The organism is Pedobacter agri PB92 (assembly GCF_000258495.1).
GTDB classification, from domain to species: domain Bacteria; phylum Bacteroidota; class Bacteroidia; order Sphingobacteriales; family Sphingobacteriaceae; genus Pedobacter; species Pedobacter agri.
In genome coordinates, this window is record NZ_AJLG01000013.1 from 1 (window position 1) to 43,913 (window position 43,913).

The window sequence follows — 43,913 nt, forward strand, 5'->3', positions numbered from 1 at the left end:
CATTTCCCAATGCTGTACGCAATCTTTGTAGCATGAACCATGCTGTTTTCTGTGTTACTTTTAAATCTCTTGCTAACTGATGTGAAGATACTCCTTTCTTGTGGGAGGTAAGTAGATAGATCGCAATAAACCATTTTTTAAGTGGAACTTTTGAACCTTCGAAAATAGTTCCAACTTTAGCATTGAATTGTTCGTCGCAATCTTTGTCGGCACATTTATATTTACCGCTTTTCAAAGCATAAGTTTTGATATTGCCAATGAGGACATGCTCTGTTGCCTTTCTATCTTAATTCTTCAAGGTGCTTAACGGCTATTTCTTCGTCTTTTAAAAACTCTACTAATTCAAATAAATTGGTGTAGTGTTGTTCCATTTTCTTTTTGGTGTTCTCTCGATCTTGTAATGTTAGACTAAAGGTCCAACTATTAACAATGGGGTCCACCATTTTTGTGAAAAAAGTTGCAAGAAAGTGCCAATGCCCTATCTAGGACAAAGATTTATAAGGTCATAAAGAACTGGATCTTGCCACCTTTTTGTTGATTGTAGGGTAAACTGTTTTTAATTGATGGTATTGGAATTAATGTCAAATCAACATATTTAGCTTTCCATTTATTTTCAAATGCGGAAATCAATTCATTAGCCTGTTTTTCAAGCTCCAGCTGTTCCTTAATTACCCGTGCTTTTAATCTATCTTCGTACATTTTGTAAACTTCCTACTTTATTTTCTAAATGTTATATTTGAACATGAAACTGACAGAAAAGCAAAAAGAATTTTTCAATAAACAATTTTTAGAGTTGGTTTCTGAATCTTCAGAAGATGTCCAAAAATTATGGTATAGAATTGGAAAAATAGTTTGGCCGCTCAACATAGATGTTCCAAATACATTTGGATTTGAAACAAAATTTGTTGGATCTCTTGCTGATCGTTATCATATCCTAATTAATAAAGTGCACAATAAAACTATTGAGGAAGGTTAAAAAAGCACTTTTTCTAAGCCCCATTCTTTGGCCATATTCTTAACCCATTCACTTTTCGATTTCCCAAAAGATAAATTTGAGAACCAATTACTGCGTGTTCAACCTCTTCAACTTGTTCAAGGTAGGAATTATTTCCTTTTAATGGAATGTAAACAGATATATTGCGGCCATCCAGTAATTTTCTGGCTAATTCATGTGATGCCATTTATACTTTGTATTTTCGATTTAAATAAACTCCGCCTTTATCTTCATATACTCCAAATAATAGTTGTGATTTGCTATATTTACTGTTAAATCTAAAATAACATGGCAAAAAATCAATTTAAATTTGAACTTAAAATTACGGGCTTTGAATTAAAAGTAGAGGGCTCAAAAGAAGATGTAGCAGCTATTACATCTAGTGTTGCAAATCAATTAAAAGGCTTAACGACTCCACAAGTTTTTGGAGATAATACAGAAACGGAAGATGTTGAAGCTACAGAAGTCGCTCCAATACAATTACCCCCATCTACTCAAAAGAAAAAGAGTTCACGTCGAAAACCGACTTCAGGCGGAAGCGGTAGTGGAGGCAGTAGCAAGGTTGAGCCAATTGATTTTAAAAATGATCCTAAAAAATATAGCACGCCAATGATGACTTGGACAACACAGCAAAAAGCTCTTTGGATATTATATGTAATGAAAAATGAAAAAAGCCTATCTGAGTTATCTACTGCTCAAATAGCGAATACATTTAATGCCCAATATAAACAGACCAAAACGATACATTCTCCAAATATTTCAAGAGATCTTGGAAAAGTTAAGTTAGGAAATGGTGCACTTGTTGGGGAAAATGTAACAGCTAATCCACACCGTTGGTATCTAACGGATGCTGGAGATGCATTTGTTCAAAACCTAATTAAAGGTGTCAAATAATAATGGGATTAATTGAACGGAATAGCTTAATCACAAATATATCTCCTCCCTTTGATCACTTATTGGCAACACAGTTTGTTGATGAATTTCTTTCTATGGAACGTCGATTTATTCAAAGAGACTGGGAACCAACTGAGTTGGACGCAGGACAGTTTGCTGAGATAACTTCAAGAATCCTTTATCACTTGGACTCAGGCACATTGAACTACACAAAAGGTGTAGGGGAATGTATAGATTATTTTAACAATAATGCTGTAACGCACAATTTAACTAATCTACCATTTAATGTCGCGAGAAAAGAAATAATTCATATTTCGAAAGTTTTACAAGCTATCTATAAATTCAGAAGTGACAGAGGGGCGGTTCATATATCTGCGACCTATGAGCCAAACCATATGGACTCTAAGTATTTAATCGAATCTGTACGGTGGTGTATGAATGAAATGTTGAGAATATTTTGGAATGGCGATAGAGAGGAAGTTGCTAAAACTATTAGAGAGCTTCTTCAATTTGATGTTCCATGCATCGGCGTCTTCGGTGATATCCTAATTGTTCAACGCACAGACCTTCGACCAGATGAAGAAATTCTTATATTGTTGCATTATGCGGGAGAAAACGGATTTAGCAGAAGAGAATTGGGTATACATTCTTTAAGTAGTGCGCCATTAGTTACCACCAGTATTAAAAAGCTATCTGCTCCAGATAAAAGACAGGTTATTCAATTAAAAAATGGAAATTATCGTCTTACTGACCTTGGAAGTAGAAGAATTCGCTTGGAATTAGCTGATAAACTTTTGCTAAGCATTTAAAAGAAAGGTAGAGTTGTGTTGAACGCTACCCTTCTTTTTTACCTCACCAATTTCTATAAAAGGGTAATTTGCTATATTGTCGCCTAAATATATTTCATTTTATGACCGATCAATTCGATAAAGCCTACCTCCATCTGTGATGGCGTAAAGCGCATTGTCGGTTCCCTGCGTAATATCTCTAAATCTTTGATTTTCGCTGGCTAATAATCTTTCTTCTCCCATTACCCGGTTATTTTCAATCACTAACCTTACGATATGTGTTGCACTTAGTGATCCTATGAATAAGTTATTTTGCCATTCTGCAATGCGGTTGCCCGTGTAAAATGTCATGCCGCTTGGTGAAATCACCGGATCCCAATAATAAACAGGCTGTTCAAGTCCATTTTGTTGTTGGATAGGAGCGCCAATTGCCGCACCGCTATATTCTATTCCGTAGGTAATCGTTGGCCAGCCATAATTTTTGCCCGCCTGCAGCCGGTTTATTTCATCGCCACCCCTCGGACCATGCTCTCCCTGCCAGATTTCACCAGTTACCGGATGCATTGCTAAGCCTTGAGGATTACGGTGACCGATGCTATATAGCTCTGGTAATGCGCCAGAACCAGAAAATGTTGGATTTCCTGTAGCTGGCAAACCATTTGTTGTAATCCTCACAACTTTGCCAAGACCAGAAGAAACCGATTGTGCCAGCGGACGGGTAGCTAAATCAGATCTTTCTCCGGTACTAACCACTAAATTTCCGCTGCGATCAAATAAAATTCGACCACCATAATGTAAAGTGCCATTGTAAGCCGGGCCAGCCCGATAAATTACGGTAGCGCTTTCAATGTTCTGTTCGTTTTGAGAAAGTCGCCCTTTGGCTACAGAAGTTTGAGTACCACCGGCAACATTTTCAGAAAATACCCAATATACCATTCTGTTGCTGGTGAATTGTGGGTCGATGCAAAGTCCGAGTAAACCTCCCTGGCCGGAAGAATTTACGGCAGGTAAGCCTGTAATAGGCGTACTTAAGGCGCCGGAAGTAGTTGCAATGCGCATCGTACCCGCTTTTTGGGTGATGAGCAAGCGGCCGTCGGGTAGTGCAGTGATGCCCCATGGTGCAGTTAAACCTGAACTGATGGCGGTACCCTGAAAAGCTGCAGTTGTACGAACGGCTTTCACCCTTGTTTGCCCATTGAATGCAGGCTTGTAACTTGTATTTGGAGCATTTGTTTCTACGCCTGGTCCATCAGTAGGATTTGGTTCAGTATCCTCATTTATTTCATTTTTAGAACAGGCAGTTATGCAGAGCAATGTACTTGCTAATGCGATAAAGTGAAATTTTGATTTCATAATTTTAGTTTTAGGGTTGATGCAGTAACTATAATGCTAACAATTTGAGAACAGCTTGGTTTGAATAGTTTGCAATTTGTAAGTTGATTTCGATAGTCAAAAAATCAAAAAAAAGACCAGGTCCTTTTTTGAACCTGGTCTTATTCTCCTATTAAAACGTGTATTCTAAACAGCAGTATAACCACCATCGGCAATAATGTAGCTTCCTGTGGTAAATGAAGATTTTTCTGAACTTAAAAAAGCCACCAAATCCGCTATTTCCTGAACAGTTCCCAGCCGATTAATCGCACTTTTTGCAGCCACTGCTTTCATGGCTTCCTCGCTTAAATTTGCAGTGAGAAGGGGCGTTTCTATATAACCTGGACCGACTGCATTACACCTGATATTTTTTTGTGCATATTCAACTGCAATATTTTTTGTTAAGCCCACAACGGCATGTTTTGAAGCGGTATAAGCCGGGCTGTTTGGCGCAGCAACCTGTCCGTGGATAGATGCAATGTTAATAATGGATCCGCCACCGTTTTTTTCCATTTGTGCCAACTGATATTTGCAGGCATAAAAAACACCGTTCAAATTTAGTGCGATTACACGATCCCACTCTTCTGGCTCATAATCTCCTGTTGGTTTCGCAGGACCACCCATTCCTGCATTATTGCAGGCAATATCTAAACGCCCATACTGGTTTACCGTTTCCTCTACCAATCTTTTGTTTTCTTCCGCTTTTGAAGAATCAGCCTTGATCGCAATGGCTTCTCCACCATGGTCTTTAATTAAACTTACAGTTTCGTTTGCATGTTCCTCATTAATATCAGCAACTACAACCTTCGCACCTTCAGCAGCGTACGTAATTGCGATTGCTCTTCCTATTCCTGACCCAGCGCCAGATACAATGGCAACTTTGTTATTTAATATAGACATAATATTCATTTTTAAAATTCTAATTAACAAACGGATGGTTACCGTTAATGTTTGTCAGGAAAAAGTGTTTTATCAAATTGGAAAGCGTAAGGATATTTTTCATCTAAATATTTGAGTTGGTAAAACTTTAAATGAAAGAGCTTGTTATAATATCACACTACCAATTATAGAATTATAATTTACTATGGAAAATCAAGAAAAAACAGTAGAGGTATTAAATGACCTTATTCAAATTAACAATGACAGAGCTGATGGCTTTGATAAAGCTTCAAAAGACCTAAGTGAAGAAAACATTGATTTAAAAGCAACTTTCGACAAACTATCATCAGATAGTAGAGCAAATGTAACTGAACTTGCGGGTTTAGTAGGCAGAAACAATGAAGATCCAGATACGGGAAACACTATTTTAGGAACATTACACAGAGCATGGATCGATATTAAGGCAAGCTTTGGAGGTGATGATCGCCATAGCATTTTAGCTGAATGCGAAAGAGGAGAAGATGCTATTAAAAAAGCATATAAAGATGCGCTTCAGGAAAATGAATTAGGTGAAAACGTAAGATCAGTTTTGCTTAAACAACAAGACGGCATCAATATTAGTCATGATGCAATTAAAGCATTACGCGATGCACATAAATCGTTGTAATCGATTTAAAATCAAAAAAGCTGCATGTTTTCATGCAGCTTTTTTTTTGCCGGTTTATTCTCCAAAACTTATTTTCTGTAAAAGCAAATATCGATTTTTCGTGGTATCTGCCTCTGTTTCTACTTTACTGGGTAAGCCTATTCTTAGAAACCTGTTGGTCTGAGTGCTTCTTAATTGTGGCCAGTTCACAAGATCCGTTTGGTTCTGACTTTCGCCGTTCGGATTACCTGTGCGAATAAAATTCACAAAATAAGACTGCATCTGCTTCGACACAAGATAATCTCCTGGTTTCCAGGCGTAGTTTCCTTGTACTTCTAAGTTTCCTAAGGCATATTCTATTTCTGCGGCATGGAATGCTGATCCTGTAATGGCTTTATTGATTAATTTTTTAGAATAACCTGGAAAAAGTTACCATCATTAATGGTTTTGGAAGTTAGGCCTGGATGAGGCTGATCGAATAAATAACGATATACAGGAGCTTTGCTTTTTGCATGTAATTCGGCCAACTGCCAGGTTCCGTAGTTAATGAGCCAATCGCTACCTAACTTAGATCCGGCTATTTTTGCCTCAGCCTTTGTTTTAACCGGGTAGTATTTTAATAGCTCCTGAGCATCTTCACCATAAATTTTATTTACCCTTTCCCTGAAATTTTTCAGGATTAATTCTTCTGAGTCTGTAAAAAGCCAATGCCGGAACTTCATCAGCATTCCAACCTACCAAAAGCGGAACTTTGGCCTGATTACCTGCCTGAAAAACATCTATCGGAAACTGGTTCAAAAAATAACCATCAACGGTTGGCTTGAACCTTCTTGGGTCGCCTTTGGAGGCAATTTTTAATAACCGCTTTTCGTCAATTTGTCGCATTGCCGCAATCGAGGTGCTTTTTGTTAGTGCAGCAAAATCTATCCCCATTTTCTCAGAGGCTTTTTTTTGATTTGATTAACCTGCGTGAATCCAATAGGGAACTACTTTGAGCAATAGCAGCAGCAAAAAGCCCTTTAGAGAGTGGAGATGCCATGTGTGCGCTAACAGATTGTGCCCCTACGGATTCGCCACCAATAATAATGCGATCAGGATCACCGCCAAATGCAGCTATGTTGTCACGAACCCATTTTATCGCAGCCACCTGATCAAGTAAACCATAATTCCCAGAGGCGCCCCATTTATTCTCTTTGCCCAAATCAGGGTGCGCTAAAAAACCAAATACGCCAAGGCGGTAATTAATTGAAACGTATACAATGCCCTGCTTCGCCATACTTGCACCATCATAAGCGGGCTGCGATCCATCTCCATGTATAAATGAGCCGCCATGAATAAACATATAAACAGGTTGAGGTTGGTCATTTGCCTTCGCCGTGCTCCACACATTTAGATAAAGGCAGTCTTCGCTCATTTCTTCAGATCTGAATTCATACAATATACCTGATTTCTGAACCGGCCTGGCACTAAAATCAATGGCTTTTCGAACGCCCGACCATTTTGCTACAGGTTCTGGCGCTCGCCAGCGTAAATTTCCAACAGGTGGTTTGGCATAAGGAATACCTTTGAAAATGTAAACACCATCTTTCATCCTTCCTTCCAATAAACCTTCGTTAACAGAAACCTGAACCCGGGCTGATTGGGCAAATAAACTAAAACTGCTTAATAGGAAAAGCGTTTGCAAGGCTACCCTAAACTTTAATATGAACTTTTTTTTTCTCGGGATCTTCATCTGTGTTGCAAATATAATCAATACCATTCGATGGAATTGTGTCATGAAAGCAACATTCTTATATAGATTTAAATATAAAAGAATAGCAACGAATCTAAATTACCGCTCATCAGGTTCATCAAAAAAAGGTAAACATACTTCGGCAATTGTTCCGCTCTGATTTTTTCCTGATGTAATGGAGAAACTTGCCCTTACACTGTTAGGATTCTGTTTATTAATCATTTCAATCCTCTCTTTGATAGAAGCTAATCCCATAGATTTTTCCTTAATGCCACTGAAACGATTTGTTTTGGTTTCGGTGCCGTAGCCAATTCCATTGTCCTGAACAGAAATACAAATTCCATTATCGGTTTTAATCAATGTCACTTTCAATTGTCCATCGGTTTGTTCATGAGCAATTAGGCCATGCAAAATGGCATTTTCGATTAAAGGTTGAATGAGCATTGGCGGAAGATGAATACTTTTTAGCTGAATATCATCGTCTACTTCAAAATCGTAAGTGAAAACTCCAGCGTATCGCATTGCTTCCAGTTCGGTATATAACATTAAAGCTTTCCATTCCTTATCAGCGGTAACCAAACTTTTGGTTGAGTTTTCTAATATCAGCCTGCTCAAAGCTGCAAACTTTTGTATCAATCGAGAAGCCGTTTTTTTGTCATTTTCCATGATATAGGCTTCAATTGAATTGAGTACATTGAAAATGAAATGCGGATTCATTTGTGAACGGATGGACTTCAGTTCACTTTCTGACAGCCTTTGTTTGATCAGAAACTGATTGCGTATAAAAATTATCCTTCGTCTGACCAATAAAAATATTGTGACTACAATCAGAAGGACGCACAATATCCTAAACCAGTTTTTTTCGTACCAGTGTGGCAGTACGGTGATAAGAAGTTGCTCTTCTGCACTAAAAACCTCATCATTATTGCAACCTTTAATATAAAGCACATATTTACCATTTGGCATGCTTCCTAAAGCGATATCACCGTTTTTTACCTGTTGCCATGCCGCATCTTTTCCAATTTTATAGAAATATTTATTCTCTTGCGGTGCAGTATAACTGGTTAAGGCAAAATGAATGTTCACTATTTTTGTACCTGGCTTAAGGACAATTGCCTTTGTTTGGCCGGTGATATGTATTGTCTTTTCTTGTCCATCAGCACTGAGATCCATAAAGATGACCCGAGGTACTGCCGTGTTCGATTTAATGTTATAGGGGTTAAAACGCGTAACATAACCACTGTAACTTAACAAGAAATGTCCTGTTTTATCGATCTCAAAAAAGCCGTGTCCTTCATATTGAAAGGGCAGGCCATTATTGAAATTAAAATAGGTGAAAGTTTTTTTTCTATCGTATTTAATAATTCCCTGTTGTGATGGAATCCATAGGTTTCCGGTGGAATCAATGAGAATCCGTTTCAGATAATTTTCTGGTAACTTCATTTTATGGTCGATGAGCAATCCGGTTTTACGCTTCTTGTCGATTTTCATCAATCCAATATCCGAAACGGCCCAAATCACGTTTTCTTTGTCTTGTGTTATATCAGTTACCCAGGTTACATCACGTATTTTTCCATCAATATCTTTAATGGTAATTTTGTCGAAAGCATTTCTTGCTGGATTGAAAACGCTGATGCTTTTTGTAGCACCAATCCAAAAGTCATCCTGTTTGTCAATCAGGCCTGAATAAACTGATCCATCAATGTCTTTGCCATCAGGCGGGTATTGTTTAATAAATTTTTCGGTCGAGGGATTGAAGAGATAAATCCCATTTTGCCTGGCCCTGATCCAGAATTTACCATCCTTTCGTTTATATAATTTTGAAATCACGAGGTTATCTTTATTGCTAGTATCAACCGGAGGGAAAAATATTTTGTAGCGATTGCCGGACTTCTTCACCAGGCCAGAATCTGTGCTAAACCAAAAATTCTTTTTATCATCCCTATATATGCTGTTTATTGATTTGCTCAAAAAACTTTTTGCAGTTTCTGGTATTTGCGCAATATGGGATAGCAGCTGCCAGTTCTTACTAAAAGTATAAATGCCCTTGGCATAATAGCAGGTAATGTAAAAGCGGTCTTCTGTTTCAAGCATATTGTTCGGGATACCCAATAGTTTTGGATTATTGAGCTTGATCTGCTGATAAAGCGGAATATTTTCAAAATTTTGAAAGTTCGGGTCGACAATGCTAATCCCATTGTCGGTTGATAACCATAAACGGTTTTGCCTGTCTTTAGCAATGTGATAAATGTTAAAAGCATTTAATGCCGCTGGATTAAGCTCGTCTGATATATATCCCTTTATTTCATCGTTCCTTAAATTTTTTAGTATAAAACCGCCACTTGCGGCAACACAAAGCCACTTGTTTTGGTTATTGTCTGTCCACTCTGCAATATCGTTAACCCGCCTGCTAGGTCTTTTTAAAAACGGGATATTGATTGGCTTTAAGATATTTTCTTTTGAGTAAAAGGCGTTCAGGCCGCCTTCTGCTTTGCCAATGTAACTATTTCCGTCAGAAGCCTGATATAGCGATAATATATTATCCTGCTGACTGTAGGGATGTATTTTTTTATTTCGCTGATCAATTAAATATAAGCCCTTATAACCCAAAGCCCATAATCTGTGGTTTTTGTCTTCTTTTATCAGGTTGAAAGCATTATGATCTTCAGCTGTTCCTGGCGCCGGCGGGAAGGTGACAAATGTATTTTTGCGATAATCAAAAAGCTGTATTCCGTTGCTGGTAGCAATCCAAAGATTGCCTTTGCTATCTACAAAAGGCGCACAGTTATAATTATGCGCTAAGCTATTTTTATTTTCAGGCTGCTGAAAATAATTAACAGCTTTACCGGTTTGGGGATTAAATCGAGATAAACCCTTTGCAGTACCCAACCATAGCTGATGCTCCTTGTCGGCAGCAATGTTTATAATTACATCATTGCAAATCGAGGTGCTATCAGTATCACTATGTTTAAACTCTTTAATACCGGTTCCATCATATCGGTTTAGCCCTTTAGCAGTCGCAATCCAGATAATTCCATTTTGATCTTCGTAAGTGCAGCGTACGGCGTTAGTGCTTAAGCCATCTCTTACTGTTATCTGGTTAAATTTTAAATTAGGAAAAAGCTGCGCTCTAGCGGTGTAACCACCAAAAGCAAGAATAATTAAAGAAACTATCCACGTTTTCATAATTATTGAGCGATAATTAATTTAGTGATGATACCTCGATATCAAAATAACACATAAATATACCAAGTAACATTAATTTATACTAAGCCAAATTGCCCATCCACTCATTTATATTGCCACTCTGCTCAGCCGATAAAAATTGTGCATAAAACCAGCATCAGGTTTGATGTTTCGAAAGAAAATTTTGAGTGATAAAATTTCTTTACTCATTATAAAGCAGATCCTGCTCAATAAATACAATCATTTGTACTTTATTAAGTTTATGATATTATTATTTTGATTGCAATGCCTAAGCAACTTGTTATTTGCTTGTGCCTTAAATGAGCTCACTCATCAAAAATCCTCATTCGCTCAATAAAAGTACTTACTCAATCACTAGCTATAAATGCGGTGGATTAAAGCTGTTTTTTTGATTACTAAATTAATAGAACAGCTATGAAACAATTCTTATTTTTCATTAGAAGGTTAAGCTGCCTCCTCGCATTATTCGTGTTAACCAAGCCTTCATTTGCACAAGATATCGCAAACATCAAAAATGCAAAACCATTTAGTTATAGCGGTGCGTTAGAGGTTCGCACTATTGGTTATCAAATGAATGGTGCCGCAAACCGCCGTAATCCATTTTCACTGATTTTAAGCGGGAGTCCTACGTTAAGCATTTATGGTTGGGATGTTCCTTTTAGTGTGGTATATACAGATCGGAAAACGAATTTTCAACAGCCGTTCAATCAATTTGGTTTAAGCCCAACCTATAAATGGATCACCTTGCATGCAGGTTATCGTAATGTTAGTTTTTCTCCATACACTTTAGGCGGCCATACCATGTTGGGTGCCGGAGTGGAACTCAATCCTGGCAAGTTTAGGCTGGGTTTTATGTACGGGCGATTGAATAAGGCCACCGTGATTGATACACTAACACAATCACTGGCACCACAAGCTTTTAACCGTAAAGGTTATGCTGTAAAAGTTGGCTATGGCTCGGCAAGAAGTTTCATTGATTTCAGCTATCTAAAAGCGAAAGACGACAGCACAGGTTTTGTCCGCAGTCAGCTGAATAAACAATTTAACCCTATTGCACCTGCCGGAAACACGGTTTTAGGTTATAAAGGACAGATTACTTTTCTGAAATATTTCCTAATAGAAAGTGAGGCTGCGGTGAGTATATACACCCGCAACTTATATACTACTGTGCCATTAGATTCTTTGGAAGATCCGATTTTAAAAACCATAAAAAAATATGCAGACATAAATGCAACCAGCGAATTATATACTGCTTTTAGTGCTGGTGTGGGGTATCGCGATAAAAAATATGGCTTAAAAATAAACTATCGCCGTATTGATCCTGAATTTAAATCGATGGGCGCCTATTTTATTACTTCAGATATTGAGGCCTGGACCATCGCACCCTCATTTCTGGCCTGGAAAAATAAGATCAGCTTTAATGGGAGTGTTGGTATCCAAAAGGATAATCTTCAAAACCAGAAAAACGCCACCAATAAAAGATTCATTGGTGCAGGAAATGCAACGATACAATTTACCGATAGGTTTGGTATGGATGCCAGTTACAGCAATTATTCCAATAATCAAAGCCCTAACACTGTACGCTTTGCAGATTCATTAAGGATTGTGCAAACCACTGAAATGTATAGCCTGATGCCGAGGTATATATTTAGCAACGAAAAATATAGTCACATGATTACGCTCTCGGCTACACTTAGCAACCTCAACGATTTTAATCAGTTTTTTGGTGAAAGTGCAGTGAGTAGAAACATGGATACTAAACAGTTTTTAGTAAGTTATAATATTGGCTTTGTTAAGCAGGGTATCAACCTCAATACCAGCATTAACTCCACCCAATTAAAAGGAATGGGCATCGATCAAACCTATACCGGCTTCTCTGTGGGAGGAGATATCACCATGCTTAAATCTTTATTGCGAATGTCAACTAACCATTCGATAACAATTGGCGAGCAAGCCATCGGTAAGAGTTTGATTTACAACGGCTCCTTTAATACGAAATATAGGGTTAGAAAGGGGCATAACATCGATTTCGGACTTTACTTTTTAAGTAACGCTCCGGCAAATACCGAAGGATTACAGCAAAAATACAGCGAGTTAAGAGGGGAATTAGCCTATCAAATAAAATTTTAGTCATGAAAAAAGTTATCTATTTTATCGTATTCATTTTAGCATTGGCTTTTACACAGACACTAAAAGCACAGGTAGGTGTTTCCATTCGGATTTTACCACCTTATCCAAATCGAATTACCGATTACGAAAGCAGACCGCAACAAGTGCTGATCACCTTAACCAATCAATCGGCTGGAACACAGCAAATACAGTTACGTGCTGCGGTGGTGGGCGACAATGGCATTAGGTTGGAGGTGGGCAGAAATTATAAAAGCTCAGCTGCAATAACACTAGCACCTGGGCAGGTGCGCAACTTGAATGGGGCTGATCTGGTTACGCTATTTGATTATAACCAGCTTACCTACACTGGCATTACCAAAGATGAATTTATCCGTGGAAATGGATTGCCGGAAGGCAGCTATCAGGTTTGTATGCAGGCTTACGATTACAACACCAATGCGCCAATAAGTGCCGATGAACCTGTGGGATGCAGTAACCGGTTTTCTATTAGCAGTTTGGAACCTCCGCTGGTAATTAAACCCCTTGACGGAGAGGAACTTAAATCAATAGTTGGAGATATTTTTACCATCAACTGGACCACTCCTCCAGGTGCACCACCATCAATCAGATATAAAGTGAGGATAATTGAAACACAGGCCAATCGAAATCCGAATGATGCGTATTTAACAGCAGTGCCGCCTTACTTTTTCGAAAAGGAGGTAATGGGCAATGTCTATGTTTATAATCCTGCAGATCCACAACTAACGGCAGGCAGACGATATGTTTCGGCGGTAACAGCTTTCGATCCGAATAATGGTTACACGTTTCGAAACAATGGAATTAGTCAAGTCAGCTCATTTATTTATAATTCTGCCGCTACCTCCTTTACGGAAACTAAATCTGAGGAAACTAAATCATCGCCTAAAAAACCGATGACCACCAATAGTATCAAAGGTAAGGCGCTTTGGGCTTTTAAAGCGAGTGAAGATAGTTATAAAGGCGTTACACCAAACAATAGTGGGGGTAGCGGAGGTAATCTGCTTTTTACTCCAGATTTTACCGATGTAGCAGCGGCTTTAAAGATGCCGAATGGATATGCAACTGCCGGACTTATCACAGCAACCACCACAACATCACAACCAGGTTCTGCAAATAATAGTAATGCTTCAGTTGGTAAGGGAGTAATTGGCGGTATCGTTTATAATGCCTTTAATCCCTTAACAGATAATCCTTCAAATGTTCGCAATGCGATTACTACAGATAAAACCATTATTGCTGCGGCAGCCAATAATGGCTATGTAAGCGCAGTTACGGCGAATGCCAATGCGTCGGTTTCTTCAGCCGTATTTGTAACTGGCCACCGAAAATTAGATTCCGGTGTTGATGCATCCAGTGGGATCGCCTCATCTGATAAAAAACCGCTTGCAGGCGCCACCGTAAAGATAATCGGCGTTCCAAACACAACGCCGGCAATTTTAAATCCTTACAATGCAGCTGTTCAAAAAGAACAGGAAAAACAGAAAGAGCAAACCAACTCGCAGTTCGGTATTTTCTCGTCCAAAAATAGCAAAGCAGTAACGCCAGGTTCACAGAAGGACAGTAAAAATACTAATGAACCGGTTAGTGGTAAAAAGAATGAAGTGAATTTCACCATTAAAAATCTTGAGCCTAATTTAATCGCTTCTGGTAAAACCGATGCTGAAGGTAATTTCGATGTGAATTTTGCTGACTTGAATTTCACCGGTGGAGACCGCTACAGCCAGATTAAAATTGTGGTGAGTAAAGGTGCTATCGAAGAGACTAAAACTATACCGGTAAGCATGTTGAAAAATACGGATATCGATTTGGGAGAAATTATTTGCCTGGCATCAACCTATCGTTTTTCTCCAGTGATTGAACTGCCCCAAATTCAGGGTTCGGAAAATGATAAAAAAAACATCGTAGTAAAAATCTATCGTGAAGATGCAGATGCCATTGCTTATCCTTTTTTAAATGATGATGGCAATTTATCATCCGACAGGAAAGTGAAAGAAACAGTTAATGGAAAAAGTATGGTTCTAGTTGCAGTAGATAGTGTGGCTGCCAGGAGCGGAGCTAGTTTCAAATTTGCGAAGTTGTTTCATAGCATTAATTATACGGTTAAACTCAGTACGGGTGGAAACATCACATCAACATCAGGTGGTTTAAAAGTGGCTGATGTTGAATTGTCAAATACACAAGTGGTGAACGTAAAACCAACTTACCAGCTGATTGCGCTTCCTCCGGCTATAGTTGGTTCGGTTCAATTGTCACTACAAAATGGTTTCGCATCCGTTAAGGATGCTATCGTTAAGGTTGTATTTAATAAAGATGATGTTGAAGAATCAACTGTGCAAGGGTCGCCTTTTGTAAGTGTTGGAGCAAGTCAATACAGTAGTCAGTTGGTGGCAGGTATTTCTATTGCCAATACAAATGTGCAGGCCAGTAAGCCAGCACAAACCATTGCAACAACTAAATCAACTTCTACGGGAAATTTTTATACCAGTAATCTTGTAAATTCAACCTTGGGCGGTGGAAAAAATACTCTTGCAGCTAATCTTGGTACATCATTTCCAGGCGGCAACGGGATAGACAGAATGCTTGTTGATATGGCTTATACGTCGAGAACTGATAGTGCCGGTAATTATGCTATTGGTAATTTACCACGATTAAAAGAGGGTAAATCGTTTACTGTAAAACTCATTCAGGTTCCTGCGGAGTTTAAGAATCTCAAGATTGATCCATCAAACGAAATTATCGTTAACAGGGTTTTAGATGGCGAGCAAAAAGACGTTTCCTTCAGGATAAAACCGGAATTGGTACAGGTTGCGGGTAGAGTAGTTGCTGAAGATAAAAAAGCTTTAGGCAATGCCAGGCTCAATTTTGAAGGTTCAACGGATATTTTTACTTCAGGAGAAACCGGCTTGTTCAGCACTACTTATTTTCCGGGAACGCATTATTTGATCATTAAAAAGGAAGGTTATGTAGATGAACGAATCCAGGTGATCATTCCTGCAAAATCTACTGGAAACAATAGTGGTAACGGAACAGCGGGCAATTCCGTTCAGCTGCCGGGCAATGTACTGGAATCTGCACATATTTTCAAAAACGATAAAATTTACGAAGATACACGGGCGGTTAATCTTAAAAACACACAGGCCAACGCAGTTGATTTAAGTATTCAACTGATGAATACTCCAACCGTTAAAAACGAACTGGCTAGAGGAACTACGTTTTCACCAGTATTGTTTGGCGTCGCTGCTTCTCAAAGTGTTACCAGCATCAATAACTCTGGTATTAAATCTTTTTCTTCACCTGTTGCACCAAGCGTTACGAATGTTTCGGGCTCAGGTGCGAAATTGGTTAACTATTCATCATCTAATTTCAGCTCGACCGCCAATTTGAATAGCAATGTAGTTGGGGCCTTGTCAGAGCTGTTTGACAATACTTTAACGGGCTCAAATTATGGGTCGAATACGCTTACCACGCTTGATTTGGGTGATGTTGGCTTTTTGAAAAGAAAACTAGGTAAAATTAGATTTAAAATAACCGATGCAGAATCAAATGGGGCAATTGCCAATGCACAAATTAAGCTTTTTGATACCACGGGAGTTACCGATAGCAAAGGAGAATGGTTTTACGTAGGTTTCGGCGGCGATGCGAAAGTTTCGGTTACAGCGCCAGCAGGCAGTGCTTACGTAATGGTTGAGGAAAGTTTACTCATCAACGAAAATGGTAGTGAACTGCCGAAAACGATTAAACTTCAAAAAGGGATAAAAGTTAGTGGTTTTGTAAGAAATAACAATTCGGCGGTTAGCGGTGCTACCGTTAAAGTAGAAGAAAAACCTTATCTCTTAACCACTACTGATGCAACAGGTGGTTATAGTCTATATCTTCCAAAGGGTAGCTTCCAGTTGAAAGCATCAAAATCAGGTTATATTGCTAAAACGGAAACCGTAAATACAAATAGCGGCGCTGTAGAAAAAGATTTTGCATTGGCCGATGGTGGTGGAAGGAACATTGCCAAAATTTTAGGCTTTGAAGTTGAGCTCGATCAAATGGTTCAGGAAGGCAACGGATATCGGGTTTCTGGCGCCTTTGTAAACCTGATTCCAGCGTTGAGCGATTTGAAAGCTATTGGCACTATCAAATTGCAGTTTAGTAATGCCAAAATCAACTTTGATGCAAATAATAACGCGGTTCCGGAAGGTAATAAAATTGTAACCGACGAACTTTCATTATCCTTCAAGTTGCTGAATTTTATTCCGGTTGCCATTAAATCGCAAAACGGAATAATTGTAGAATCCGATGGCAGTGGCGGGGGTAAAGTTACAGGAGAAGTTGAGGCGAACATGACAGCAATACAAGGCAGCCGTGGCTGGAGTTTAATCAATGCTGCGGTTAAACTGGTTCCTGAAAATGTTACAGCTTCAAGCGCTGTAACGTTGTTTAGCTCTGCGGGAACTGCTCAAACTGCCATAAAATATAAAATCAAAGGTCCGCAGGCAGGTTGGCAAGGCAGCGTTTACGGCTTTAAATTTTTGGCCCAAACCGAGCAATCGTTCATCGATAAAGATGGTTTACATTTTGGCGGCGAAATACATACGCCGGATTTAGGTCCGATTAAATCTTCTGTTTTTAAAATTGAAGAATTTGTTATTGGCTCTGATTTATCGGTAAAACGCGTTAAGGTTTCGCAAACCAACTTGCCCGCTATTAAAATATTAGATTGGAGTGCTACGCTGGCTTCTTTCTTATTTAATGAAGATGGTTTTAAAATTGGCGGCAAAATGGTGATTAAAGTGCCGGCATCTGGAACTTCAAACATCGATTTTTCTGATGTTTCCATCAGTCGCGATATGTTTTTTTGGCGGGAAATTTATCATCCCAGAATCTGGAATAAATATTTTCAACATTGTAAATCTTAAAAAGGGCGCTGCTCCAATTTCTTTCGGCCAGGTTCCAAACCAGTCAGGAGTGTACAAGTTAGGTGGTTCTGGTAAAATTAAGTTTACCAAGTTCTTCACCTCGGAAATCAATATTCCAATTTTCGAAGTGCATACCAACGGACGCTTCCTGGTAGATGCGCCTGTAAATTTCGAATCTGACCTGACATTCGCAAAAATTAAAGTTCAAGCTATTAAGTTTGACAATACTGGCGGCACTCCGCTGATCGGTATCAAGGGCGCCCTTTCGGTTGATGTACCCTTGTTGAGTTTGAGCGCAGCAGATATTTCCTTCAAAAATAGTGGCGGCGGTGTAAGTGTCTCAGTTGGCAAAATCAAGGCATCGCTGGATGTACCGGTATTGAAAACCGAGATTGAGGTTGCCATGAATGATAAAGGTTTTGAAGGTGGAGGTAAACTCGGAATACCAGGCACGACAATCGACGCAGCGATCAAGTTTCATTATAAGAAGGTTAACTCCGGAATCGATTTTGGTGCCAGTTTCGATGCTAATGTGTCAATACCGATAGGTTTTGTAACCATAGAAGGTGTAGGAGGCGGATTTAGATATAACACCGCTACCAAAGATTTTATGGTTGATATTAACGGCGCACTTTCCATTGCCAATTTAGGTACTGCAATCAAACTGGATCCAATTGGCTTAACTGTTCGCAGCGGACCTATATTTGAAGGTTATGGCACTGTAGTAATCGGTACAGCCTTGAACGTAGCGCAGGCCAGAATGAAGTTGGATTTTCCTGAGGCAACATTTAGTATCGCCATTGATGCACAAATCGAACCCATAAAAGGTTTAGCAAAGGCAAAAATTCAAGGCGATTTAATCATCAGTTTGAAAAATGACGATCGTTTTGCCTTTTTAGGCTGCAGCATGGAGGCCAATTTATTAGGCTTAATAAAATCAAATGGAGAATTCGCACTGGGTGTGGGTGTTAAAAACCCAAGTACGCGTGGCGATAGGGTAAGTCATTACTTCCAAAATGTTGATACGAGATATGTAAAAGATGTTTTCTCAGGAATATATGTGAATACATATTCTAAAATGGGTATTCCAAAAGATAAACCACTCGAATTTAAAGTGCTGATTGCGAGTTTGAAGTTCTGGTATTCGACCGAAGCAAGTGCAAAATTGATTTTCAATTTTGCAGAAAATAGCTACCTCATTGGCGTAGCGGGCAATATGGGTGGTGGATTTGAAGCTTGTTTGCTTTTTTGTGTGGGCATTAACTACCAGGCAGGATTCGAATTTATGGGCGGAAGAAACGATGCAGACGGGTGGTTTTTCAGCGGAAAAGCGCATGGAAGAATAGAGTGCAGATTAGGTGGCTGTAACCCAAGTTGTAATGATGTTGACTTCGGCGTTTTATGTGGAATGGGAGTAAAACTCTGTGCAGGAGGAGGAGCGAAGATCACCTTCAAAGAGAAGGCTGCAAAGAAACTTGATTTAAGCTTTTACGTTGATTTATAACCTAAAAAAATTATGAAAACAATTATCACAATGTGTCTCTCCATTATTTGCTTTTGGGTGAAGGCGCAAGAACCAACAAATACAGGGGTAGAAATGGGCCAGTTAATGCCTGGTAAAAATGCAGTGTGTGGCATCGTCCCTTCCGAAGAAGGCCGATCAAGTTTTGATAGCTACAAAGGCATTGTTAAACAGTTTGATGTTTATAAAGATGAAAATGGAAGAGGAAACTTTAAAAAAATAAATACACTAACCTTTCCTAGTTCATTTGATGATTTTACTAAACGTGCTGGAACCGTTATCGCTGATGCTGTTAAGAATGCACTCGAAGTAACAGACGGTAGCACGGCTTACAAACAATTGCAATCTGGCAACATCAAAAGTTTGGGTATGTTCCTTATTTCAAAGGAGTTTTTAAAGGGAATGGGTATGATGTGGGAAGATGAAAATATTAAAAACAACAACCCCTCAACAGCATATCGCGTAGTAAAGGTAAATAGTGATGGGAAAGAACAAATTCTGTTTACCCAAAAGATAAATGAGGTAAAACGAATTCCTTTTGGAGCCTATCGTTTAAAAGATTTAGTTAACGCAGACAGTGTGATTCAACTTACCTGGACCGCCAAATTAACCAATGCACCAGCTGTGTTTGGTAAAATTTACAGGTTAAAAAATGGCGAAAAGTCATATCAGTTAATTAATCCACCTTCATTGTTTTATTCAGTGAATGATACTTCCAAAACATTTTATGCAGAGGAAGTAAAACCAGGTCAATTATATCGCTATTATGTTGTTCCTGAAGATTTTGCGGGTAACCAGGGCCTACCATCTGATACCGCCTATGCAATTAGTAAATCTTTTAGCCAGATCAAAGGCATCGCTAATTTTTCCATTAAAGATTCGTTAAAAGGTGCATGGTTATCATGGAAAGCGCTGCCGAATGAAGGCATTTACACAGGTGTGCAAATTTTGAAATCCAGAAAGTCTACAGATGGATTTATTGAGGTAGCCACACTTTCAGCAACAGATAGTTCGTATTTTGACAAAGCAATTTTGCCTAATGTAACCTATCATTATCAGGTTCGCCCACTCACTATCCAGGTTAAAGGCTACACCTTGCTTCCTGCAGCAACGGCAAATATCGCTGTGAAAAGTCAGCAGGATACACCGATGGCACCACAAGGTTTAAAGGTTTGGCAAGATAGTACGGCTCAGGTAAAATTATTTTGGGATGTAAATCCTGAGATTGATCAGTTTGCTTATTATGTACTCAGAGGAACTTCGAAAGACGATATGAGGATTGTTTCGGGTGCGTTGCGTACCAATACCTATACAGATTCTCTGCAAAATTTAAACGAACAAAGCACTTATTTTTACGGTATTCAGTTGATGAATATCTCTCAGAAAATGAGCGAGGTATCATCGCCGGTAATGTTTAAACCTTTAAAAGTCGAATTCGTTCCTTATCCATCTGGTTTGGGGCTAAGGTATGCCGATGAAGCAGTCAAAATCTTTTGGGAAAACATGATCGAAAAGAATGATGACATCGTGGGTTACAGGGTTTTTCGAAAATTAAGAACTGAAAAGGAATTCAAGTCACTAAATGAAGCCCCTTTAAGAACTACGGTTTTTAATGATACTACTGCAGCGCCTGGTTACGATTATGATTATGCTGTTTCAGCTGTGAATGCGTCGGCAAATCAAAGTATTTTATCACCTGTAAGCACTATCACCATCCCGCTAACAGCAGTTTTAGCAGCACCAGCAGATCTTTATCTGATCAATAAACCTGAGGGCGTTTATGTTTCGTGGCCAGCGCATAATAACTTAAAGCTCACAAATTCCATCTACCGGAAATCTAATCTTGACAAAGAATTCAAACTCATTGCAAATGTAGAAACCAGTGATTTTTACATTGATGCTTCCGCACAAAAAGGTGCGCTATATAGTTATCGGATTGTGGCTAAAACCAAACTAGGTGTCAGTGAGCCAGGTATTGAAAAATCAATAAGAAGAAATTGAAAAATTAAATACTGATGAAATGATTTACAAAAATAGTATTTATAGCTTATTGCTGGTGGTGCTGGCAATGTGCTTTTCGCAATGCGCAAAAAAGTTCGAATATGAACCTACAGATAATTCTGCTGTAATTGATAGTATTAGTCCGCGTAGAGGAACGGAAAATACTCAGGTGCGCATTTACGGAAAAAATTTTCCCGTGGATACGGCCAAAATACGGGCGCTATTTAACAACAAGCAAGGACTTATTATCGAAAAATCAACCAATAACGTCATCTTGGCAACAGTACCTTATGAGGCCGGAACAGGTAACGTTATGCTGCAAGTAAATGGCCAGGCAGTTAATGGACCAACATTTACCTACGATTTTGACTCACCTGTAATTTTGGAAGTACTACCTTTAACAGGCATTGCAGGAACGGAAGTAACCATTAACGGGCGGAAGTTCAGCGCAACGGCTGCCAATAATCAGGTTACCATAAACGGAGTTCCAGCTACTATCACCAAATCATCTACGGCTCAGTTGATCGCACAGGTGCCGGAGGCAAAAAACGGACCTATCACTGTTACCTCCAATAGCATTTCCAATCAGGGGCCGGTGTTTAAATTTATTCCCCACATTACAAGCCTTGATAAAGGAAGTGGTTATGTTGGTGATGTAATTAAAATCGCTGGTAGATATTTCGATGCCGGAACAAACCTTAACGTAACTTTCAATGGCGTAACTGCAGCCGTTAATTCAGTAAATAGTACAGGCATTGAAGTTAAAGTACCTGCCTCAACATCGGGACATGTAATGGTCACCGTTGATGGAGTAAGTAGCAATACACAACCGTTTACATACAAAATTGCACCAACCATTACAGGCTTAAGCAAAACATCGGCTTTTGCACAAGATACCCTGACGTTATTTGGCGCCAATTTTATCGGTACTGCTGCTCCAGTGGTATCGTTTAATGGAAGTGTAGCAACGGTGCTGAGTCATTCTGCTAATCAGATTAAAGTACAGATACCGGCGGGTACCAATGGCAATGTGCTGGTAACCGTTGACGGTGTAGCCAGCAATGCCGTTCCATTCAGTTACCTGCAAAATATTGTGGCAAGCAGTTTAAACCAGGCGTCGCCCGTGTTACGCAATGTTTCCGGAATTGATGGTGCTACAGTGGTGATTAAAGGGAATAGCTTCGGTGCACAAACAAATGGCATCCGGGTTACGGTCGGTAATCAGAATGCACAAGTGGTAAGTGTTGATGATGGAAACGTTACTTTCCTGTCACCAAGTTTTTCATCTTCTCAGCCCAATGTTCAACAAATAAAGATTTACCGAAACAATGTGGAAGCCAGTTATCCAAACGGAAATTTAACATTTACCTACCTTGAGCCCACAATACTGTCATCAAGTTGCACCATAACGCCATCAGGCATCTTAGGTTTTTCAATGTTAACGTTTGTGGTAAGTGGGAATAATTATAATGCAACAGCGGCCAATGCCAATTTCGAAATGTTTATCGATGGTATAAAATATCCGGCCGTAGTAAATGCAAATGCTGCTACAATTACCATGACGCAGCCAACCGGCGCCATCAAAAATGGTTATAACATTCAGGTGAGGAATAAGTGGGGTGCTTTTATCTCAGCATTTCAGCGTAATATAACCTTGAATGGTTTTTCAAGAAGTTTTGTAAATAACACGAATTGGATGACCATAGTAGGGGATGGGTTTGGTAATACTGCAGAAACAGCAAGATCAGTAAGTATTTATCGGATCAATAATGGAGTAAAGGAAACTGTAAATATAAATAGCATCATATCCTGGAGTGATGACCGGATTGTTGTAGAATTTCCAAGTTATATCGATGATCGAACCTATGGCGTTGAAGTTAAGATAAATTTAAAAACAGCAAGTAAGGAACAGTTTTTAAATCACCTTCCGGATGTGAACTAGAATAATGTAATTTTAGAAAAGCTCTGGGGGATGGAGGTCTTCATTCCCCAGAATATTTAAACCTTTGCAACATATTCTTTTCTGGTTGGATTTTTTTATTAAAACCTAAAACAAATTTGCATTTTAGCGGTTTATCACTGATTACGCAGTAAAACTAATTTGAACTAAGAATTTATGGGGAAGAAGATATGCCTGCTCGAAGACGATCAGGGCATTAAAGAAATTATTGAGCTTATTTTGACAGAAGAACAATACGAAGTTTACGGCTTCTCCAACGTTAAAGAGTTTATGGCTTTTGATGGTAAAGCATCACAAGACCTTTATTTACTTGATGTGAAGCTTCCAGACGGTAACGGCATTGAGGTTTGCGACATGCTGAAAAACAGCGATGCAACTAAAGATATTCCTGTAATGATGATGAGTGCCCATGCTGCTTTAAGTGAAATGAAAAAACAATGTGGTGCAGAAGATTTTATTGCGAAACCATTTGATATTTTCGACCTATTAAAAAGAGTTGATGCTTTTGTAGGTCCTTCTAATTAACAGATTTAAATAAATTTTATAAAGTGTAATTGCCTCTGTAATTCTTTAAATACTTTTTCAGTTCTATTCTGGCCTGATGGATATGCGTTTTAACTGTCCCAATTGGAATACCCAATTCCTCCGCAATTTCATGGTATTTATATCCTTCAAAATACCGTTGGAAAGGAATGCTATAGTTAGGATGAATACTGCTTAATGCTTTTTGAATATCACCCATCACAAACTTTCCTTCTGAAGCATTTTTAGATGAACTTTTCAAAAGATGCGCACTTGAAATATCTTCTTCAGTTGTAATCAGTTCATTACGCTTTTGATCTTTCCTGTAGTTATTGATGAAAGTATTCCGCATAATAACATAAAGCCAGCCTTTAATATTTGTTCCTGCATCAAAATTATGGCAAAATCTAATCCCTTTTAAAAGTGTATCTTGAACAAGGTCCTTAGCTTCATCTTCATCTTTTGTGAAGCGCATGGCATGCAAGTGTAAAGAAGTTGCGTGTTCGTCCGCATTTCGGCTAAATTCTAATTGATCCATTATTAGTGGTAGTTAAAAACATTAAGTCATTAGCGTTGCGTCGCCAGGGATGACCTTTTATTAACAAAAATTTGCCACATTTAGTTTCAAAAATATATTTAACGATTGCCTTTAGGTAGTATTTGGGGTATTAATACCTAAGTTATTACTCAATTTATTGACGATAAGTATCTGTTTTAAAATAACATGGTGATATTTCATGTTGGAAAACAAATAATTAAATAAAAACTCGCCATAAATTGTATGGAAGTAATAATTTCGAGAAGAAATAAAGATATTTGAATAAACGGAATACTAACCAGTGGCAGACAATTGTTGATCAAAATCTTTTACCAGCGTTAAATCATATCGTTTGTATTCGTAATTAATAGCAAGTTCACGAAGTTGATTAATCTCTGGAGTAAAAATGGAGTGAGCGTTTTTAATCTCAGAAAGTTGCTGAATTTTTTGAATAACTATCTTATAGTCTTGGTCGGTTAGAATCTGGTTCATTTTGTTTTGTGTTGAGCTGCCTAATTTCAGAATGATAACAGGAATGAGCTTATAAAAGTTTTCTACACGTGTTAATTTCGTTGAATAATAAGCCAGAAACCTTTTCAACTAAAATTGTGTTTTGTGATTATGAAAAAGCATACTGCACAAAATATTGCCAGAGTTATATTAGGAACAGGATTAATTGTTGCCGGCATTGGTCATTTAACTTTTGCACGAAAGGAGTTTCAGGCGCAAGTGCCAAATTGGGTTCCATTGAAAAAAGATGATACTGTAGTCGCTTCAGGAGTTGTGGAAATTGCAATGGGTGCTTCTCTGGTACTTGCGCCGCGAAAATATAGACCTGCTGTAGGGATTTTGGCTGCATCATTATTTGTTGCAGTGTTTCCTGGAAATATTTCTCAATACCTTAACAAACGCAACGGATTTGGATTGGATACTGATGAGAAAAGATTGATGAGGTTATTTTTTCAACCTGTGCTGATCTATTGGGCATTAAAAAGCACTCAAAAGGAAGTCATGAAACTATAATCTATGACAGTCAAACAATGCCTGGCTTTTCTAGTTTTATTTCTGTAAAAGGAGAAATATGAAACACTACGACGCAATTATCATTGGGGCAGGACAAGCAGGAACACCATTGGCTAAGAAGTTAGCGGAATCGGGCATGAAAACCGCAATTATCGAAAAAAGGATAGTAGGCGGAACCTGTATCATTGATGGCTGTACACCCACCAAAACGATGATTGCCTCTGCAAGGGCTGCTTTCCAGGCTCGGACTGCCGGTAAACTTGGTGTTGTTATTCCGGATGTACAAGTTGATCTAAAAAAAATCATCAAGAGAAAAAATGAGATCGTCGACTTATTCCAGGCTTCAGCCGAAAAAGGGATTAAAACCACGAAAGGTTTGAAATTATATCTTGGTAAAGCTTTTTTTACCGGAACAAAGGAGCTAAAGGTAGAAATGAAGGATGGAAAGACAGAAAACTTAAGTGCAGATCTTATTTTCATAAATACTGGTGCAAAGACGATTATTCCTGATATACATGGGTTAAAAGATGTAGATTATCTTACCTCTACCTCAATTTTAGATATTGAGGAAATTCCGGAGCATCTGGTAGTTATAGGCGGTAATTATATAGGTTTGGAATTCGGACAAATGTTTGCTCGTTTTGGCAGTAAAATTACTATTCTGGAAAAGGCGCCACATGTTCTGGCGAAGGAAGATCAGGAGATTGCGGATGAAATATGTAAGGTACTTGATAACGAAAAAATCGAAGTTTTAAGATCAGTTACCATTGAATCAGTAACGAAAACCAAGAATGGTCTATCTGTAAAAATTGAAGATAAATCAGGTGCCAGAAAAATTAATTGCAGTCATATTCTTGTGGCAGCTGGTCGGAAAGCTCAAACAGATGATCTAGGCTTAACTTATTCTGGAATAAAAAAAGATGATAAAGGTCACATCATCGTAAACGAAAAGTTAGAAACCAATATAAAAGGTGTTTATGCTTTGGGCGATGTAAAGGGCGGTCCGGCATTCACGCATATCGCATACAACGATTATACTATTGTTTATCGCAATTTAATTGAGAAAACAAAGCTCACCATAAAAAACCGACCGATTCCGTATTGCATGTTTACTGATCCGCAATTGGCGAGAGTTGGTATTTCAGAAACTGAAGCGAAAGAGCAAGGATTAAATTATAAAGTGGCGCTTTTACCGATGGCAAATGTAGCCCGGGGGATTGAAACCGGCGAAACTTTTGGTTTAATGAAAGCAGTTGTTGATGCGAAAACCAAACAAATTCTGGGTGCTGCTGTCATCGCAGCCGATGGTGGAGAAATTATGTCGGTTTTACAAATGGCTATGCAAGGGGGAATTACTTATGAAGATATTCGATATGGCATTTTTGCACATCCAACCTATAGTGAATCTTTGAATAATCTATTTATGAAATTAGATGATTAAAGTTGAGGCGGTAAGCAAAAGCTATGGCAATACGCTCGCTGTTAAGCAAGTTTCCTTTGAAGTATCGGAGGGAGAAAATCTTATTTTGCTTGGCACCAGTGGATGCGGTAAAACCACCACGCTTAAAATGATTAACCGGTTAATTACGCCGGATGCTGGAAACATCCTCGTTAACGGAAAAGATATTGCGAAGGAAAAACCTGAAGTATTGAGAAGAGGAATTGGTTATGTGCTACAAAACACGGGACTATTTCCACACTATACCGTTGCGGAAAACATCGCCATTGTTCCTAAATTATTAGGTTGGGAAAAAGAAAAGATCAAATCACGAAGTAATGAAATCATAGAAAAACTTCACTTATCTGAGAAATATTTATCCGCTTACCCAGGCGAACTTAGTGGTGGTCAGCAGCAACGTGTGGGTTTAGCGAGAGCATTGGTTACAGATCCTTCTGTTTTGTTAATGGATGAACCCTTCGGAGCGCTTGATAATGTAACCAGAACGAGCATCAGAAAAGAATTTAAAGGATTAGAGGAATTGAAACGAAAAACGATGGTAATGGTTACTCATGATATTCATGAAGCGTTTGAACTTGCAGACCGGATTTGCCTGATGAATAAGGGGGAGATTGTTCAAATTGGAACGCCAAAGGATTTGCTTTATAAACCTGTTACTGACTTTGCTAAAAACTTTCTGGCCAGCGAAAAGCTTTCATTGGAATTTAAAATTATCTCGATGGATGATATTTGGGATTTGATTCCATCATCCGAACCTGTAAGCGCAACCTCTCTATCTTCTTCGGTAAGCGTTTGGGATGTAATGGATAAATTACAATCAGCACCATCTCTTGTAGTAAAAAACCCATCTGGCGAACAGAAAAATATCGCTTTCAGCGCAATCACCGAGGCGTTTAAACGCTATCAAAAAAAGCAATCTCATGAGTGAAAATCAGCAGAGCCTGTGGCAATTCATGTCCGAGCAATCTGATAAACTGCTCAACCAAACCTTTCAACATGTAGGCTTAACTTTTATTTCTCTTCTTTTCGCCGTACTTATCGGTTTGCCACTCGGTATTTTAATCGCCAGGAAAAGAAAAATTTCGGGTTCTGTTCTGGCTTTTGCGGGCGTGCTTCAAACCATTCCGAGCATAGCCCTATTGGGTTTCATGATTCCTTTGTTGGGCATTGGTGCTAAACCCGCTATTGTAGCTTTGCTTATTTATGCATTGTTACCCATTATCCGAAATACCTATACCGGAATTGTCGGCGTAGATGCAAGTATTCGGGAAGCTGCCAAAGCAATGGGAATGAACAATTGGCAAATACTTTTCAAAGTAGAACTTCCGTTGGCTATGCCCGTTATTTTAGCAGGCATCAGAACGGCAACGGTAATTAATGTTGGTGTGGCAACACTGGCATCTTACATTGCGGCAGGTGGTTTGGGTGAATTTATTTTCGGTGGAATATCTTTAAATAACACCAATATGATTTTGGCTGGAGCTATCCCGGCGGCAGTTTTAGCGATTGTTTTAGATGGTCTGCTCGCTTTGCTGCAAAATTTAAACTTTAAAAGGTTGCGCAAGGTTCTGCTTGTTTTACCAATTTTTCTACTCATTTTGAGCGGCTTTTATTTGCTGCCAAAAGCATACGGAAGTTCACTTACAGCTGGTTTTACACCCGAGTTTATGGGGCGGCAAGATGGCGATTTGGGTTTAAAATCAGTGTATGGGTTAAAAATACATACCATCGTAATTAGCGATGCAGTAATGTATAAAGCTGCTTTTGAAAAGGAACTGGATGTAATTAGCGGCTATTCTACTGATGGAAGATTAAAAGCCTTCGACCTCACTATTCTGAAAGACGACCAGCGCATTTTTCCACCTTACTATGCGGCACCGATTGTGCGGGAATCTTCATTAAAAAAGTTTCCGGAACTTGAAAAAGTATTGAATTTACTAGCAGGCAAAATAAGTGATTCAATCATGACGGATCTGAACTATAAAACAGATCAACTGCACCAAAGTCCGGAAAAGGTAGCGAAAGATTTCCTGATCAGTCGGAATCTTTTTAAAGTTTCGAAAAATGGAAAAGCGGGCATAGTTCGCATTGGCTCAAAGATTTTTGGTGAGCAATATATCCTGGCGGAAATGTACAAAATGCTTATTCAGGGAAATACTGATTATAAAGTGGCTACTAAAACGGGTTTAGGCGGTACGAAAATTTGTTTCGATGCTTTGGTGAATGATCAGATTGACTTTTATCCTGAATATACCGGTACCGGATTATTGGTTTTGCTGCAACCCAAAGCTGAATTTGCAAAGCAGATAGCGCATGATAAAGATAAAACTTACCGTTATGTAAATGACGAGTTTCGTAAGAAATTTCAGATTAAATGGTTAACGCCTATTGGGTTCAATAATTCTTATGCATTAATGATGCGGAGAAAACAATCGAAAGAACTGGGTGTTTATACCATCACAGATCTTAAGCAATATCTGGATAACAACAAATGAATTTTATTGAAGAATACTTGCGCATAAGAAAGCATTCTGAACAAATATGTGAGCCTTTGCAAACGGAGGATTATGTTGTTCAACCGATTGCAGATGTAAGTCCCCCGAAATGGCATCTTGGCCATACCACCTGGTTTTTTGAAACATTTATCCTCAAAGCCTTTTCTGCAAACTACCAGGAATTTAACCCAGAGTTTAATTATGTTTTTAACAGTTATTATGAAACTGTAGGCGCAAGGGTTATCCGCACCGATCGCGGAAATCTGAGCAGACCAAGCGTTAATGAAGTTTATCAATATCGTGCCTATGTAGATGAGGCCATGCAAAAATTACTTTCCTGTCCGGTTGATGAAAAGCTAACTGAATTGCTGATTCTGGGCTTCAACCATGAACAACAACATCAGGAATTATTGCTTACTGATATTAAATATATTCTGGGCAACAATCCTTTGTTTCCGGCTTACTCAAAAGATTGGAAAGATGCAACAGAATCAGTCTCTGGAGAGAATATGATCAACATCACAGAAGGTATCTATGAAATAGGCTATAAGGGTGATGGCTTTAGTTTTGATAATGAATTATCGCTACACAAAGTCTACCTACCTCACTACTCCATTAGCGCCAATCTGGTCACTAACCATGAGTATCTTGATTTTATCAATGCTGGCGGATATCAGGATTTTAGTTACTGGCATGCAGAAGGGTGGGATTGGGTGAAAAACAACCAGATTAATGCGCCTTTGTACTGGAATAAAATTGATGGGCTATGGCATCACTACACCCTAAATGGCTTACAGAAACTTAATTTTGATGCTCCAGTAACGCACATAAGTTATTATGAGGCTTACGCTTATGCCAGTTGGAAAGGATTACGTTTGCCCACAGAATTTGAATGGGAAATAGCAGCGCAAAAATTTGATTGGGGCAAAAGATGGGAGTGGACAGAAAGCGCATACCTGCCATATCCAGGTTTTAGCAAAGCTCCAGGTGCAATTGGCGAATACAATGGCAAGTTTATGGTCAATCAAAAAGTGTTGCGTGGCGCATCTGTTGCTACACCGCAGGGCCATGAACGTATTACTTACAGAAATTTCTTTCATCCACATTTGAGGTGGCAGTTTACTGGCATTCGATTAGCAAAATAATTTTTATGGATACGATGATTACAAAACGTATGGTTCCGGTTGGTTCGCAGTTTTTAAATGATGTTTTAGCTGGTTTACAAGCTGAAACAAAATTTTTAAGCTCAAAATATTTTTACGATGAAAAAGGCGACCAGATTTTTCAGCAGATTATGGAAATGAAAGAATATTACCTTACCGATTCGGAAATGGAAATTCTTCAGGAACAATCGGCTAAGCTGGCTACTTTGATTTCCTTAGATGGGGATGCTTTCGATTTAATTGAACTTGGCGCAGGTGATGCCACCAAATCCATTCATTTGCTGAAGGCTTTGCTTCAGGCGCAGTTAAATTTCACCTACCTACCTATCGATATTTCTGCTCATGTAATTGCTGATTTAGAAGAAAATTTGCCTAAAAAACTACCTGATCTGCAAATTGAAGGTTTGAACGGTGATTATTTCAAAATGCTGGAAAAGGCAAAGGCTATGTCCAACCGTCGAAAAGTAGTTCTATTTATGGGCGCTAACATTGGCAATATGGATTTAGCAGAAGCAGAAAACTTTTGTCGTGATTTGCGGGAGGAGCTTTCTCCAAATGATTTGTTAATTATTGGATTTGACTTGAAGAAAAATCCGCAACAAATTTTAGCCGCTTACAACGACCCGACCGGAATTACACGCTCTTTTAACCTGAATCTGCTCAATCGAATTAATGGAGAACTGGATGGCGATTTCAATATTTCAAATTTTGATCATTATGCCTCATACGATCCGGAAACTGGCGCATGTAAAAGCTATTTAATTAGCTTGAACGATCAACGTGTAAATATTGGCGATGAAACCATTCACTTCAATAAAAACGAACACATTTACATGGAAATTTCACAAAAATATTCACTGGAGGATATTGATGCATTAGCGAGCAAAACAGGTTTCACGCCAATGCACCGCTTTTTCGATCGTCAGGAATATTTTGTTGATGCTGTTTGGAAAGTGGATTAATTTTTCCCGTCAATCACATCCAGCAACTGTTGTAAATCATCCACCGTATTATAAAAATGGAATGAAAATCTTGTACCGGCACCTCTTGCTGAGCATAAGATTTTGGCGTTCGCCAGATTTTCGACCATTTCTGTTTTTAAAGGTAAGCTGATAATGGTCGATTGACTCTCTCTTTTGATCATCCATTCTGGCAGCAAACCCCTGTTGTAAAATTCTGCTCTGGCTTGATTACAAAGTAGTTGATTGCTTTTTTCAATAGCTTCAAATCCGACAGATTGCAAGAAATTGAGGCTATAGTCAAGCGAACCAAAATTAAGAGTGTCTAAATGGCCAGGCTCGAAATTCATAACTAAATGGCTTTTACCTTGTAAAAAAGGCGCAGTAGGTAAGCTTTCAGTAGATTTTTCCTGATAAAGTACATTAATAAGCTGATCTGATAACATACAAAAACCATTTCCAAAGCCCGAAAGGAGCCATTTATAACCGCTGGAAAGCATGGCATCCAATCCCGATTCTTCGAAGTTAAATGTTTTAGTGCCACAAAATTGGGTGCCATCGGCAATCAACATCAGCTGCGGATAATTTTGTTTTATTTGTTTAATGAAGCGCTCTGATAATTTATAGCCGCTGATATATTGCACCATGCTAAACGCAAATGCTGTAGGTTTGAATGATTCAATCGCTTTCAAAATATTTTCTTCAAGATTTTCATCAATCGAAACTTCTTGGAATTCAAAACCACTGGATTTTACAGGATAGGCTACAGAAGGATAATCTTCATTTAACAACAAAAAGCGCTGGTTTTTCGCCAGGCCGTTTAACAAAGTATTAAAGCCAAAAGAAAAGTTCGGTATCAGAAATACGTTTTTAGCCTGAAAAATTTCAGATAGTTTTAGCCTTAGTTTTTCGATGATGGTGCCGCTCTCTAACCTAAAATTACTGCCTCCAGCTAAATATTGCTGATCATGCTGCTGACGCCATGCTATTAATGGTTGATATAAAATTCCGGAATAGGCGGTATTAAAATAAGTATATTCTTTAAGTACAGGGAAAATATCTTGAAAGTTCATATTCAAAAGTACTAGAAAATAACTACTCCAAACCATCGGCTTTCTATTTTGTTAAATCTTGGAAACATTTATCAATCTTATGGAAAATCAGACCTCAATCCTCATCAACGAACTCAAAAAATTGTTAAGTGGAGGTGGAGCACACGTAGGTTTAAAAGAAGCACTTGCTGATTTAAGTATAGAACAGGTTTCGCAAAAACCCCATCAATTACCGTACAGCATTTGGCAGTTAGCGGAGCATATCCGGATTGCACAATGGGATATGCTGGAATTTAGTAAAGATGGAAATCATCAATCGCCGAAATGGCCGGATGAATATTGGCCTAAAGAAGTTGCACCTGAAACTGAAGAAGCCTGGAATAAAACCATTGCCAGCATTGAAAAAGATCTCTTGGAATTTATCGAACTCATAGAATCTGAAGATCTTTACCAACAAATTCCACATGGACAAGGGCAAACACTTTTACGCGAAGCATTGCAAATAGCCGATCACAATGCCTATCACATTGCAGAAATTATAGTGATCAGAAGATTGATCGGCGCCTGGAAAAGCTAACCGAAAACGCTCTAAATATTGTTTAACTAATTTTTATAATCATGTTGCAAACAAGTAAAGCATTCAGTTCTTTTTCTGTTAAAAATATAGAAGAAGCAAAAGCATTTTATGAATCAATCGGTTTAAAAACCAAAGTTGGAGAAATGGGTATACTGGAGTTGGTAATAGATGGCGCCGAAAATATTATGCTTTATCCAAAAGATGATCATGAACCTGCAACCTTTACCGTATTAAATTTTCCGGTAGCAAGTATCGAGCAAACCGTCGATGATTTGATCGCTAAAGGTGTAAAATTTGAACAATATCATTCGGAATACATTAAAACCGATGAGAAAGGAATATCAAGAGGATCGGAGGGACCTCAAATTGCCTGGTTTAAAGATCCTTCTGGAAATATTTTATCCGTTTTAGAAGTTTAAATAGAAATCCCTCATCAAAAAAAATCTGATGAGGGATTTTTTTTATGCCAATAACCCAAAACACTGGTGAGCAATTTCATACTCTTCATTGGTTGGAATAACCAGAATTTTTACTTTTGAATCAGCTGAACTCACATCCGCAATCCCGCCGGAATAGTCCAGATTGCTTTCTTTGTTCATGTCAATACCGAGGTAGTTCAATTCTTTACACACTGCTGCCCGCATCGATTTGTCGTTTTCGCCAACACCAGCGGTAAATACAATGGCATCCAAACCATTCAAAATGGCAGCATAGGCACCAATAAATTTCTTAATGCGGTAAGCATACAATTCAAGTGAAAGTATTGCGCCATCTTTACCTTCAGCAGCAAGTTTGCCAATATCACGCATGTCACTTGAACCACCTACACCCAATAATCCCGATTGTTTGTTAAATAAAGTACTGAGCTGATCGAGGCTGTAGCCTGCATGTTCAATCAAATGAAAAATAACAGATGGATCGATATCACCAGATCGTGTACCCATAACCAAACCGCTCAATGGTCCAAAACCCATGCTGGTATCAATGGATCTACCATCCCGAACGGCAGTCATGCTGCAACCATTGCCCAAATGTATGGTGATGATTTTCGAATCTTTTTTATCTAACCACTTAATGGCTTGCTCGCTTACATATTTGTGGCTGGTACCATGAAATCCATAAACCCTAATGCCATGTTCTTTGTAATATTGGTCGGGAATGGCATATCTAAATGCCTGTTGTGGGATGGTTTGATGAAATGCGGTGTCAAACACGGCCACTTGCTTCGCATTTGGAAAAGTGTGTTCAGCTACCTCAATGCACTTTAAATTTACCGGATTGTGGAGCGGTGCCAGTGAAAATAGTTTTTTAATCTGCTTTTTCACTTCCTCAGTAATCAACGTTGGGCCTGAAAAATGTTCCCCACCATGCACTACCCGGTGGCCTACGGCTGCAATATCATCAGGACTGGTAATTACCGCCTGTTCGCCTTCGGTTAGTAAGGCCAAAACCTGGGTCAATCCATCAGCATGATCAGCAATGAAATCGGTTTTCTCGGTTACAAATTTCTCTGCTCCGCTAAATACAGTATGTTTAATATATGAACCTTCAATCCCAATCCGTTCCACCAATCCGCTACAGATGGGGGCTTTCACTGGCATTTTAAAGAGTTGATATTTTAGGGAGCTACTCCCTGAGTTGATGACTAGAATGTTCATGTTAATTTTATAAATCCTGGCATTGTATTGCCGTAATTACTACCGTGTTAAAAATATCGTCTACCGTACAGCCACGACTTAAATCATTAATCGGCTTATTCAAACCTTGCAACATTGGGCCGATAGCTAAAGCACCGGTTTCCCGTTGTACTGCTTTGTAAGTGTTATTTCCTGTATTCAGATCAGGAAAGATCAATACACTCGCTCTTCCGGCCACTTCTGAATTCGGCATTTTCTGTCTGCCCACAATTGGATCAACTGCTGCATCATATTGAATAGGACCTTCAATTTTCAACTCCGGATACCTTTCCCTCACAATTGCAGTAGCTTCTCTAACACGTTCCACATCTTCGCCTTCACCAGATGTGCCCGATGAATAGGACAACATGGCGATTCTTGGCTCAATACCAAATTTGGCACTGCTTTCGGCTGATGAAATGGCTATCTCAGCAAGTTGTTGGGCAGTAGGGTTTGGGTTTACGGCGCAATCGCCGAAAATGGCTACACGTTCGGGCAAACACATAAAAAATATGGACGACACAACCGAAACACCTGGTCGGGTCTTAACAAATTGTAACGCAGGGCGGATGGTATGTTGAGTGGTATGAACCGCACCAGAAACCATTCCGTCGGCATCACCTTTGTAAACCATCATGGTACCGAAATAGGATACATCGGTCATCATATCGCGGGCCATCTCCAGGTTGACGTTTTTTGCCTTGCGCAACTCGTGTAATGTTTCTACGTATGCATCGTATTGCGCTGAATGGGCAGGATTATGAATGTGAATGGCGTTCGCATCTAAATTCAAGCCAAGGCGTTTAATTGAATTTCCAATTTCTAACGGATCGCCCAACAAAGTAATGTCTACAATATCCTGAGCAATTAGTTTTTCTACCGCCTTTAATATCCGTTCGTCATTTCCTTCTGGCAGAACGATATGTTTTTTCTCTCGTTTAGCCCACTTTACCAATTGGTACTGGAACATATGGGGCGTAATGCCCTGATAACTGAAAGTGATGATTTTATCATCAAGTGCTTTTAAATCAACATGTTTTTCGAAAATATCAATCGCCAGTTCAATTTTCTTTTTGTTATCGATCGTAATTTTAGAGTGGATGGAACCAATAGTTGTAGTAGTTTCAAATGTGCCTTTTTGTACCGCAATAATTGGGATGATGGTTTGCAAACCTTCAATTAATTTAATCATCGGCTCATCAGGCAAACTGCCTGCAGTGAGTACAATGCCGGCGATTTTTGGATAGTTGGCTGAAAGATTGGCTTGTAAGGAGCCAATGATGATATCGCCTCTATCTCCGGGTGTGACTATTAATAAATTATCCTTAATATGCCTTAAAAAATTAGGCAGCATCATCGCACCGGTTACAAAATTATCAACCTGGTTATCCAATAAATCCGCACCAAATAAAATCTCAGCGTCTAAAGCTGCTGCAATTTCTTTCATTGTAGGGCTTTGCAAGCCACTTTCAATAGGGATTACAGCAATTAGTAATTCAAGTGGTAATTGATTGGTTAATGCTTGTTTAATTCTTTCAGCTTCTTCAGGATTAACCATATTGGCCACAACACCCAATACCTGAACATCTCTTAACAAAAAGTTTCGGTATATATTAATGGCACTTTTAAATAGCTGACTTGCTGTTTTTCCTTTGCCGGAAACTACAATTAATACAGGAGCGCCAAGGTTTTTGGCCATCAGGGCGTTTGATTCAAATTCAAAGGCACTGCCTTCGCCAAGGAAATCGCTGCCTTCAATTACCGTAAAATCATAATTATCTTCCAGCTTTTTATATTTGCTAATGATGGTATTGATAATCGTTCCGCTATCTTCTGCCTGGTGAAGCATATCCTGTCGCGTAAATGCGAAAGCATCCTCATAGCGGATAGGAAGTGAAAAATAGTCAAGCATGGCTTCAACGTGTTCATCCCTTTTATTTGGATCTTCTTGAGCAATGATAGGCTTGAAATAACCTACTTTCTGGGTTTTAGCCAGCAGCATATTAATCATGCCAAATGCAATCACTGATTTTCCGGTATAGGGTTCTGCAGATGCGATAAAGATGTTTTTCGTCATAAAAAATAGGATAATACTGATTACAATAACCAACTTTCGCCAATATAGTTGATAATTTTTTAAATCTATATTAAAAAATAAATCCGCTGGAATTAGCTCAATCATAGAAACGGCGAAGCTTAAGAAAAGATATCTTTATATTGGCAACATGAAACCCATTATCACTATTGAATATTGCCCTAAATGCGGCTGGATGCTTCGATCGGCTTATATGGCGCAGGAATTATTACAAACTTTTACCGACGAAATTAAGGGCGTAATGTTGGTTCCGAGTGAAACCGGTGGAGCATTTTACGTTTTTGCAGATGACCTATTGATTTTTGACAGAAAAGCGATGGAACGATTTCCTGAGATAAAAGAACTAAAACGTTTGGTTCGGGATCATGTTAGTCCGGAGAAGGATTTGGGGCATAGCGATCATAAATAAACTATGCATTTGATTCAATAATTAGTTTTAAGGTTTTTAATCTGTAAATTAATGGCTGATTTACTTTAGAGGTTAGATTAGCCTTTAAAGGCTGGAAGTGGCTTTGCAGAAAATGATCGTAATCCGTTATTTCAGTGGCCTGGTTTAAAAAGATCGGCACTTGTTGTTTGCCAGCATTGGCGAAAAAATCTTCCAGCTCCTGGAGTTCTTGCATTGTCATGAGGTAAAGTTACAAATGAAAATTCATCCCATTTCCAAAAAATTACAATTTGTTTTTAAATCGCTAACGCTCAGAAAGATCAGCGCTATTCATAACCATACCTGATGATAGACTTTTTATAAATAAATAAAACCTTTTTTACTAATCTGCGTTTCTGATTTGCCTAACTATCCTAATTGAAATGCATCCGTATGAATGAAACAAGCAGCGAATTATTTTGCAAAATTGGTGAAAGTTCTAACGATGGTTATTTCATCTATAACTTACAAACCGAACGATTTCTCTATGTAAATGCTGGCCTGGCTAAAATTTGGGAAGTAGAAAAAGAATCCATTCTAAATCACCCTCATTTACTTTTTGAATCTGCACATGATGATGACCGGGAACATATCGTTTCCTGTTACGAGGAGTGCCTCGAAGATATGGCGGCTAAAAAGTATGAGTTTCGTTTAAGTTTTCCAGGCAACAGGGAGAAATATGTAAAAATAAGTATTTATCCATTTAAGCAGTCGGAAATAATTTTATGTGGTATTGTAGAAGACATTACGGTTGAGCGGCACAATAAACTACACATCGAGCAGATCAACTACCGCAAAAACATCACGCTCGAGGTATTGTCTCACGACTTGAAGGAACCTTTGGGAATGATGAAATTAACGGCATCATCAATGGAAAGGGGCATAGCCAGTACTGGCGATAAGGAACTGAAGGAATCGCTTCGGTTTATGATGGACATGTGCGATCGGAATACGCGTTTAGTGAGGAGTGTAATCAATCATGAGTTTATCAAGTCAAACGAAGTGGAAATTAGTAAAGATCGGCTGGAATTGGTTTGGGAGCTAAAAGATGCTTTAAGGTATTACCGCCGGTCGCAGCTTCGGGCAGTAAGGATTTTTAAATTTAAAAGCAATAAAGATAAAATCTACCTTCCGCTTGATGGTATGAAGTTTTTGCAGGTAATCAATAACCTCGTATCAAACGCAATAAAATTTACTGATGAGAATGGCACAATTGGTATTGCTGTAAATGATTTGGGTGAAAGTGTGATCATTTCGGTATACGATAATGGAAGAGGAATATCCGAAGAAATCAGATCAACTTTGTTTGAACGAGGTGAGCAAGGTTTTAAGGCGGGCTTGCAAGGCAAAGATTCTGGTGGGTTGGGCATGGGCATTATCTATAATATTGTCAAGCTTCACAGCGGTAGGATTTGGTTTGATACCGAAACCGGAAAAGGGACTACGTTTTATGTAGAATTACCCAAATAAATACTTGAATTGGCACAAAAAGACCATTATTCAGGCTTCTTGAAAATGCCCTGTTTTCTGAATTACATTCCTTCAATTATATTTGGTTTATGATCAAAATAATCCTGGTAGATGACCATCACTTAATGCGTGAGTCGCTTACCGCACTTATGGATAAATACGAATCGGTTGAGGTGGTAGCAGATGTTGCTAACGGACGTGAACTGCTTGATTTGATAGATGCTGGCATTCAGGCTGATATCATTTTATCAGATGTTTTAATGCCTGAAATGGATGGGATTGAAATGATTCCCCTGATCAAAAAGAAGGCTAAAAATCTTAAAGTTGTTCTGTTAAGTGTTTTGGAAGATGAGAAGTACCCATCAAACGCTTTTTTGGCAGGTGCAAACGGATATTTGTTAAAAAGTGTAGGTGCTGATGAGTTATTGTTTTGCCTGCAACATGTAATGAAAGGCCATCGCTATGTTTCTTCTAGTTTGTGTATTTCGATATTGGAAAGGTTTAATAAACAGTTGGTTATGCTTTCTCCTGAGCAAAATCACAGGCTTCAGTTTTCAGAGCGGGAGTTGAGCGTACTTAAACTGATTGGAGAGGGAATGACTAACCAGGAGATGGCTGATAAGCTATTTTTAAGCAGACGAACTGTCGAAGGTTTAAGGCAGGCACTCATCGATCGGACGGGTTGTAAAAACACAGCAGCACTTGTGCGGTTTTCCATCTTAAACGGTTACGCAGTTTAAAAAAAGCCCAAATTTCTAAGCAGAAATCCGGGCTTTTTTAAAATCAGTATATTATTGCGTAATAATACTTATTGCCAAAAATTTTCAAAAATTTATGATCATTAATTGTTCATTTCAGGGCATTTTAAGCAAGCGCTCAACCATCGAAATGAGTTCATCAATTTCGAAAGGTTTATTGATCATTCCATCCTCATTGGCATTCGTTTCTGTGAGCTGACTAGAAAGCATGGCCGAGATAAGAATTATGGGTAAGTGCTTGGTCGCTGCCTGTTGTTTTAAATTTCTGCAAAGAATTCTGCCATCGTATGTTCCGAGTTGTATATCTAAAAGCAGGATGTGCGGATTGAAATCGGTAATGGTTTGCAATAAATCTGATGCAGAAATAATAGATAAGGCTTCGTAGCCTTCTTCTTGCATAATTAAAGCCAATGCTTCAGCATTTGAATCATCATCATCAAGAATTAACACCCGCTTTCTCATTTAATCGGCTATTGTTCAGTCGTCTAAATTAAGATTCATAAATGAAATGGTTTAAGTATAAATACGTAGCCTAATACGGTATCTAAATTTAAGTGACGATTTTGTGCGACACAGGCATTTACTCGTTTGTAAAAAAGTTGTTCATCTTCAATATTCGCTTTAACTATTGCAACCGATTACTTAATTTAAAGAATAAATACTTGAAATATGGAAAAAAACCTAGACTACGTTAAAATTCCTAATTTCCTAAACCGCATTAAGAGCGAATGGCCAGGAATGATCGATCGTTTTGAATTTAAAACGCCGACAGTAATTTATGTTCATCTAAAAGAGGGAATCTCCAGTATTGATTTCCTTGGAAGATTATCTAAGAAAGTAGAAAGAATGATAGATTTTACGATACCGATTATCCTATACCACATTGAACGAGATGGAATGAATTTGAGATCGCATCCCATTAATTGGTATTCTACCATTCGTTAAGTTTTTTTAAACGGGACATTTTATAATTGTCCCGTTTGGTCAATGTTAGCTTTCGATTTCGATATGCTTGCTGTGTAAATTACGGCTGCAGTAAGCACTGCAGTTAAGAAAAAACCTTCTACCACATTTGCTTTTTTATTCCTCTTAAATCCTTTGTAGATCTTGTAAGCGGCAATGCCACCTAAACCAGCAAGTTCAAAATTTACAGGATTGACGCTTTTCGATGCTGGCGAATGTTCGAACGTTTTATTTACGCTTGAATTTGCCAGACTAATGCTTTTTGATAATCTTTTTTCCAATGAAGGTTTGGTGAGATAAATGCCTAAACCCATACCCGCTGCGCTAAGTACATCAAGTAATAGTTGGTAAGGTTTGTTTGTAGTTTTTAAAGCCATATTTTTTTTCTTTTTATGCCTAAGTAGATTTTTTTTGTTTCGGCAAACATTTTGCAATATTTATTGTCTTGTTGTCACTATCCCTATGATTAAAATGGAACAAGGCAGAAGACCCGAACAAATGGAATATAGCGCCAAGGCTAGTTTCTATTGTATATTGATTGCTTTTTTATTAGCACTAACTTTTTCTGTTATTCAGCCATTTTTTCCTGATGAAGTTGGTGCGGTAGAATTAGCAGTGAAAAATATAATTGCTGTTGAATCACATTAAGCGATTTGTTAACGCTTAAAATTCTTCTGATCGCTCTTTTTTAACGGATCTTCTCCCTGGCCAGCTTTCGATTCGAGTATCTTTTTCTTAATTTTATTGACTTCCTCATAATGATTTAATAAAGTTGGTTTTGTTAACTCTGCAAATGCTGCAATATCGGCGTCTTTAGATTTCGCTGCGGCCGCAAAAAGATCAATTGTAGTCTGATGGTCTTTGATAATGGTATCAATGAAAAATTCATTTTTGCCATCCTCTTTAAAAGTTTCCAACCGTTTAATCGATTGTATTCTCGAATCTGGTAATGTGTTCGGTAAACTGAAACCCTTTTTTTTAGCCAGGTTTTTTAAGGCATTACCAGAAGCAGTTTGATCCGTTACCAATTTATTGGCAAATGTTAAAATATCATTTGTGGCACCCAGCTGGATAATTTTATTTCCGATTTCCACGTCAGCCATTTCAATGATTGCTGCGTTTTTTAAAAATTCAATATCTGCCAGATCAAGCTTTGAAGCATTGTCGTTTTCAGTAATTCCGGTATCTATTTTTACAGCATTTTCGTTTGAATCAGAAGATTTTTCTCCGGTTTTTTCTGAATTACTACAACTTAAAAAAAAAGTTAATGTAAGTGCTGCTAAAGTAAAATTGGTAAGTTTCATATATCATTCTTTTAAAAAATCAACACCGTTTACTTTTTAAAGTTTCGATAAATTGAAAATAGCCGCTGATTGCGCTATGCAAAAAACTAAAAAAGCTCATGATTAAAATGAGCTTTTTAGGATATTGTGATTCTTAAATCTGTTTAAAGTCTTCGGTTAAGGGCATATTGTTCAGCTGCCTGTCAATCCATTGTGATGTGTAATCGGCAACTTCTTCCCAGCCAGGTTCATTACAGATATAATGACTTCGGCCCTGAAATTCCTTCAAATCGGTAATACTGGTTTCATCCGTGTAAGCATGCTGTTCTTTCTCAATTAACGAGGCCGGACAGATCATATCTTCTGAAGCAGAAATGAGCAGGAGCGGTGCGTGTGGCAATTCAACATCGATATCTGCTGAATCAGTCATGCAGGTTCTAAAAACATTTCTGCTATCCGGAGTTGCTGTTCTTTCGAATTCAGTTTGAGCCTGCGCATCAGTTAAAGTATTTGCGAAAGCGCCTTTAAAAGTTTCCAAATCCATCGGGATGGGTTCATTGCCCTTTAATGGATTTGCAATGGTTGCGGCGTTTTTGAAAAACGACCAGTCGAAAGTAATCATTTTATTTGGTGCTACTGAACAGATGGCAACCGCCGAACTCACCACACCTCTAGCAAGCAAAAGCTGAGCAATTAAGCCCCCAACGGAGTGACCAATGATGATTGGTTTTTCATCAAGTTTTAAAATTTCAGTTTCAATTGGCGTAATGATGTCATCCAATTCCAAGTCGCCTAGTTGTTCAGGGATATGGTTTCGTAAAGTCGCAGGTTCTCCATCATGAAAAGGCCATGCCGGCGCAATACAATTATAACCTTTCGATTACAAAAAAATTAATCCAGCCTTCCCAACTTTTTGGGTTCTGAAACATGCCATGTACAAATATGATTGTCTTTTTCATAGTATAGATTTTGTAATAATGACAAGCAGTTTCAAATATTTGTTTAGCATTGTTCAAAAAATTGCATAGCTATAAGGAATGCAACTTTTCTGAAAAAAAAAGACTTCCAAACCTGGAAGTCTTTTCAATTAGCTGAGCGTAATCACTATTCTTCTGCAGCTTGTGCATTAATAGTACCTTCAGCTATTTGCGTAAGTATAGCGTCAGTAGCTTTCTCGTTTTCTAATGTTTGATTAAGCAAGGCAGCCACGTCAGTATGGCCCATGTTTTCTGCAAATACCGCTAACGTACCGTAAGTTGCAATTTCGTAGTGCTCTACTTTCTGTGCCGCCAAAATTAATCCCGCATCTCTGATCATTGTACCTTTATCCGTTTCTTCGATAATTCCATTTGCTTCCTCAAGCAATCCAGCCATGGCATCACATTTTTTTGCGGTAGCCTTTTCATCTAGTGAAGAAAAAATTTCTTCCAGCGTAACAATATGCTGTTCGGTTTCCTGTGCATGTTTTTCAAAAGCTTCTACCAATTCAGGACTTGTAGCTGCTTTTTTAAATTTTGGAAGCGCCTTAGCCAGATGCTTTTCTGCCCAATAGATATCCTTCAATTCGTCAACAAAGAATTTATGGAATTCTGAATCTTCCATTTTACCTGTATTACCTGTTGGTTTTTTGCTTGCTTTTTTTGCTTTTGCTGTAGTAGCCATAATATTATATTTAGGTTGATGTTTGTTACACAACTGATTTAAATGAACATAGTTTTATGCTTTGAAACGTTGCGTATAAATACATTTATGAGCCGTATTTCGCTGCGTGAACTACCTGCCCTAATTAGTAGATTGCAAGATTTAACTACGCGACTTTTCGAAAACAAAACATTATTGAACTAATCCGATTGTGTGTAGAAAAAGACGATGGATTTGAAATTAATAATTGGGATAACCGCTGGTGTATTAACAGCGTTGGCCATCACGCCGCAGATTGTAAAAACGTTTCAAACCAAAAAAGCAGCCAATGTCTCGCCTTTTATGTTTATCGTACTTCTCACCGGAAATGGCTTATGGTTTTATTACGGGATGCTAATTATGGACTGGCCCATTCTCATCACAAACGCCTTTTCTTTTTCAATGGATATTTTAATGCTGATTTTGAAATATCGTTACCGGAATAATCATTGAGCTAATTTCATAAACATAAAACCCTTATCAATCGAAATGGTTGTTAGTAAAAGATTAAGGATATGGAAAATGGAAATCCCAAAGAGGAACAAGAGGAGCAACAGGCTAAGGATCAAAGCAAAACAGGCGTAATTCCGGATAATGATTTGGCTGGAAGCGATGCCGATAAGGCCTATGCTGAAGATGGAACCTTTAAGCAACTGGATGACAACGATACCGACCAAAAGGGTGCCGATGCTGATCCAGATCAATAAATAAAAAAATGCTCCGT

45 protein-coding genes and 1 pseudogene are annotated in these 43,913 nt (G+C 38.5%); 25 read left to right on the forward strand and 21 right to left on the reverse strand.

Going from position 1 to position 43,913, the window contains the following annotated elements; all coding sequences use genetic code 11:
• Both ON09_RS03340 and ON09_RS03345 read right to left on the reverse strand, forming a co-directional pair.
• On the reverse strand, positions 1-235 hold a 235-nt coding region (locus ON09_RS03340), incomplete at its 3' end, for a hypothetical protein (RefSeq protein WP_010599646.1).
• Positions 236-495: 260 nt separating this feature from the next.
• Entirely contained in the window at positions 496-699 is a 204-nt protein-coding gene (locus ON09_RS03345; protein ID WP_010599647.1) for a hypothetical protein, read from the reverse strand.
• A 43-nt stretch (positions 700-742) separates the two neighbouring features.
• Between ON09_RS03345 and ON09_RS03350 the strand changes: the two genes are divergently transcribed.
• The gene (locus ON09_RS03350) at positions 743-976 is read left to right on the forward strand and encodes a hypothetical protein (protein WP_157258822.1); all 234 of its coding nucleotides are present in this window, start codon (positions 743-745) and stop codon (positions 974-976) included.
• Positions 977-989: 13 nt separating this feature from the next.
• Here ON09_RS03350 and ON09_RS03355 read toward each other — a convergent pair whose 3' ends face one another.
• Complete coding sequence (locus ON09_RS03355) at positions 990-1,181, reverse strand: hypothetical protein (RefSeq protein WP_010599649.1); 192 nt, start codon at positions 1,179-1,181, stop codon at positions 990-992.
• Between the two features lie 101 nt (positions 1,182-1,282).
• On the opposite strand from ON09_RS03355, the gene ON09_RS03360 reads away from it, so the two are divergent.
• The gene (locus ON09_RS03360) at positions 1,283-1,888 is read left to right on the forward strand and encodes a hypothetical protein (protein WP_010599650.1); all 606 of its coding nucleotides are present in this window, start codon (positions 1,283-1,285) and stop codon (positions 1,886-1,888) included.
• A gap of 2 nt (positions 1,889-1,890) precedes the next feature.
• Positions 1,891-2,697 carry a hypothetical protein gene (locus tag ON09_RS03365; RefSeq protein WP_010599651.1) on the forward strand — a complete coding sequence of 269 codons (807 nt, stop codon included), beginning with the start codon at positions 1,891-1,893 and terminating at the stop codon, positions 2,695-2,697.
• A 99-nt stretch (positions 2,698-2,796) separates the two neighbouring features.
• Here ON09_RS03365 and ON09_RS03370 read toward each other — a convergent pair whose 3' ends face one another.
• Complete coding sequence (locus tag ON09_RS03370) at positions 2,797-4,029, reverse strand: PQQ-dependent sugar dehydrogenase (protein ID WP_010599652.1); 1,233 nt, start codon at positions 4,027-4,029, stop codon at positions 2,797-2,799.
• A 165-nt stretch (positions 4,030-4,194) separates the two neighbouring features.
• A complete protein-coding gene (locus ON09_RS03375; protein ID WP_010599653.1) occupies positions 4,195-4,947 on the reverse strand; it encodes an SDR family NAD(P)-dependent oxidoreductase in 753 nt (250 codons plus the stop codon).
• 184 nt (positions 4,948-5,131) lie between these two features.
• Here ON09_RS03375 and ON09_RS03380 point away from each other — a divergent pair, with 184 nt between their 5' ends.
• The gene (locus ON09_RS03380; protein ID WP_010599654.1) at positions 5,132-5,593 is read left to right on the forward strand and encodes a PA2169 family four-helix-bundle protein; all 462 of its coding nucleotides are present in this window, start codon (positions 5,132-5,134) and stop codon (positions 5,591-5,593) included.
• 54 nt (positions 5,594-5,647) lie between these two features.
• Here ON09_RS03380 and ON09_RS26760 read toward each other — a convergent pair whose 3' ends face one another.
• The 5 genes from ON09_RS26760 to ON09_RS03405 form a co-directional block, all read right to left on the reverse strand.
• Positions 5,648-5,974, reverse strand: a complete 327-nt coding sequence (locus ON09_RS26760) for a carboxylesterase family protein (RefSeq protein ID WP_083837939.1) — start codon at positions 5,972-5,974, stop codon at positions 5,648-5,650.
• Positions 5,974-6,294, reverse strand: a complete 321-nt coding sequence (locus tag ON09_RS25375) for a hypothetical protein (protein ID WP_039841789.1) — start codon at positions 6,292-6,294, stop codon at positions 5,974-5,976. The genes ON09_RS26760 and ON09_RS25375 overlap by 1 nt, the downstream gene beginning before the upstream one ends.
• A complete protein-coding gene (locus tag ON09_RS26455) occupies positions 6,221-6,505 on the reverse strand; it encodes a carboxylesterase family protein (protein ID WP_039841791.1) in 285 nt (94 codons plus the stop codon). The genes ON09_RS25375 and ON09_RS26455 overlap by 74 nt, the downstream gene beginning before the upstream one ends.
• 4 nt (positions 6,506-6,509) lie before the next feature.
• Positions 6,510-7,304, reverse strand: coding sequence for a carboxylesterase/lipase family protein (locus ON09_RS26460; RefSeq protein WP_051010162.1), 795 nt, complete (start codon positions 7,302-7,304; stop codon positions 6,510-6,512).
• Between the two features lie 99 nt (positions 7,305-7,403).
• On the reverse strand, positions 7,404-10,490 hold the full coding sequence (locus ON09_RS03405; protein WP_010599656.1) for a ligand-binding sensor domain-containing protein: 3,087 nt from the start codon (positions 10,488-10,490) through the stop codon (positions 7,404-7,406).
• A 435-nt stretch (positions 10,491-10,925) separates the two neighbouring features.
• Here ON09_RS03405 and ON09_RS03410 point away from each other — a divergent pair, with 435 nt between their 5' ends.
• From ON09_RS03410 to ON09_RS03435, 6 genes are all read left to right on the forward strand, one after another.
• Entirely contained in the window at positions 10,926-12,641 is a 1,716-nt protein-coding gene (locus ON09_RS03410) for a hypothetical protein (RefSeq protein ID WP_010599657.1), read from the forward strand.
• A gap of 2 nt (positions 12,642-12,643) precedes the next feature.
• Entirely contained in the window at positions 12,644-17,566 is a 4,923-nt protein-coding gene (locus ON09_RS03415; RefSeq protein WP_010599658.1) for a carboxypeptidase regulatory-like domain-containing protein, read from the forward strand.
• A complete protein-coding gene (locus ON09_RS03420; RefSeq protein WP_010599659.1) occupies positions 17,478-19,070 on the forward strand; it encodes a hypothetical protein in 1,593 nt (530 codons plus the stop codon). The genes ON09_RS03415 and ON09_RS03420 overlap by 89 nt, the downstream gene beginning before the upstream one ends.
• A gap of 12 nt (positions 19,071-19,082) precedes the next feature.
• On the forward strand, positions 19,083-21,089 hold the full coding sequence (locus ON09_RS03425) for a fibronectin type III domain-containing protein (protein ID WP_010599660.1): 2,007 nt from the start codon (positions 19,083-19,085) through the stop codon (positions 21,087-21,089).
• Between the two features lie 19 nt (positions 21,090-21,108).
• Positions 21,109-23,031 carry an IPT/TIG domain-containing protein gene (locus ON09_RS03430; RefSeq protein WP_010599661.1) on the forward strand — a complete coding sequence of 641 codons (1,923 nt, stop codon included), beginning with the start codon at positions 21,109-21,111 and terminating at the stop codon, positions 23,029-23,031.
• A gap of 174 nt (positions 23,032-23,205) precedes the next feature.
• Positions 23,206-23,574: a response regulator transcription factor gene (locus ON09_RS03435; protein ID WP_010599662.1), complete on the forward strand. Its 369-nt coding sequence runs from the start codon at positions 23,206-23,208 to the stop codon at positions 23,572-23,574.
• Positions 23,575-23,590: 16 nt separating this feature from the next.
• Here the strand turns inward: ON09_RS03435 and ON09_RS03440 are convergent, their stop codons facing one another.
• Positions 23,591-24,109 carry an RNA polymerase sigma factor gene (locus ON09_RS03440; protein ID WP_010599663.1) on the reverse strand — a complete coding sequence of 173 codons (519 nt, stop codon included), beginning with the start codon at positions 24,107-24,109 and terminating at the stop codon, positions 23,591-23,593.
• A gap of 294 nt (positions 24,110-24,403) precedes the next feature.
• The gene (locus tag ON09_RS25380) at positions 24,404-24,601 is read right to left on the reverse strand and encodes a hypothetical protein (RefSeq protein WP_162097932.1); all 198 of its coding nucleotides are present in this window, start codon (positions 24,599-24,601) and stop codon (positions 24,404-24,406) included.
• Positions 24,602-24,730: 129 nt separating this feature from the next.
• Between ON09_RS25380 and ON09_RS03450 the strand changes: the two genes are divergently transcribed.
• The 6 genes from ON09_RS03450 to egtD are packed head-to-tail and all read left to right on the forward strand — an operon-like array spanning position 24,731 to position 31,211.
• A complete protein-coding gene (locus tag ON09_RS03450; RefSeq protein WP_010599665.1) occupies positions 24,731-25,132 on the forward strand; it encodes a DoxX family protein in 402 nt (133 codons plus the stop codon).
• A gap of 58 nt (positions 25,133-25,190) precedes the next feature.
• On the forward strand, positions 25,191-26,573 hold the full coding sequence (locus ON09_RS03455) for a mercuric reductase (protein ID WP_010599666.1): 1,383 nt from the start codon (positions 25,191-25,193) through the stop codon (positions 26,571-26,573).
• Positions 26,566-27,519, forward strand: a complete 954-nt coding sequence (locus ON09_RS03460; protein WP_010599667.1) for an ABC transporter ATP-binding protein — start codon at positions 26,566-26,568, stop codon at positions 27,517-27,519. The genes ON09_RS03455 and ON09_RS03460 overlap by 8 nt, the downstream gene beginning before the upstream one ends.
• Positions 27,512-29,086, forward strand: coding sequence for an ABC transporter permease/substrate-binding protein (locus ON09_RS03465; protein WP_010599668.1), 1,575 nt, complete (start codon positions 27,512-27,514; stop codon positions 29,084-29,086). Before ON09_RS03460 ends, ON09_RS03465 begins: the two co-directional genes overlap by 8 nt.
• Entirely contained in the window at positions 29,083-30,231 is a 1,149-nt protein-coding gene (gene egtB, locus ON09_RS03470; RefSeq protein ID WP_010599669.1) for an ergothioneine biosynthesis protein EgtB, read from the forward strand. The genes ON09_RS03465 and egtB overlap by 4 nt, the downstream gene beginning before the upstream one ends.
• Positions 30,232-30,236: 5 nt before the next feature.
• Positions 30,237-31,211: an L-histidine N(alpha)-methyltransferase gene (gene egtD, locus ON09_RS03475; protein WP_010599670.1), complete on the forward strand. Its 975-nt coding sequence runs from the start codon at positions 30,237-30,239 to the stop codon at positions 31,209-31,211.
• Here egtD and ON09_RS03480 read toward each other — a convergent pair.
• Positions 31,208-32,281 (reverse strand): aminotransferase class V-fold PLP-dependent enzyme, encoded by a 1,074-nt coding sequence (locus ON09_RS03480; RefSeq protein WP_029204083.1) that lies wholly within the window; start codon positions 32,279-32,281, stop codon positions 31,208-31,210. The two genes, egtD and ON09_RS03480, sit on opposite strands and share 4 nt — an antisense overlap.
• Positions 32,282-32,360: 79 nt before the next feature.
• On the opposite strand from ON09_RS03480, the gene ON09_RS03485 reads away from it, so the two are divergent.
• Together ON09_RS03485 and ON09_RS03490 are read left to right on the forward strand one after the other, a co-directional pair.
• Entirely contained in the window at positions 32,361-32,837 is a 477-nt protein-coding gene (locus tag ON09_RS03485) for a DinB family protein (RefSeq protein WP_010599672.1), read from the forward strand.
• A gap of 41 nt (positions 32,838-32,878) precedes the next feature.
• A complete protein-coding gene (locus tag ON09_RS03490) occupies positions 32,879-33,256 on the forward strand; it encodes a VOC family protein (RefSeq protein WP_010599673.1) in 378 nt (125 codons plus the stop codon).
• 42 nt (positions 33,257-33,298) lie between these two features.
• Here the strand turns inward: ON09_RS03490 and ON09_RS03495 are convergent, their stop codons facing one another.
• Together ON09_RS03495 and pta are read right to left on the reverse strand one after the other, a co-directional pair.
• A complete protein-coding gene (locus ON09_RS03495) occupies positions 33,299-34,495 on the reverse strand; it encodes an acetate/propionate family kinase (protein ID WP_029204084.1) in 1,197 nt (398 codons plus the stop codon).
• Between the two features lie 7 nt (positions 34,496-34,502).
• Positions 34,503-36,590 carry a phosphate acetyltransferase gene (gene pta / locus ON09_RS03500; protein ID WP_029204085.1) on the reverse strand — a complete coding sequence of 696 codons (2,088 nt, stop codon included), beginning with the start codon at positions 36,588-36,590 and terminating at the stop codon, positions 34,503-34,505.
• 148 nt (positions 36,591-36,738) lie between these two features.
• Between pta and ON09_RS03505 the strand changes: the two genes are divergently transcribed.
• Positions 36,739-37,017 (forward strand): SelT/SelW/SelH family protein, encoded by a 279-nt coding sequence (locus ON09_RS03505; protein WP_010599676.1) that lies wholly within the window; start codon positions 36,739-36,741, stop codon positions 37,015-37,017.
• A 1-nt stretch (position 37,018) separates the two neighbouring features.
• Here the strand turns inward: ON09_RS03505 and ON09_RS03510 are convergent, their stop codons facing one another.
• Positions 37,019-37,231 carry a DUF6965 family protein gene (locus ON09_RS03510; RefSeq protein WP_238533594.1) on the reverse strand — a complete coding sequence of 71 codons (213 nt, stop codon included), beginning with the start codon at positions 37,229-37,231 and terminating at the stop codon, positions 37,019-37,021.
• 197 nt (positions 37,232-37,428) lie between these two features.
• Here ON09_RS03510 and ON09_RS03515 point away from each other — a divergent pair, with 197 nt between their 5' ends.
• Both ON09_RS03515 and ON09_RS03520 read left to right on the forward strand, forming a co-directional pair.
• Positions 37,429-38,505 carry a PAS domain-containing sensor histidine kinase gene (locus ON09_RS03515; protein WP_010599678.1) on the forward strand — a complete coding sequence of 359 codons (1,077 nt, stop codon included), beginning with the start codon at positions 37,429-37,431 and terminating at the stop codon, positions 38,503-38,505.
• A gap of 89 nt (positions 38,506-38,594) precedes the next feature.
• Positions 38,595-39,245, forward strand: coding sequence for a response regulator transcription factor (locus ON09_RS03520; protein WP_010599679.1), 651 nt, complete (start codon positions 38,595-38,597; stop codon positions 39,243-39,245).
• A 114-nt stretch (positions 39,246-39,359) separates the two neighbouring features.
• On the opposite strand, the gene ON09_RS03525 is transcribed toward ON09_RS03520, so the two are convergent.
• Positions 39,360-39,725, reverse strand: a complete 366-nt coding sequence (locus tag ON09_RS03525; RefSeq protein WP_010599680.1) for a response regulator — start codon at positions 39,723-39,725, stop codon at positions 39,360-39,362.
• 207 nt (positions 39,726-39,932) lie between these two features.
• Between ON09_RS03525 and ON09_RS03530 the strand changes: the two genes are divergently transcribed.
• Entirely contained in the window at positions 39,933-40,208 is a 276-nt protein-coding gene (locus tag ON09_RS03530) for a hypothetical protein (protein ID WP_010599681.1), read from the forward strand.
• 20 nt (positions 40,209-40,228) lie between these two features.
• Here ON09_RS03530 and ON09_RS03535 read toward each other — a convergent pair whose 3' ends face one another.
• The gene (locus tag ON09_RS03535; RefSeq protein WP_010599682.1) at positions 40,229-40,603 is read right to left on the reverse strand and encodes a hypothetical protein; all 375 of its coding nucleotides are present in this window, start codon (positions 40,601-40,603) and stop codon (positions 40,229-40,231) included.
• A gap of 94 nt (positions 40,604-40,697) precedes the next feature.
• Between ON09_RS03535 and ON09_RS03540 the strand changes: the two genes are divergently transcribed.
• Positions 40,698-40,874, forward strand: a complete 177-nt coding sequence (locus ON09_RS03540) for a hypothetical protein (protein ID WP_157258823.1) — start codon at positions 40,698-40,700, stop codon at positions 40,872-40,874.
• A gap of 8 nt (positions 40,875-40,882) precedes the next feature.
• On the opposite strand, the gene ON09_RS03545 is transcribed toward ON09_RS03540, so the two are convergent.
• From ON09_RS03545 to ON09_RS03555, 3 genes and pseudogenes are all read right to left on the reverse strand, one after another.
• Positions 40,883-41,530: a DUF4142 domain-containing protein gene (locus tag ON09_RS03545; RefSeq protein WP_010599684.1), complete on the reverse strand. Its 648-nt coding sequence runs from the start codon at positions 41,528-41,530 to the stop codon at positions 40,883-40,885.
• A 133-nt stretch (positions 41,531-41,663) separates the two neighbouring features.
• Positions 41,664-42,374: pseudogene (locus ON09_RS03550) on the reverse strand (alpha/beta hydrolase); the annotation flags it as partial.
• 239 nt (positions 42,375-42,613) lie between these two features.
• Positions 42,614-43,171 carry a YciE/YciF ferroxidase family protein gene (locus ON09_RS03555; protein ID WP_010599686.1) on the reverse strand — a complete coding sequence of 186 codons (558 nt, stop codon included), beginning with the start codon at positions 43,169-43,171 and terminating at the stop codon, positions 42,614-42,616.
• Positions 43,172-43,378: 207 nt separating this feature from the next.
• Here ON09_RS03555 and ON09_RS03560 point away from each other — a divergent pair, with 207 nt between their 5' ends.
• Entirely contained in the window at positions 43,379-43,642 is a 264-nt protein-coding gene (locus ON09_RS03560) for a SemiSWEET family sugar transporter (RefSeq protein WP_010599687.1), read from the forward strand.
• Positions 43,643-43,704: 62 nt separating this feature from the next.
• Positions 43,705-43,896, forward strand: a complete 192-nt coding sequence (locus tag ON09_RS03565; protein ID WP_010599688.1) for a hypothetical protein — start codon at positions 43,705-43,707, stop codon at positions 43,894-43,896.
• Positions 43,897-43,913: the final 17 nt, after the last annotated feature.

What these genes read in the sequence shown, in the direction of transcription:
- ON09_RS03345 (WP_010599647.1), bottom strand. Translation starts at nt 699, where the DNA reads ATGTACGAAGATAGATTAAAAGCACGGGTAATTAAGGAACAGCTGGAG.
- ON09_RS03350 (WP_157258822.1), top strand. Translation starts at nt 743, where the DNA reads ATGAAACTGACAGAAAAGCAAAAAGAATTTTTCAATAAACAATTTTTA.
- ON09_RS03355 (WP_010599649.1), bottom strand. Translation starts at nt 1,181, where the DNA reads ATGGCATCACATGAATTAGCCAGAAAATTACTGGATGGCCGCAATATA.
- ON09_RS03360 (WP_010599650.1), top strand. Translation starts at nt 1,283, where the DNA reads ATGGCAAAAAATCAATTTAAATTTGAACTTAAAATTACGGGCTTTGAA.
- ON09_RS03365 (WP_010599651.1), top strand. Translation starts at nt 1,891, where the DNA reads ATGGGATTAATTGAACGGAATAGCTTAATCACAAATATATCTCCTCCC.
- ON09_RS03370 (WP_010599652.1), bottom strand. Translation starts at nt 4,029, where the DNA reads ATGAAATCAAAATTTCACTTTATCGCATTAGCAAGTACATTGCTCTGC.
- ON09_RS03375 (WP_010599653.1), bottom strand. Translation starts at nt 4,947, where the DNA reads ATGTCTATATTAAATAACAAAGTTGCCATTGTATCTGGCGCTGGGTCA.
- ON09_RS03380 (WP_010599654.1), top strand. Translation starts at nt 5,132, where the DNA reads ATGGAAAATCAAGAAAAAACAGTAGAGGTATTAAATGACCTTATTCAA.
- ON09_RS25375 (WP_039841789.1), bottom strand. Translation starts at nt 6,294, where the DNA reads ATGAAGTTCCGGCATTGGCTTTTTACAGACTCAGAAGAATTAATCCTG.
- ON09_RS26455 (WP_039841791.1), bottom strand. Translation starts at nt 6,505, where the DNA reads ATGGGGATAGATTTTGCTGCACTAACAAAAAGCACCTCGATTGCGGCA.
- ON09_RS26460 (WP_051010162.1), bottom strand. Translation starts at nt 7,304, where the DNA reads ATGAAGATCCCGAGAAAAAAAAAGTTCATATTAAAGTTTAGGGTAGCC.
- ON09_RS03405 (WP_010599656.1), bottom strand. Translation starts at nt 10,490, where the DNA reads ATGAAAACGTGGATAGTTTCTTTAATTATTCTTGCTTTTGGTGGTTAC.
- ON09_RS03410 (WP_010599657.1), top strand. Translation starts at nt 10,926, where the DNA reads ATGAAACAATTCTTATTTTTCATTAGAAGGTTAAGCTGCCTCCTCGCA.
- ON09_RS03415 (WP_010599658.1), top strand. Translation starts at nt 12,644, where the DNA reads ATGAAAAAAGTTATCTATTTTATCGTATTCATTTTAGCATTGGCTTTT.
- ON09_RS03420 (WP_010599659.1), top strand. Translation starts at nt 17,478, where the DNA reads ATGTTTCCATCAGTCGCGATATGTTTTTTTGGCGGGAAATTTATCATC.
- ON09_RS03425 (WP_010599660.1), top strand. Translation starts at nt 19,083, where the DNA reads ATGAAAACAATTATCACAATGTGTCTCTCCATTATTTGCTTTTGGGTG.
- ON09_RS03430 (WP_010599661.1), top strand. Translation starts at nt 21,109, where the DNA reads ATGATTTACAAAAATAGTATTTATAGCTTATTGCTGGTGGTGCTGGCA.
- ON09_RS03435 (WP_010599662.1), top strand. Translation starts at nt 23,206, where the DNA reads ATGGGGAAGAAGATATGCCTGCTCGAAGACGATCAGGGCATTAAAGAA.
- ON09_RS03440 (WP_010599663.1), bottom strand. Translation starts at nt 24,109, where the DNA reads ATGGATCAATTAGAATTTAGCCGAAATGCGGACGAACACGCAACTTCT.
- ON09_RS25380 (WP_162097932.1), bottom strand. Translation starts at nt 24,601, where the DNA reads ATGAACCAGATTCTAACCGACCAAGACTATAAGATAGTTATTCAAAAA.
- ON09_RS03450 (WP_010599665.1), top strand. Translation starts at nt 24,731, where the DNA reads ATGAAAAAGCATACTGCACAAAATATTGCCAGAGTTATATTAGGAACA.
- ON09_RS03455 (WP_010599666.1), top strand. Translation starts at nt 25,191, where the DNA reads ATGAAACACTACGACGCAATTATCATTGGGGCAGGACAAGCAGGAACA.
- ON09_RS03460 (WP_010599667.1), top strand. Translation starts at nt 26,566, where the DNA reads ATGATTAAAGTTGAGGCGGTAAGCAAAAGCTATGGCAATACGCTCGCT.
- ON09_RS03465 (WP_010599668.1), top strand. Translation starts at nt 27,512, where the DNA reads ATGAGTGAAAATCAGCAGAGCCTGTGGCAATTCATGTCCGAGCAATCT.
- egtB (WP_010599669.1), top strand. Translation starts at nt 29,083, where the DNA reads ATGAATTTTATTGAAGAATACTTGCGCATAAGAAAGCATTCTGAACAA.
- egtD (WP_010599670.1), top strand. Translation starts at nt 30,237, where the DNA reads ATGGATACGATGATTACAAAACGTATGGTTCCGGTTGGTTCGCAGTTT.
- ON09_RS03480 (WP_029204083.1), bottom strand. Translation starts at nt 32,281, where the DNA reads ATGAACTTTCAAGATATTTTCCCTGTACTTAAAGAATATACTTATTTT.
- ON09_RS03485 (WP_010599672.1), top strand. Translation starts at nt 32,361, where the DNA reads ATGGAAAATCAGACCTCAATCCTCATCAACGAACTCAAAAAATTGTTA.
- ON09_RS03490 (WP_010599673.1), top strand. Translation starts at nt 32,879, where the DNA reads ATGTTGCAAACAAGTAAAGCATTCAGTTCTTTTTCTGTTAAAAATATA.
- ON09_RS03495 (WP_029204084.1), bottom strand. Translation starts at nt 34,495, where the DNA reads ATGAACATTCTAGTCATCAACTCAGGGAGTAGCTCCCTAAAATATCAA.
- pta (WP_029204085.1), bottom strand. Translation starts at nt 36,590, where the DNA reads ATGACGAAAAACATCTTTATCGCATCTGCAGAACCCTATACCGGAAAA.
- ON09_RS03505 (WP_010599676.1), top strand. Translation starts at nt 36,739, where the DNA reads ATGAAACCCATTATCACTATTGAATATTGCCCTAAATGCGGCTGGATG.
- ON09_RS03510 (WP_238533594.1), bottom strand. Translation starts at nt 37,231, where the DNA reads ATGCAAGAACTCCAGGAGCTGGAAGATTTTTTCGCCAATGCTGGCAAA.
- ON09_RS03515 (WP_010599678.1), top strand. Translation starts at nt 37,429, where the DNA reads ATGAATGAAACAAGCAGCGAATTATTTTGCAAAATTGGTGAAAGTTCT.
- ON09_RS03520 (WP_010599679.1), top strand. Translation starts at nt 38,595, where the DNA reads ATGATCAAAATAATCCTGGTAGATGACCATCACTTAATGCGTGAGTCG.
- ON09_RS03525 (WP_010599680.1), bottom strand. Translation starts at nt 39,725, where the DNA reads ATGAGAAAGCGGGTGTTAATTCTTGATGATGATGATTCAAATGCTGAA.
- ON09_RS03530 (WP_010599681.1), top strand. Translation starts at nt 39,933, where the DNA reads ATGGAAAAAAACCTAGACTACGTTAAAATTCCTAATTTCCTAAACCGC.
- ON09_RS03535 (WP_010599682.1), bottom strand. Translation starts at nt 40,603, where the DNA reads ATGGCTTTAAAAACTACAAACAAACCTTACCAACTATTACTTGATGTA.
- ON09_RS03540 (WP_157258823.1), top strand. Translation starts at nt 40,698, where the DNA reads ATGGAACAAGGCAGAAGACCCGAACAAATGGAATATAGCGCCAAGGCT.
- ON09_RS03545 (WP_010599684.1), bottom strand. Translation starts at nt 41,530, where the DNA reads ATGAAACTTACCAATTTTACTTTAGCAGCACTTACATTAACTTTTTTT.
- ON09_RS03555 (WP_010599686.1), bottom strand. Translation starts at nt 43,171, where the DNA reads ATGGCTACTACAGCAAAAGCAAAAAAAGCAAGCAAAAAACCAACAGGT.
- ON09_RS03560 (WP_010599687.1), top strand. Translation starts at nt 43,379, where the DNA reads ATGGATTTGAAATTAATAATTGGGATAACCGCTGGTGTATTAACAGCG.
- ON09_RS03565 (WP_010599688.1), top strand. Translation starts at nt 43,705, where the DNA reads ATGGAAAATGGAAATCCCAAAGAGGAACAAGAGGAGCAACAGGCTAAG.